The sequence below is a fragment of the Sphingobium sp. FG58 genome (genome assembly GCF_057809055.1).
Window position 1 is genome coordinate 333,644 of record NZ_JBMDJF010000001.1, and the last position, 53,754, is coordinate 387,397.

Genomic DNA, 53,754 nt, shown 5'->3' on the forward strand with positions numbered 1-53,754 from the left:
GCGGTCGAGCGAGAGCAGGACCGGCGCGCCAAGCGGCACGAATTTGGGGTCGGCGGCAACCGTCCCCTCCGCCGTCACCGGCACACCCAGCGCGCCGATCGGCCCTGCGCCGGTCAGTTCGCGGAAGAAGACGAAGCTCTTATTTTCGTTCATGATTCCCGCGCCCTCGACCGGGTTGGCGCGTAGATATTGCATAATATCCTGCATCGACCCGGCCTGGATCAGGCCGCGATCCTTCATCAGCTTACCGATGCCGCTATAGTCGCGGCCATTCTGCCCGTCATAGCCGATCCGCATGACGCTGCCGTCGGGCAGGTTGAGCCGCCCGCTGCCCTGAACCTGAAGGAAGAAAAATTCGACCGGATCCGCGGCATAAGCGAGTTCCAGCCCGCGCCCGGCAAGCGCGCCCGCCACGATCTGGGCGCGTTCGTCATAGGGGATGAATTTGGTGCCGGACACCTTGCCGCGGATCGTGCGGCCTTTGAGACTCTCGCTAAACTGGCCGAGATCGACGTCGATCAGATCGGTGGGGCGGCGATAGATCGGCACTTCATAGCCGGGCTGGCGGGTGCGCGACCCGGCGATTTCCGGTTCATAATAGCCGGTGACGAAGGCCGCGCCGGTGCCGACCTGCACTGCTTCAAAATAGCGGGAGAAAAATTCGCTTGCCGAGGCTTCGGGCCAGCTGGAGGCCGCCGCGCAGGCGTTGTTCCAGTCGGACCCCTTGGTCAGGCCGCTCTGGTCCGTGCGGCGCATCAGCGTGGGGCAGGATATGCGAAAGGCTTCCAGCGCCAGCCGCGACCGTTCGCCCGACGGGATCAGACTGGCGATATCGGGACCGCGCGTGACGCCAAGGCCCGCCGCCGTGCTGCTGTCCAACGCCGGATCGGCAGGGACTTCGACCGGCAGCGTCGGGCGCGGAGTTGCAGGAGTCGGGCGGGTCGCCTCGCCCGATGGCACCGGACGCGACGGGGCGGCGGGGCCACTGGCCGATGGTGGGATCATGCCACCCGCGCAAGCGGACAGCGCCAGCGCTGCGATCAGCGCGCCCGCCGAATGCCGAAAACTCATGCCGCGATCACGCTTCGTCGGTTTCGCTAAGCTTCCAGTTGGGATCGGCACTGCGAATGTCGCGGGTGAAGGTCCAGATATCGTTGGTGCCGACCGCGTCGGTCATCGAACCAGCGACGACATTGCCGTCCTTGTCGCGGGTGACGGCGGCCATGTCGGCCTCAAACCGCAGCGCGACCTGGGCGATACGGCCATCGACCGACGCCTCGACAATCTGGGCTTTTTCGATGCGGACCAGCCGGTTGTCGAGGACATGCCCCTCCGCCTCACGGGCGGTAATCGCTTCGTCGAACGACGCGCGCACATCTTCGTCACACAGCCAGGCCAGTTCATCGCGGTCGCCGCGCCAGAAGGCTTCCAGCACCATGCGATAGGCGCTTTTCGCGCCATCGACGAATTGCGGCACGTCGAAGCTGCGGTCGGCGGCGATCAGCGCGCGGACACCCATTTCAGCCCCCGGTGCGATCAGTCCATCAGCCAGACGCACCGAATCGCCCGCCATTTCGGTGGCGGGGCGCGGTTGCAGGACCGTCACCTTGGCGCGGTCCTCCGCCGGGCGCAGCGCAGGCTCCTGTTCGTGCCCGGTACGCTTGCCGAGAACGGAATAGAGCCGCAGCGCCAGAAAACCGGCGATCATGGCGAGGATGACAATCACATACACGGAAGGCTATACCCTTTGTGTGGGGACAATGTTCCGACCAACATAGGCATGTTTGCACGTAACTTCAAATAGGGGGTTGCACGGCGTGGCATTGCCCTGCCCTTCCGCCCCTGCTAAGCGCGCGGGTCATCGCAAAGGGGGGCTTGCCGCCCGCCGGACAACAGGGAAAGCCAGGACAGACGATGGCCGACGAAGTCGACACCAACTACACCGTGAACACCCAGGTCAACGGCGCCGACACCGCGCCGCAGATCGCGCTGATCAGCCAATATGTGAAGGACCTGTCGTTCGAGAATCCGAACGCACCGGCCTGCTACCAGTGGCCCGACCAGCCGCAGATCGACGTCCAGTTCAACATCGGCGCCGACAAGGTCGGCGAAGAAGTGTTGGAAGTCTCGCTGAAGATCGAGGTGAAGGCCGTTGCGCCGCAAGGCACCGCCTTTGCCGTCGAGCTGCTCTATGCCGCCCTGTTCGGGATGCGCAACGTGCCGGAGGATCAGGTCCAGCCCTTCATGCTGGCCGAAGCCCCGCGCCTCATCTTCCCCTTCGCCCGCCGGGTGCTGGCCGATGCGATCCGCGACGGCGGCTTCCCGCCGCTGCTGCTCGACCCGATCGACTTTGGCGCGCTGTATCTGCAACAGGCGCAGCAGATGGAAACGACCGCGGGCGAGCCTGCCGGTCACGCCTGACATCCATCTTCAACCGTTCGTGCTAAGTAGGGACTGAGCTTGTCGAAGGCCCGTATCGAAGCATCACACGCGGCGCTTGATCCTTCGATACGCCATTTCGACTTCGCTCAATGGCTACTCAGGACGAACGGGGGTCGGATTGCCGGAGAACCGCCATGGGCCTGCTGAGAGCCACCTCCACCATCGGCGGACTGACGCTGGTCAGCCGGATATTGGGGATGGTGCGCGACATGCTGGTGGCGCGCTTTCTGGGGGCGGGGCTGGCGTCCGACGCCTTTCTGATCGCCTGGCGCCTGCCCAACCTGTTCCGCGCACTCTTTGCCGAGGGTGCCTTTGCCGCCGTGTTCGTGCCGATGTTCAACCGGACGATGGCGGAAGGGGACAAGGACGCACCGGGCAATGGCAAGGCGGTCGCGGTCGCCTTTGCCGGGCAGATCTTGTCGGTGCTGTTTCCGGTGCTGGTTCTTTTCACCGGCCTCATGATGCTGCTGGCCGCGCCGGTGGTCTGGGCGATGACCGGGGGCTTCCCCGATGGCGGCCCGGCCAAGTTCGATCTGGCCGTCACACTGACCCGCATCACCTTTCCCTATCTGGCGCTGATCAGCCTTGTGTCGCTGCTCGGCGGCATCCTCAATTCGCTCGACCGCTTCTGGATCAATGCCGCCGCCCCGGTGTTGCTCAACCTCTGCATGATCGGCGCGGTGGTGTTTTTTCGCGGCGCGACCCCGATCGAGACCGCGCATACGCAGGCGATTGCGGTCACCGTCTCCGGGTTGTTGCAACTGCTGTGGCTGATCTGGGCCTGCCGCCGTGCAGGCGTGGTGCTGCGTCTCCAGCGGCCGCGCCTCTCGCCGCAGGTGCGCCGGTTGCTGGCGTTGATCGGCCCGGCTGCGCTGGGCGCGGGCGCGATCCAGTTCAACCTGTTGATCTCGACCAGCCTCGCCGCCCGCTTCCTGCCGCAGGGGGCGGTCAGCTATCTTTATTATGCCGACCGGCTGAACCAGTTGCCGCTGGGCCTGATCGGTATTGGCGTTGGCACCGCCATCCTGCCTGCCCTCTCGCGCCAGATCGGGTCGGGCAATGAACAGGCCGCCAGCCATACCCAGAACCGGGCGATGGAGTTGGCGCTGTTCCTGGCCCTGCCCGCTGCCGTCGCTTTGTGCTTGTCAGCGACGCCGCTCATCCGCGGGCTGCTCCAGCATGGCGCATTCACGCCGACGGACACGATCGGCGCGGCAGGCGCACTCGCCGCCTTTGCGCTGGGCGTTCCCGCCTATGTCCTTATCAAGGTGCTGACGCCCGGCTTCTACGCGCGGCAGGACACGAAAACGCCGGTGCGGGTCGCGGTATTCTCCATGCTGTTCAATCTGGTCGGCAACCTCACTCTCATCTGGCCGTTCGGCCATGTCGGCGTGGCCATCTCCACCGCGATCGCCGCCTGGGTCAATGTGCTGATCCTCTACTGGCTGCTCCACCGCCGCGATCAGTTGCGAATGGACGCGCGGTTCCGGGGCAAGGCGCTGCGCATCATTCTGGCCAGCGCGATCATGGGCGGGGCGCTGCTGCTGCTCAATCCGCTGGTCGATCCCTATATGGCGGGCAGCGTGACCCAGCGCGTCATCGCGCTTGGCCTGTTGTGCGGCATTGGCGGTCTGGTCTATGGGGCGGCGGCCCTGATCGTCCGGGCCTACAGTATCAGCGAATTGCGTGGCGCCCTGCGCCGTGCGCCCAAAGCGAGTTAATCGACCCATGCGCGTCCTTTCCGGCATCCAGCCCACCGGCAATCTGCACCTTGGCAATTATCTGGGCGCGATCCGCAACTGGGTGAAGATGCAGGACGAGATGGACTCGGATTCGCAATGCTTCTTCTTCCTCGCCGACATGCACTCCGTCACCGTGCATGAGGGGCGCGAACAGCGTATCCGCAACGTGCGCGACATGGCCGCCGCGCTGGTCGCCGCCGGGATCGACCCCGACCGGTCTGTCCTGTTCAACCAGGCCCGCGTCCCCGCCCATGCGGAGCTCTGCTGGTTATTGAACGGCACCGCGCGGATCGGCTGGCTCAATCGCATGACCCAGTTCAAGGACAAGGCGGGCAAGGATCGCGAAGGCGCGTCCGTCGGCCTGTTCGTCTATCCGGTGCTGCAAGCCGCCGACATATTGCTCTATCAGGCGACCCATGTGCCGGTGGGCGAGGACCAGAAGCAGCATCTGGAACTGTGCCGGGACATCGCGACCAAGTTCAACACGGATTTCGGCGCAGACGTTTTCACCCTGCCCGCACCGATCATCCCCAAGGAAAGCGCGCGCATCATGTCGCTGCGCGATGGCACGGCGAAAATGTCCAAGTCCGATCCGTCCGACCTCAGCCGCATCAACCTGACCGACGATGATGATGCGATCATGGCCAAGGTGAAGAAGGCCAAGAGCGATCAGGACATGCTGCCTGAGACAGCCGAAGGGCTGGCTGGCCGACCGGAAGCCGCCAATCTGGTCGGCATATTGGCGACGATGACCGGTCGCACCACCGACGCGGTCTGCGCCGAATTTGCAGGCAAAGGCTTTGGCGCGTTCAAGCCCGTGCTGGGCGAAGTGCTGGTCGAAACGCTGCGTCCGATTCGCGAGCGTTTCCTGGAGCTGCGCACAGAGGATGCGGCGCTCGACGCGATCCTGGACAAGGGCGCGGCCAGGGCGGCGGCAGCGGCAGAACCGACGCTGCGTGCGGCCTATGATGTGATGGGGTTGATGCGCTGAGAGCCTGTTGAGGAATGTGCCTGCGCATTTCTCAAACAGAATCTGAGGCGTTGACGGGTCTGGCCGGTCGGCGACGTCCCTGACCTGACAGAACATGCTTTGCGCCCGTTCGGTTACTTCGTGCGTTCAAATGATGTTCAGTTGCGTTTTGCTATCGCACGGCGCACATAGTTCATTAGGCTCCATGCCTGGTACAGGACGCAGAAAAATGACCCGTTTCAAGAAGTTCGGCATGTTCGCGGCGCCCGCTCTGGCGCTGGCGGCGCTTTCTGGCTGCGCCACCCCGTTCAAGGCTGATGTGGCGCGCTTTCAGCAGCTCCCGGCCCCGGCTGGCCAGAGCTTCACGATCGTCGCGGATAATCCGCAACTGGCTGGCGGCCTTGAATTTTCCCATTATGCCGCGCTGGTTGGCCAGCGGCTGAGCCAGACCGGCTATGTCGCAGCCAGCGATCCGGCCAGCGCTGACCTGATCGTCCGCGTAGCCTATGATGTCGATAATGGCCGGGAGAAGATACGCTCGACCGGCTTTGGCGGCGGCTGGGGCGCAGACCCCTTCATGTATGGCGGCGGCTGGGGGATGCGCGGCCGTTGGGGTCGGCCATGGGGCTATGGCTTTTATGATCCCTGGCTGTTCGGCGGCAGCGGCTTTAACGATGTGTCGAGCTACACCGTCTATACCAGCGACCTCAGCATGAAGATTGATCGCGCCGCCGACAATCGCCGCCTGTTCGAGGGTAAGGCCAGCGCGCGATCGCTGTCCAACAAGCTGACCTATCTGGTCCCCAACCTGATCGACGCGATGTTCACCAACTTCCCCGGCCAGAATGGCGAGGATGTGAAGATCACCCTGCCGCCCGAAAAAAAGGGCTGAGGCAGGCGCAAGTTACGGGGCGGCTCCCAGCCTGACCCGATTGGCCCGGCGATCTTATGTGGTCGCCGGGCCTTCTTTTTTGGGGCGTTCAACCCTCTCCCTCAAGGGAGAGGGTTGCGCAGACTTGGCAGCTTGCTGCCCTAGTCGTAGCTGGGAGAGGGTGTGCTGACCTCATAGAAGCTCGCCACACCAGCGTCGAACCCCCTCTTCCAACTGCGCCTAACCTCACTGCGTTCGGTAAGGCTTCATATCCTTCTCCCCATGGGGAGAAGGCGCGGGTGCGCATTTTTTCCTGTCCTCTTGGCCACAACAGCCTTTAGCCTGTCGCCGCGCATCATTGCGTGGGGGAAGCTAAGCCTATGTCCTTGACCGTCCGCATCCTGATCGCGTTGCTGCTGGGTTTGAGTTGCGGCATTGCGCTGACCGAATGGGGTGGGGCTTGGGAGAGCGACGTGGTCGCGCTGGCGCAGCCGCTGGGGTCGGCCTGGCTCAATGGCCTTCAGATGCCGCTCATCCCGCTGATCTTCGCATTGCTGGTGACCGGCATCGCGCAGGCCGCCACGACCGCGCGGACCAGCGGCATGGCCGGGCGGGCGATCCTGTTATTCGCCATATTGCTCACCGCGTCGGCCACGGTGGCCGCGCTGGTCGGACCGCTGATGCTGCATCTCTGGCCCGTGCCGCCCGGCGCGGTCGGGACGCTGACCGGGGCGGAAGGGATTGCGGAGGTGCCGGATGTGCGCCCGTCGGCGCAATGGCTGCTGGGCTTCATCCCGACCAATCCGATCCGCTCGGCGGCTGATGGCCAGGTGGTCGCGGTAGTGCTGTTCGCATTGATCTTCGGCTTTGCCGTCACCCGCATTGCCGACGCCCGCCGCGTGCAACTGACCGGCCTGTTCGAGGCGTTGGCCGATGCTCTGCTGGTGGTCGTCGGCTGGGTGCTATGGCTGGCCCCGATCGGCGTATTCGCGCTGGCGCTGGTGGCGGGCGCACGGTCGGGTCTCGCGACCGCAGGCGCGCTGCTCCATTATATCGGCTTCATCGTGCTGATCTGCGTCATCGTCACGCTGCTGGTCTATCCGCTGGCGGTGCTGCTGGGCCGGATCGCGCCGGGCCGATTCGCCCGCGCTGTCCTGCCCGCGCAAGCCATCGCCTTTTCGACCCAAAGCTCGATCGCATCGCTACCCGCGATGATCCAGGCGAGCGATGGGCCGCTGGCGGTGCGCGAGACCAGCCGCTCGATCGTCCTGCCGCTCGCCATATCGCTGTTCCGCATCACCAGCCCGCCCGCCAATCTGGGCGTCGCCCTCTATGTCGCCGCAATGAACGGGGTGGCGCTGGGGCCGACGCAGCTGGTCTTGGGCGTGTTGGTCGCCGCGATCGTCAGCCTGGCCGCGGTCGGTTTGCCCAGCCAGATCACCTTCTTCACCACCACCGGTCCCATCTGCCTGGCCATGGGTGTGCCGGTCGAGGCGCTGCCGCTGCTGCTGGCGGTGGAGACGGTGCCGGACATTTTCCGCACCGTCGGCAATGTGACGGCGGATATGGCGGTGGCGCGGATCGTGGATCATCAGGGTGAGGCCAGAGAATAACCACAGCGTGCTCCCGCGCAGGCGGGAGTCCAGCTCGGAGCGTAGGACTGGGTTCCCGCCTGCGCGGGAATACCGCATCCCTGCGTTAAGGCACCCGGCGCGCTGTTAGGATCTTCACCGGGGCTTCGAGCATCTGGCCCTTCATCACCCCTTCCCCTGCCGTCGCGGATTTGGGCGCGGCGAGGATGGCTTTCACCACGTCCAGCCCCTCGACCACATGGGCGAACACGGCAAAGCCCTGATTGTCGCCCGCCGCATCCGGGTGCTCGTCCATGGCGGGCATCTTGCCCAGCACGATGAAGAAGTCGGCTGTCGCGCTGCCGGGTGCATAGCGGGCCATCGACAGCGCACCGTCGTCATGGGTGAGGCCCGTAAGGGTCGTGGGTTCATGCTTGATCGGCGGCAACAGCCGCTTGGGATCATTTTGCGCCCCGCCCTGGACAAAGCCATAATCCGCCGCACCGACGCCGCGATAGAAGCTGGTGCCGTCCAGCCGCTTGCCGTCGACATAAGCGAGGAAATTGGCGGCGGTCACCGGTGCCTTGTCGGCATGGACCGCCACGATGATCCGCCCGACGCCGGTGTCGATCGCGACGCGCACGTCGCCCTGCGCCATGGCTGGCAAGGGCAGGAGGAGGGCGAGGAGAAGGAAGAGGGCGCGAATCATGCCCTCAGTTTAGAGTCTCGATACTCGATCCGAAAGTGTGTTCCCGCGCAGGCGGGAACCCGGATCAGACGTCTGGACTGGGTTCCCGCCTGCGCGGGAACACAACCAACCTACGCTCTCAGCGCGCCGGTCAGCCCTCCAGCTGGCGCAGCAGCGCGCGCACGTCGGCGTCTATGTCCGGGTTGCTCTCGCGCAATCCCTCGATCGTGCGGACGGCGTGGATGACGGTGCTGTGGTCGCGCCCGCCAAAGATGCGGCCGATTTCGGGCAGGGAGCGCGGTGTCATCTTCTTGGCCAGATACATGGCGACCTGACGCGGGCGGGCGACGGCGCGGGCGCGGCGCTTGGAGCGCATTTCCGATGCGTCGATCTTGTAATGGGCCGCGCACACCTTCTGGATTTCATCGACGGTAATGCGCCGGGCATTGGCGCGCACCGCGTCCGCCAGCATCCCCTGCGCAAAATCCAGGTCGATCGCGCGGCCGGTCAATTGGCCATAGGCGACCAGCTTGTTGAACGCCCCTTCCAGCTCACGGACGTTCGAACGGATCGAGCGCGCGAGGAAATCGATGACCGCGTCGGGCACCGGCGGATCGCCCGCCACGGCGCGCTTGGCTTCCAATATGGCGAGGCGCAGGTCGAGGTCGGCGGGCAATATGTCGGCGACCAGCCCGCCCGCAAGGCGCGACAGGATGCGCGCGTCGATTGATTCGAGCCGCTGGGGCGGACGATCGGCGGTCACGACGATGCGCGCGCCCGAATCTATGAGGTCGTTGATCGTGTGGAGAAATTCCTCCTGCGTCGATCCCTTGCCCGCGATGAACTGGATATCGTCGATCAGCAGCAGCCGGGCGGCACGCAGCCGCGCCTTGAACGCCATCGTCTCATTGGCGCGCATCGCGTTCACAAATTCCATCATGAAGCGTTCGGCCGACATGTAGAGAACCGGCGCTGCGGGCGAATGGTCGGAAAAGGCGCGGGCAATGGCGTGGAGCAGGTGGGTCTTGCCCTGCCCCGTGCCGCCATGGATGAACAGTGGGCTGAAACGGGGTTCGGCCTCCCCCGCCATCGCCAGCGCCGCCGAGCAGGCGAGGCGGTTGCTGTCACCGGTAACAAAATCGGCAAAGCCATGGCGCGGCAGGAAATTGGAGGCGACCGGCTGCGGCGCGGGCGCGGCGACCGGTTCGACAGGGACGACTTCGAGCAGGCGCGGTCCGGTCGCATCGGCCGCGCGATGCAGGCGGACGTCGCGCACGCCGACATTGGCCGCGCGCCATGCCATGCGCAGCCGATCGCCAAATTGGCCCGACACGAAATTGGCGCTGAAATCGGTGGCGACGAGCAGGTCAAGCGTCTGCGATTCGGGGCAATAGTCGCCCAGCCGCACGGGCTTCAACCATTGGTCGAACATGCGCGCGCCAATGTCGCGGCGCAGCCCGGCGCGGATAGCGGCCCAGGCGGCCTCAAGGCTGGAATCAGCCTGGCTCCCCTCTCCGTCCTGCCAAGCTGTCACTAACGCATGATCCTTCATAGACTTCGCCGACCCTACCCGCTGCCCCCCGGTTATGGGCAGGAAAAAATACGCACGACACCCGATCGGAAAAGCCCCCGCTTTACCGAGTATGATGCGTCAACCAGTCACATGACGACCGCCCAAAGGTGATTCGATGGCGGCCGGATTTCAAAAATAGACAGGGGTGCAGGGTTGGATCAAGGGCGGGGGCATTCAAAAAAATGAAATAAAGCCGTTGACTCGGCAAACCCACGGAAAATGAAGGACAATGAAATTATCATTGTTTTTCAGTAGCTTACACATTTGCAGCCATGCTGCATCGCATCGAATCGCGGGAAATGCGCGTGTCTGCAATATGACTGGCCTGTGACCGACGCTGACGGAACGACAAAAAGCCCGCCCCAACGATGGGGCGGGCCTTGTCTGTGCCGTTACTGACCCGGAAGGGTTCAGGCGAGTGCGCTGACAGCCTTGGTCAGGCGACCGAACTTGCGCGCAGCGGTATTCTTGTGCAGCACGCCACGGGCGACACCACGCGCCAGCTCAGGCTGCACGGTCTGCAGCGCGGTAGCGGCGGCTTCCTTGTCTCCGGTGGCAAGCGCGGCTTCCACCTTCTTCACCAGGGTGCGGATCCGGCTGATGCGGGCGCCATTGATGGCAGCGCGACGTTCGTTGCGGCGGATGCGCTTCTTGGCTTGCGGCGTATTGGCCATTTAGAGTCCTCGGTTCTCGTCAATATATGAAAAGAGACCAGTCGGACTCGCCAACCCGCCTCGTGAAGGTGCGCGCCTTACAGCGGTTCATTCCGGTCGTCAACCGGTCGGCAGCATCCTACTTCTGGCATTTCGGGCAGAAAAAGGTCGATCGACCGCCATCCACCCGGCGCTGCACCGTGCCGCCGCACGGGCATATCTCTCCTTCGCGGCCATAGACACGCCATTGTTTGGAAAAATAGCCCAATTCCCCATCGGGCCGCGCATAATCGCGCAGCGTCGATCCCCCCGCAACGATGGCGGCGGCCAGCACCTCCCGAATCGCATCGACCAGCAGGGTCAGGCGCGGGCGGCTGATCTTGCCCGCCGCGCGGGTCGGCGCGATGCCCGCGATGTTGAGCGCTTCACACACATAGATATTGCCCAGCCCCGCGACGATTCGCTGATCGAGCAGCGCCGCCTTGATCGACGTCGCCTTGCCCGCCAGCGCGCGCGCCAACACCGTCGCGTCGAAATCCGGTCCCAGCGGCTCCGGTCCCATCCGAGTGAAGGGGCTGTAGGCTTCCCACGCATCGCTGCGCACCAGATCGACCGAGCCAAAGCGGCGCGGATCGTTGAGCGCCAGCAACCGCCCTGCCCCGGTTTCCAGAATCAGATGATCGTGGGTGCCGATTTCGGTCGGGTCCACTCGCCAGCGACCCGACATGCCGAGGTGAAATATCATCATGTCGCCCCGGTCGGTGGCGATCAGCCCATATTTGGCCCGGCGCGTGAGCGCCGTCACGGTCGCCCCGGTCAGCCGCTGGCGCAGGTCCACAGGGATCGGAAAGCGCAGGTCCGCACGGCGCGGTTCGACACGGGCAAGCACCGCGCCCTCCAGCACGGATCGCAGCCCCGCCACGGTGGTTTCGACTTCGGGAAGTTCTGGCATAAGGACCATCTAGGCAAAGCCGTTGCCAATTCCCAGCTTCTTGGCTGGAACGACGCGCAATCTCTGTCTAGAGGATCATCCCATGAGCGAAACAGCATCCTTTGGCTATCGGGACGTCGATGCCGCCGAAAAACAGGGCATGGTCCGTGAGGTCTTTTCCAACGTCGCGGCCAAATATGACCTGATGAACGACGCCATGTCGATGGGCGCGCACCGGCTGTGGAAGGACCAGTTCGTTGCCCGCGTGAAACCGCGGCCCGGCGAGGCGATCCTGGACATGGCCGGTGGCACAGGCGACATCGCCTTTCGGATGCACAAACATGGCGCCCATGTGACCGTGTCGGACATCAACCCGCAAATGCTGGGCGTGGGCATGGAGCGGGCGAAGGAGAAGGGGCTGGAAGGCCTGCTCTGGTCGGAACAAAATGCCGAAGAGCTGACCTTTTCCGACCGCAGCTTCGACGCCTATACGATCGCCTTCGGCATCCGCAACGTCACCCATATCGACAAGGCATTGGCGGAAGCGCACCGGGTGCTGAAATTTGGTGGGCGCTTCTTCTGCCTAGAGTTTTCGACCACGACATGGCCGGGCTTTTCGGACGTTTATGACGTCTATTCGCACAAGCTGGTCCCGCAACTGGGCAAGCTGTTCGCCAATGATGCCGACAGCTACCGCTATCTGATCGAATCGATCCGCCGCTTTCCGCCCATGCCCAAATTCGAGAGTATGATCCGCGACGCCGGATTCGTGAACACGAAAGTCGAACCGATATTGGGCGGGCTGGTCGCGATCCATTCGGGCTGGAAGATTTGATTCCAGCATGACCGCCCACATCACCCATATCTGGCGGCTCCTCAAATGGGGTCGCACGCTGGCGCGCCATGGCGCGTTACGCGGGATCGAGCGTGATCCGATGACGCCTGCGCCGGTGCGACGGCTGGTGCGGCTGGCGCGGTTCGGCGCGCGGGTTCCCAAGCAGCCCCGCTATGCCGATGCGTTCCAGTCGATCGGCCCGGCCGCGATCAAGCTGGGGCAAACGCTGGCGACCCGGCCCGATCTGGTGGGCGACGTCGCTGCGCTCGATCTGCTGCGCTTGCAGGATGCCCTGCCTCCTGTCCCCTTCGCGACGATCCGGGCCGAGATAGAAGCGAGCTTCGGCAAGCCGCTGGAGCAGATTTACGCCCGGTTCGATGAAGTGCCGGTCGGCGCAGCGTCCATCGCGCAGGTCCATCGAGCGCTGACCACCGACGGGCGCGACGTCGCGGTCAAGGTGATCCGCCCCGGCGTCACCGAACAGTTCAACCGCGACATACAGACCTATGAATGGGCCGCCGCCCATGTCGAGCAACTGGGCGGCGAGATCGCCCGGCTGCGCCCGCGCATGGTCATCGCCAATATGAAGCGCTGGACCGCGCGCGAGCTGGATTTGCGGCGCGAGGCGGCGTCCGCGTCCGAACTCGCCGAAGCGATGGTCGCGGAACCGGGCTATCGCGTCCCCGCGATCGACTGGGACCGCACGACCGGCAAGGTCATGACGATGGCCTGGATCGACGGCATCAAGATTAGCGACCGGGACGCGCTGATCGCGGCGGGGCATGACCTGCCCGCCATCGCGGCGCGGCTGGTCAACGCCTTCCTGCGTCAGGCGATTGCGGAGGGTTTCTTCCACGCCGACATGCACCAGGGCAATTTGTTCGTCTGCCCCGATGGCGACATCGTCGCGATCGATTTCGGCATCATGGGGCGGATCGACCGGCGCGCGCGCATGTGGCTGGCCGAAATTCTCTACGGCCTGATCACCGGCAACTACAAGCGCGTCGCCGAGATTCACTTCGAGGCGCAATATGTGCCTGCCCACCATAATGTCGCCGAATTCGCGACCGCGCTCCGCGCCGTGGGCGAACCGATGCGCGGCAAGCCGGTGCGCGAATTGTCGGTCGGCGGGATGCTGGACGGCCTGTTCGCCATCACCCGCGATTTCGACATGCAGACCCAGCCGCACCTGCTGCTGCTACAAAAGACGATGGTGATGGTCGAGGGCGTGGCAACCTCGCTCGACCCGGACATCAACCTGTGGGAAACCAGCGGTCCCTATGTGAAGGGCTGGCTGCGCGACGAACTGGGGCCGGAGGCCAAGGCCGCCGACACGCTGATCGAAAATTGGCGGACGTTGCAGCGTCTGCCCGCGCTGGTCCGCCGGATCGAGGACGCCTTCCCCGAAAAAGGCGGCGCACCACCCCCGCCACCGCTGAGCGAGGTCAAGTTGATCCGCGTCGGCGGGGGATGGCGCTACACGCTGGTGGCAGTGTTGGCCGCGGCGGCTGGCGTTGGGGCGACATTGCTATTATCTTCATCGCTATGACCCGCGAAGAAGCCATTGCCCGGATCAAACCGCATGAGGCGGAACTGCGCGCTGCAGGGATTACCTCGCTGGCCCTGTTCGGGTCGGTGGCGCGGGGCGATGCGCGTGCGGATTCGGACGTTGATCTGATGTGCGATATTGACAGCAACAGTCGCATGGGTCTGCTCGAATTTATCGACGTGCAGCTACGGATCGCAGACTTCATGCAGAGTCCGGTCGATCTTGTCGAACGTGTGGCTATGAGACCCCGAATCCGCGCAGCGGCGGAATCGGACATGGTCGCCATTTTCTGAGCGTGGCCCTGAATCGCGACATTGATCGACTGGAGTTGATCGTCGAACTGATCGACCATATCCGCCGTCGGCTGACGACGGTGACGGAAGAGGCATTCTTGCGCGATCAGGACGAAATCGATCTGACATCCTTCCGTCTGCTGCACATCGGCGAGGCAGCCCATAAGCTGTCGGCTGACATCAAGGCGCGGCACCCGGCCCTTCCATGGGCTGCGATCTACCAGATGCGTAATGTCATCAGCCACGACTATCCCGCGATCATACCTTGGCGCATATGGGACACGGCAACGACCAAGCTGGATGCACTCCATGCGTTGTGCCGTGCAGAGCTGGATAATCTTGCCCAATGACCCCCCGCATCCTCCTCATCATCTCCGGCGGTATCGCGGCGTATAAGGCGCTCGAACTCGTCCGCCTGCTGCGCAAGCGCGGTATGACTGTGCGGGCGGTGCTGACCCAATCGGCGCAGGAATTCGTGACGCCGCTGTCGCTGGGTGTGCTGACCGAAAATCCCATCTTTACCGACCTGTTCAACCTGAAAGACGAGCAGGAAATCGGCCATATTCAATTGAGCCGTCAGGCCGACCTGGTCGTGGTTGCGCCCGCGACGGCCAATATCCTCGCCAAGATGGCGAACGGCATAGCCGATGATCTGGCCACCACCCTGCTGCTGGCAACCGACAAGCCAGTGCTGGCGGTGCCTGCGATGAACGTGCGGATGTGGCATCATCGCGCAACCCAGCGCAATCTGGAGCGGCTTCATGCCGATGGCGTCCATATCATGACGCCCGACGATGGCGAGATGGCGTGCGGCGAATTTGGCACCGGGCGGCTGCCGGAACCGGAGCGGATCGTCGCGGAGGTAGAGCGATTGCTGGCCTTGCCCAAGGGCGACGATCCACTGGCAGGGCAGCCGGATTTTGCGGAGGGTGCGCAGCGTTTCTCGACTTCGCTCGAACCGAACGGGGTTAGCTTGCGCGGCAAGCATATCCTCATCACCGCCGGCCCCACGCATGAGCCGATCGACCCGGTGCGCTACATCGCCAATCGATCGTCGGGCAAGCAGGGTTTCGCCATCGCCGCCGCCGCCGCGCGGGCGGGTGCGCGGGTGACTTTGGTGGCCGGGCCGGTGCATCTGCCAACCCCCGAAGGCGTCACCCGCATCGATGTGCAGACTGCGCGCGAGATGCTAGGCGCGGTCGAAAGCGCGCTGCCCGCCGACGCCGCGATCATGGTCGCCGCCGTCGCCGACTGGCGCACCGCGGACGCCGCCGATCAGAAGCTCAAGAAAGACGGCTCCGGCCAGCCTGCCCCGCTCACGCTGGTCGAAAACCCGGACATTCTTGCAACACTGGGCCATCACGCCCAGCGCCCCGCCCTACTCATCGGCTTTGCCGCCGAAACCCAGAATATCGCGGGTCATGCGCAGGCCAAGCTGGCGCGCAAGGGGGCTGACTGGATCGTCGCCAACGACGTGTCGGGCGATGTGATGGGCGGGGACGCCAACGCCGTGCAGATCGTCACCGCCTCCGGCATCGAAACCTGGCCTGCCCTGCCCAAGGGCCAGGTCGCAGACAAACTTATCGCAAAGGTCGCCGATGCCCTCTCCCCTCGCTCCGATTGATATTCAACTCAAGCGCCTGCCCCATGGCGCAGGCCTGCCCGTCCCCGCCTATGCCACCGCCCATGCGGCGGGCATGGATGTGGTATCGGCGGAGGAATTGCTGCTGCAACCGGGCGGGCGTCATGCCGTCGCCACCGGCTTTGCGATGGCGATTCCCGAAGGCTATGAGATACAGGTCCGCCCCCGCTCCGGACTTGCGCTCAAACATGGCATCAGCCTGCCCAACACGCCCGGCACGATCGACGCCGATTATCGCGGCGAATTGAAGATCATCCTCATCAACCTGGGCGACGCCCCCTTCCCGATCCAGCGCGGCGACCGTATTGCCCAGCTGGTCGTCGCGCCGGTGCAGCTTGCCAGCTTCACAGAGGTCGATATGCTGGACGATACCGCGCGGGGACAGGGCGGCTTTGGTTCGACAGGAGTGTGATACGCAATGACGATGCTGCTTTCGTTGATGCTGGCTGCGGCCCCGGTGGCCGACGCTCTGCCGCCCATGCCGCAGGATCTGTCCAATGCTCCGGTCATCGAAGGCTGGCTGGGGCGCAAGATTTCGCCGCGCTGGTCCGAAGATGTCGCCAAACTCTATCGCAGGGGCGAATGCAGGGGCGCCGTGCCTTATGAGGGGTCGCGCCTGCTGGAAATCGACATGCTGTTCCTGCTCGCAGGTGACGGCACAGTCCTGAAGGTCGCGCCGGTCAATATGGCCTGTCCCGGCGTCGAGAAGTTCGTCAGCAACCGCATATTGGGCACGCTGCGCAACAGCTTCCCCAAGACCGGCCAGGCCGAGCCGAGCTGGATGCGCTCGCAGGTCCGCTTCCTCTGGTCCGACGCGCCATGACGCTGAGCGATGATCAGCTGGAGCGCTATGCCCGCCATATCATCCTGAAGGAAATTGGCGGTGCGGGACAGGCGCGGCTCCTGTCCGCCGATGTCGCGGTGATCGGCGCGGGCGGCATTGGCAGCCCGGCGATCCTCTATCTCGCCGCCGCTGGCGTCGGCACCATCCGCGTGATCGACGATGACGCGGTGGCTTTGTCCAACCTGCAACGGCAGGTCATGTTCGGCACGGCGGATGTCGGCGCGCCCAAGGCTGAGGTCGCGATGGCGGCGGTCGCGCGGCTGAACCCGGACGTCAAGCTGATCCCGATCAACGCGCGGATCGACGCGGACAATGCCACACTGATGCTGCGCGACGCGGACGTCGTGCTGGACGGCAGCGACAGTTTCACGACCCGACTGGCGGTCGCCGACGCGGCGCAACGGCTGCGCATCCCGCTCGTGTCAGCGGCGGTCGGGCCGTTCGAGGGACAGATCGCCACCTATCGCGGCTGGGAAGCGGACAAGCCCTGCTATCGCTGCCTGGTCGGCGCGCCCGAAGATGCGCCGGAACGCAATTGCGCCGAAACCGGCGTTATCGGCGCGCTGACCGGCGCGATGGGTAGTCTGGCCGCGCTGGAGGTGATCCGCGCCCTCGTGCCGTTCGGCGCGGACATGGCCGGGCGGCTGCTGATCGCCGATCTTCTGTCCATGCGGTTCCGCACGCTGGATGTCCCCAAAGACCCCGCCTGCCCGGCCTGCGCCGTGCAACTATGCGTCCCTTAAGAATTATCGTCACCACCGCTGACGCCGAACGGCTGCGCGGCGCGCTGGTGCTGGCCAGTGCGCAGGCGGCGCTGGGCGGGGCGGCGGCGATTTTCCTGCAACTCGATGCGGTGGCGCTGCTGCGCACCCCTATCAGCGCGCCACAGGACGACGCACATCGCGCGGCGGGATTGCCCGCCCTCGCCACGCTGCTGGCCGAAGCGCAGGCGCTGGGCGTCACCATCAGCGCCTGCCAGAGCGGGCTGGCGCTGTGCGGAATGGCTGCCGATGCGTTGCCGCCCGGCGTCGATGTTGGCGGGCCTGTGGCGTTCATGCAGGCGACCAGCGATGATGCGCGGCTGCTGATCGCCTGACGGCATCCCACGCCTCCCCTTCCCTTGACAGGCCAGACCGCCCATTTATGGGGAAGGCGCGGCATTTGCGGCCGCGCTATGCTTCGCCTTTCAAGGAAATCCTGTGTCCGCCATGCTCAAAATCACTCTGCCCGACGGTAACGTGCGCGAAGTCGCGCCCGGCACTACCCCGGCGGATATTGCAGCGGCAATCGGGCCGGGGCTGGCCAAGGCGGCGATTGCCGCGCGGGTCGATGGCGAGTTGCGCGATATCAACCGCCCGCTGGAGCAGGACGCGACGCTGGCGCTGGTGACGGCGAAGGATGAAGCCGACGCGCTGGAACTGGCGCGGCACGATTTCGCGCATATCCTGGCCGAAGCGGTGCAGGCGTTGTTCCCCGGCACGCAGATCACCTTTGGCCCGTCGACTGACGACGGCTTCTATTATGATTTCGCGCCCAACCCCGAACGCGGCCCCTTCACCGACGAGGATCTGCCCGCGATCGAGGCGAAGATGCGCGAGATCATCGCCGCCAACAAGCCGCTGCGCCGCGAAGTCATCGACCGCGACACGCTGATTGCGCAATGGCAGGCGGCGGGCGAGACGTTCAAGGCGCAGTGGGCCGCCGAACTGCCGCAGGGCGAGGAGCTGACCGTCTATCATAGCGGCGACGGCTGGTATGATATGTGCCGTGGCCCGCACCTCGCCTCGACCGGGCGGCTCGATCCGTCGGCGTTCAAGCTGACGCGGGTGTCGGGCGCTTACTGGCGCGGCGACCAGAATAACGCGATGCTCAGCCGCATCTACGGCACCGGCTGGCTTAACAAGAAACAGCTGGCCGAACATCTGACGCGCCTCGAAGAAGCGGCCAAGCGCGACCATCGAAAGCTCGGCGCAGAGATGGACCTGTTCCACCTGCAACAGGAAGCGCATGGCAGCGTGTTCTGGCACCCCAAGGGCTATCTGATCTGGCGTCAGCTGGAGGCCTATATGCGCCGCGCCATCGACGATGCGGGCTATCGTGAGGTCAAGACGCCGCAGGTGATGGACGCGCGCCAGTGGGAAACGTCGGGCCATTGGGGCAAATATCGCGAAAATATGTTCGTCATCCCCGACGAAGTGCCGAACGTGGACGATGAAGGCCCGCTGGTGTCGGATGATGCCGACTGGATGGCATTGAAGCCCATGAACTGCCCGGCGCATGTGCTGATCTTCCGCCAGGGGATCAAAAGCTATCGCGACCTGCCGCTGCGCTTCTACGAAAATGGCTGCTGCCACCGCAACGAGCCGCATGGCGCGCTGCACGGGCTGATGCGGGTGCGGCAATTCACGCAGGACGACGCGCATATTTTCTGCCGCGAGGATCAGATTGTCGAGGAAGTCCGCGCCTTCTGCGCGCTGGCCGACCGCATCTACAAGGATTTCGGCTTCACCTACTCGATCAAGCTGGCCCTGCGCCCCGAAAAGCGTTTCGGCAGCGAGGAAATGTGGGACAAGGCGGAGAATGAACTGCGCGCCGCCGTCGCCGCTGCGGGTCTCAACACGCCGGAGTTTGGCTGGGAAGAATTGCCGGGCGAAGGCGCTTTCTACGCGCCCAAGCTGGAATGGCACCTCACTGACGCGATCGGCCGGACGTGGCAGGTCGGCACGATCCAGTCGGACCGCGTCCTGCCCGAACGACTCGACGCCAGCTATGTCGGCGAAGATGGCGAACGCCATCGCCCCGTCATGCTCCACCGCGCCATTTTCGGCAGCTATGAACGCTTCATCGGCATCCTGATCGAACATTATGCCGGGCGCTTCCCGGCCTGGCTCGCCCCGGTGCAGGCCGTGGTCGCGACCATCGTGTCGGACGCGGACGACTATGCGGGCGAGGTGCTGGCCAAGCTGCGCGCGGCAGGCATTCGCGCCGAAGCGGACCTGCGCAACGAGAAGATCAATTACAAGGTGCGCGAACATAGCCTGGCCAAAGTCCCCAACCTGCTGGTGGTGGGCCGGCGGGAGGCGGAGGAAGGCAAGGTCGCGCTGCGCGTGCTGGGCAGCGACGGCCAGAGCTTCCTTTCGCTCGACGAGGCGATTTCCCGCCTTGCAAATGAAGCCCGCGCGCCCGATATGCTGTAGCGGCAGCAATGCCACAGGGTTCGTGATTCCTTGACTGAGGATCACGGACCCCTTTGCGCTTTGCCAAAAAGCCGCTAAGAGCCACTCGTTTTTGCAACGACCATAGGAGATACTGCTATACGTCCCCCAATGATGCGCCGCCCGCTGGCGCCGCCGCCGAAATCCGGCCCTCGCTACAATGAATTCATCACGGTCCCCAAAGTCCGCGTGATTGACGGGGAAGGCGAGAATCTGGGTGTGATGTTTACGCAGGAAGCGATCGAACAGGCGGCCGATGTCGGCCTCGACCTGGTCGAAGTATCGCCCACCGCGGACCCGCCGGTCTGCAAGTTTCTGGACATCGGCAAGTATAAGTACGAAGCCCAGAAAAAGGCGAATATCGCCCGCAAGACGCAAAAGACGCAGGAACTCAAAGAAATCAAGATGCGTCCGAACATCGACGATCATGACTATGACACGAAGATGAAGAAGGTGCATGATTTCATCGGCGACGGCGACAAGGTGAAGATCACCCTGCGCTTCCGTGGCCGCGAACTGAGCCACCAGCAACTCGGCATGGCCCTGCTCCAGCGCGTCGCGGAAAATGTCGCCGAAGTCGCCAAGGTCGAAGCCTATCCCCGCATGGAAGGTCGCCAGATGCTGATGGTGCTGGCCCCGAAATAAGCGCGGCGTTGCCGGGTTGAAAGATAGAGGGCGGTGCCGCGAGGCGCCGCCCTTTTTCGTTGTCGCTGGCGCTGATCCGGGCGGCCGGAAATAGGAAATGCAGGGCTTAACTTCGCATATTTCCCGGTAAATCGGACATATGATTTCCTACATTTGTAATTTTATTATTTGCGACGCAGGGGCGTGAATGCACGGTTGAAAGAGCCAGGATGACCTTAGCAGAGGTGTGGGGTTGTAGGACAGAAGCTGGTTGAAGGGTGTTTCGATCGGCTGGGCATTGGTGGTATGCGCCAATTGCGGACGTCCATGGCGGTAATGTTGGCTTCCACAAGGTGCCATTCGTTCAGGAGCGCGTGGAACGCACCCTTCGCACGGGTGGGGTCGCAAGTTCAATCCTTGCCGCGGCCACCATTTTTCTAGCCTGATTTCAACTAGTTATAGTGGAAGCTGGACCTTCGAACGGGAAAGGCCGGGTTCCGAGAAAGGACTGGCAAAGGACACGTTCCAAGCGCGATTGAGTGCGCGTGACGATAAGCGGGCAATGGGATAACGTGAGCGCATTGGCTGCGCTGGACGATGGCCTATCCGCAATCGCGGAACATTCGCGAGGCTGCGTCAAGCCTATCCAATTGGTAGCCGTCATGTTAGCAACGGGCCAAACAGAGGGTTACTGCTTTCCCTCGCTTAAGGGGAGCCGACCAGATGGCCGTTTGCGTTTCGATGATTAACATGAAGGGCGGAGTTGGAAAAACAACTTTGGCCAGCCAGATCGCTTGGTATGCAGCGAGAGAACTAAATAAGAGAGTTCTTCTCATCGACCTTGATCCCCAAGCCAACGCCAGCCAGTCGATCATGTCCCCCCAAACCTACGTATCTTACCTAGATAAAGGCGGGCTTACAGTAGCAGATATATTCGAGCAGTTCACGCCAACCGGAACATCTTCGGGTAGCCCAAAGACTCTTGACCCAGTTAAAGCCATTTACAAAAGAGTCGAATACCCTGACGGAAGCCTTCTTCATATTGTACCATCGCGATTAGAGTTGTCATGGACATTACGTAATCCGACAGGAAAAGAGACACTTTTGCCTCGATTTGTCGCGAAGATAGAGAGCAATTACGATCTTATAATTATTGATTGCTCTCCTACAGACTCGATACTAACTGATGCCGCATATCACTGTAGTCGATTTATTCTTGTACCTATCAGAGCAGAATTTCTCGCTTCAATTGGATTTCCGCTTCTTAACAGAAGCATTGCTGCATTTCGTATGCGCCACGAAGATTCTATTATTGAGGTTTGCGGGCTTGTTTTCAACGATTACATACGCAACGTTACAAAACGCGAAAATAGCCTAGCTATCAAAGACGTTGAAGTCAAAGCGTCCGAATATGGATGGTATGTCTTTAATAACGATATTCCGCATTCTGACTCATACTTTCGTGCTGCGCGTGAAGGAATGCCGATAGATACAACAAGTGGGACGCACCAGATCGTAAAAGACGAGTTTTCAGCGTTTTGTGGCGAGTTTTTTGGCAGGATAGGGCTATGACGCGATTTTCAGGTCCGAAACTTCTAAACGAACTACTTGAAAGTCTCGTTTCAAACTTTGGGGAGGAACGGGTTCAATTAGCTTTGGCCAAGATATTATCAAAGAACAAGGCACCAAAAAAAGCCACCAATTCAAAAATCCCCGCCGGTAGGGGCGATGATGGAGAGTTGCCATACTCGTTTATTGGTGACGAACTTGATAGCCTACTCATAAGCAATCCCGAAAAATACGATCTAGTATTTCCTTTTTATGAAGCACTAAAATCTAGAGATACTCTTCCTGCTGCATTGGATATTAGGCATTTTGCTCAATTGATTGGCATTAAGCATATCGCTGGAAAATCTCGTAAAGACATGATCTCACCATTAGTGCGGTTTCTCATAGACCAGCCTGCGGCAGATATAAGGGCGCATATTGAGCGGGCGACTTCGGTTTCGGAGGGACAACGCCAGCAAGGATTTTCAGTTTTAACTGACAAGTTGCTCGGCAGTTAAGCGGTAGCCGGTAGGCCATGTACCCTCGCGATTGCTCGTTGGTCTTTTGCCGGTCCTTACCGAATTTGACTGACCGAAGATTCGTTGCAACAACACATTGAAACTACGTCGATAATTTCGCCGTATAGCGGTTATCCCGTCACCTATGTGATGATAGGGGCTGGCGTTGACACACATATCATCCGCAGTCCTGAAGATGGCATTTGTCGCCCATGAGGCCCGAAACCCGACATTCTGCAATCGGCCAAAAGCAGACCTGCCAGCGTTCACCGGCGAATGTGGGGCATAAGCAGCAATGGTCACCAGCCAACCTCGCACAACGCGCGAATCTCGCGAGATGCTTTGTTTGCAGCCTGCCGTGTAGCGATTCTGCCTTTGGACGCGAGGGATGATGACGGGGTGATTTAATCGCCCAACCAGTCGCTCGCGATCTCGCCCCTATGCCCCTCCGGCGCTAGCGCGGCGCGCAGGGCTTCCAGCAGAGGCGGCAGCGTCTGCGTGAAGGCGTAGGGCGGGTTGACGATATAAAGGCCCGCGCCGTTATAGATGCCGGGTTGCTCATGATCGTACAACCAATGCTCCACCACCAGAAATTTCGGGATGCCGAGCCTGCGTAACTGCTGCTTCCAGCGCCAATGCGTGGCGCGGTCTTTGAGCGGATACCAGATCATCGTCACGCCATGCGCCCATTTGCGGTGAGCGGCGGCGAGGGTGGCGGTGATGCGCGCGCGTTCGTCCAGCTGCTCATAGGGCGGATCGACCACCACCACGCCGCGAGGCGTTCGGGGCGGCAGCAGCGCCAGCCACAGCTCATAGGCATCGCGCTCATGCACGGCGGCGGAAGTGCCGCGCATCACGCCGCGCAGGGCATAGGCGTCTGCGGGATGTTTTTCGTTCAGGATCAGAACATCCTGCGGGCGCAGAAGCTGCGCCAATATCCGCGGCGAGCCGGGGTAGAGGTGCTGCTGCTCGGCCCCGGCATTCACCGCCTGTACGGCGGCGCGGTAGTCGTTCAGCAAGGGGTTCGCGTCGGCAAAGACCCGCTGCACACCCTGTGTGGACTCGCCGGTGCGTTGGGCCTCATCCCCGTCAAGGTCATACAGACCGCAGCCGGCATGTGTGTCGATCAGCGTCAGCGCGCCCGGTTTTTGCTGCAATGCCCGCACGAGGGCGATCAGCAGGCTATGCTTTACGACGTCGGCGCTGTTACCGGCATGGAAGGAATGACGATAATTCATGACGACTCAAAAATCCTGACGATCTACTTTTATATATGCTGCTGGGCGCAGTTGCCGGGCGCGAAGCGATTGGCCGATCCGGCGCTAGTGACCCGAATCTGAAGTTCGTCACCTTGTCTGGCAGGCGTTGAACGAACTTCAGATTCATAAGGGTCACTAGCAAATATTTGATTCTAGTGTGGTTTAGGGATTTGAAATTCGCTCCCCACCTTGCCGAAAAATGTGGCGAATTTCAAATCCACCACACTAGTATAAAGTCAGGGAGAAAGCTTCAACGCACTTCTGCGCGAGGCCTCAAGCCCCCTTAGCGATCGTCACCGGAGGCGGAGACGCAAGGTTCCCGGCGCATGGGCATGATCGGTGATCGAGGAGCCGGACGCGACTGGCATTACCGCGAGACGTATCAAGCCGACGGCTTGTCCCGATACAGCGCCGGAAACATCGCCTTGAACGCCGCCAGCTTGGGGGCGTCCCAGCGCAGGATGTAGGGATGGCGCGGGTTCTTCATCATGAAGTCCTGATGGTCGGTCCCGGCGTCCTGGAAGCCGGTGAAGCGCTCCACCCTGGTCACCACCGGGTCGCGCCACAGGCCTGCCTTGCCGAGCTGCGCCAGATAGGCGGTCGCGGCCTTGCCCTGTTCCGCGTTCAGCGGGAACAGCGCGCTGCGATATTGGGTGCCATGGTCTGGTCCCTGATAGTTGAGCGTCGTGGGATCGGCGATGACCGAGAAGAAGATGCGCAGCAGCGTGGCGTAGCTGACCTGCCTGGGATCGTAGGTGACGCGGACGGCTTCGGCAAAGCCGGTGTCGCCGCCGCTGACCATATCATAGTCGACGCGGCGGTTGGCCGGGCCACCGGCAAAGCCGGACTTGACCAGATGGACGCCCTTCACATGGGAAAAGACGCCCTCCACGCCCCAATAGCAGCCACCGGCAAAGACGGCGGTTTCCAGCTTGCGGGTGGGTGCGGCGTCGATGGTGGCGACGGGGGCCAGGACCGGGCGCTCGGCGCGCACCGGGGATGCGACGGCGAGCGCCGCGAGAATGGCGAGGCTGATGCCGTCAGAGCGCCGCATGATTGGTGCTGGTCGCGGCAATCGCGGGGGAGCTGAGGATCGGCTGTTCATCGGGCTGGAGCATTAGCATCCCGACGGCACCGATCGCAAACCCGCCCAGAAAGCGCAGGAACAATTCGGATTTCAAAAACGCCATCATGGCCTGTGCCTTTCTTATTCTTTGGTTCCGGCTGTTCAGGCCGACCGGTTACACGCCGCTGTCTTGCCCCTTGCTGAATATCGCGCCGCACGGGTGCGGCTTTCGACAAAGCTAAGGATCAGAACGACGAACGGGGTGTCGCCTTAAATCAGTTTCACTATGCAACGTGCATATAGAGCCTCCCGCGCCCTCTGCAAGACGGCGCGGGTGGAAAAGGACCGTTTCTGTTTGTGTGGGAATGGGGGGGTGGCGTCTGGACGCCCTGCCCCTCCACCACTGGCTTCGCCAGCGCCCCCCCTCCCCAAGCAAGCTTGGGGAGGATTATTTCAGTGCAGCGCAGGCTTCCTGGATGCGGGTGCAGGCCTTCTTCAGCACCTCGTCCGACGTCGCATAGCTGATGCGGAAGGCAGGCGAGAGGCCGAAGGCGGCACCGTGGACGGCGGCGACCTTGGCTTCGTCCAGGAAATAGCCGATCAGCGTTTCGTCGCTGTCGATCGTCACCCCCTTGGGCGTCACCTTGCCGATCACGCCGCTGGCGTCGGGATAGACGTAGAAAGCGCCTTCGGGCGTGGGGCAATCGAGGCCCGGCGCATCGTTGAGCATCGCGACGACCATGTCGCGGCGCTTCTTGAAGGCGGCGTTGCGATCCTCCAGAAAATCCTGCGGCCCGGTGAGCGCGGCGACGGCAGCCGCCTGGCTGATCGAGCAGGGGTTGCTGGTCGACTGCGATTGCAGCTTGCCCATCGCCTTGATGATCCATTCGGGACCACCGGCAAAACCGATGCGCCAGCCGGTCATGGAGAAAGCCTTGGAGCAGCCATTGACCGTCAGGGTGCGGTCATAGAGTTCCGGGCAGACCTGCGCGATGGTGGCGAAGGGGGTCGTCGCGTACCAGACATGCTCATACATATCGTCGGTCATGATGAGGACATGGGGATGGCGCAGCAGCACATCTGCCAGTTCCTTAAGCTCCGCCGCCGAATAGGCCGCGCCACTGGGGTTGGACGGCGAGTTCAGCATCACCCATTTGGTGCGCGGGGTGATCGCGGCGTCCAGCTGGGCGGCGGTGATCTTGTAGCCCTGGCTCGCCGGCCCCTCGATGAACACCGGGGTGCCGCCGGCAAAGTTCACGATGTCGGGATAGCTGACCCAGTAAGGCGCGGGGATGATGACTTCATCGCCCACATCCACGGTCGCGACCAGCGCGTTGAACAAAGTATGCTTGCCACCGGAGTTCACCGTGATCTGGCTGCGCTTATAGGCCAGGCCATTGTCGCGCTGGAACTTGAACATCACCGCTTCCTTGACGTCGGCGGTGCCGTCCACGTCGGTATAGCGGGTCAGATTGTTGCGAATGGCGGCAATGCCCGCTTCCTTGACGAAATCGGGCGTGTCAAAGTCCGGCTCCCCCGCCGACAGGCCAATCACGTCCACGCCCTGCGCCTTGAGCGCATTCACCCGCGCGCTCATGGCGAGCGTGGCGGAAGGCTGGATACGACCAAGGGCGGCGGAAGTCTGGCTCATGGCAATAATCTTTCGAAAGAATCCCCAACGTCCGCAACATAAGCGGACGCGGCGGTCCTTAGTGCGCAACAGACGCAGGGGCAACCGGCCAGTTCAGGCTTAATGGATTTACGGCAGAATGATGTGGCTAATGCGCCCGCGTCGCCGCGACCATGCCGCGCGCGGCGTTGCCGATGAAGAAGCCATTGTCGAGATCATGCGGGCGCAGGTCAGCCTCGACCGCCTCCCCCATGTCGATCAGGCTCTGGCGCAATATGCCCGGCAGCAGGCCGCGCGAGCGCGGCGGGGTGAGCAATTTGTCGCCGCGCTCGACGAAGATCGAGGAATAGCAGCCCTCGGTCAGGTAACCCTGCGCGTCGATCAGCGCGACTTCATAGGTGCCGCCGCGCGCCAGCGCATCGCGGTAGAGCGACCGGTCGGTGGTCTTGTGCAGCAGCCGCAGGTCATCGGCCGGCGCATGGCGCGGCACCACCTTGACCGGGACGATCGCGGCGGGCCAGGCGATCCGGTCGCGCACCTCGATCGCCACCGCGCCGCCGCGCGACACCATCAACCGCACCCGGCTATGGTCGCGCAGGCGGAAGGTCGCGGCCTGCAATTCGTTGCGCACGCCATGGCGATCGAAGGCAAAGCCGAGCGCGTCGGCGCTCGCCTTCAACCTTGCAAGGTGCAGCTCCAGCAACCTGATGCCTTCGAGCGGATCGAAGGCCATGGTTTCGAGCAGATCATAGCGTCCATCGGCCAGTGACATTGCCATTATTCCAAGCCGTTGGGGGCAAATATGTCAAGCGCCAGCAAGAAACCGCCCCTTGGCCAGACATTCCGCCCATTCCGAACCGGCCTCTGAATCCACCACCAGACCAGACCCCAGGCCAAGCCGTCCGACGCCAGCGCCTTCATCGATGGTCAGCGTGCGGATCGCGACGTTGAACGCCGCGTCGCCATCCGGGTCGATCCAGCCCATTGAGCCGGTATAGACGCCGCGCGCATGGGGTTCGAGCGCGTCGAGTATCTCCATCGCCCGCACCTTGGGCGCGCCGGTGATCGATCCGCAGGGGAACAGCACCCGCAGCACATCGACCGGCGACAGGCCGGGCAGGATGCGCGCGCGCACGGTCGACACCAGCTGGTGGACGGTGGGATAAGTCTCCACCTTGAACAGGTCCGGCACGGTCACGCTGCCCGCGCGCGACACGCGCGACAGGTCGTTGCGCAACAGGTCGACGATCATCAGATTTTCCGCGCGCTGCTTAGCGTCGCTTTGCAGCCATTGGGCCAGCGCTGCGTCCTGTTCAGCATCGGCATGGCGGGTCGCCGTACCCTTCATCGGCCGTGCGGTCAGCTGGCCGCGCACCAGCGTGAAGAAGAGTTCGGGCGAAAAGGACAACAAAGCCTGCCCGCCTGTGCGGATGACCCCGCCATAGCCCGCCGCCGCGCGGGGGCGGATCGCGGCATAGAGCGCCAGCGGATCGCCGATGACGCTCGTTTCGCAGGGGAAGGTCAGGTTCGCCTGATAAATGTCCCCCGCGCGGATATAGTCCTGCACCGCGTCGAACGCCGCGCGATACTCGGCCTCGTCGATCAGCGGGCGGGGTGGCGTCACGCTGGCCCCGGCTGGATCGGGCAGCAGGTCAGGCAGCGTCCCCGGCGCGATCAGCCGCACCCCTTCGAACAGGCCGAACCACAGCAGCGGCCCGGCGCTGCTGTCCGCCTGACGACGGCGGGCGATCGGCGCGAGCCGCTCCTCCAGCGCCAGGCCGGCCTCATAGGCCATATAGCCAGCGACATGCAGCCCGCTCTCGCGCGCGTCGGCCAGCCGGTCGAGCGCGGGCTGGACCTCGTCCATGCTGTGCGCCGCGATGATGCCCACCGGATCGCGATAGAGCCGCGCCGGGGCAGCGCCACGCACGCGCGCATCGTCGAACAGGGCAAAGACTTCGGACGGACCGGGGAGACGCATGGCGGCTTATTAACAGGCTTTTGCGCGGGCGAAAGGGTAACTAGTGGCCCGATTCTGACATTCGACACCTTTTGAGGCCAAGTCGCGCTCGAATGTCAGAATCTTCCAGGGCCACTAGAAATTATTGATTCTGGTGGATTTTACGATTTTGCCATTTGCAGACCCATCCCAGCGTCCGGGGGATGCAAATGGCAAAATCAATCCACCAGTGGGAATATGCTGCGTTGCACGCCGCTATCATCGTGCCTACCTGTACTTTCATGCCCGACCAGACCCCCAAAGCCGCCCCCGATCGTCCGCTTGGCGCCGCCATCGGCCTGGCGCTGCGCGGGCGCTGCCCGGCCTGTGGCGAAGGGCGGATGTTCGCCCGCTTCCTCAAGCCGACAACCGCCTGCGCCCATTGCGGCCAACGCTGGGACGCGCATCAGGCCGACGATTTCCCCTCCTACATCGTCATCCTGCTGCTCGGCCACATACTCGTGCCGCTGATGATCGAGGTGAACAGCGCACTCGACATTCCGCTGGGCTGGCAGGCGGCGATCTGGCCGAGCCTGGCGCTGCTGCTGGCGGTCGCGATGATCCAGCCGGTCAAGGGCGCGGTCATCGCCTTCCAATGGTCCCGGCGGATGCACGGATTTGGGTGAATGCTGAAGTCGTCATGGTCGGGACCTGACACGCCCGCCCCTCTGAACAGACCGTTGTGAAGATCGTTTTTCACAGATTTTTTCACGTCATCCCCGCGAAGGCGGGGATCCATCTCCTGACTTAAAATCAAGATGATAGGGTGGGAGATGGATTCCCGCCTTCGCGGGAATGACGATGGCGTAAAAGAACGAATTTAGTTCGCATCACCCCGGCTGGCGGATGAAATTCAGTTCCATCGCCTCGCGCAGCGTCTCGTCAATCTCGCGGCGGCCTTCGGCGCCATGGGTGACGACGGTGGTGTCGCAGGTGGCGACGCAGACGCCTTTCTGGAACCCGGCCGAGCTGATCGTCCAGCTGGTCCGGCCGATATGGCCGATCGCGCAATGGACGTCGAACGGGTAGGGAAAGTGCGATTCCTCGATGAAGTTGAGGTTCACATTGGCCACCAGCCAGCGCACGCCCTGTTCCTGCGGATGGCGGCCCATATGATGGTGGAAACGGATACGCGCGGTCTCGAAGATACCGGAAATCGCCACATTATTGATGTGGCCCATCGTATCGAGATCCTGAAAGCGGGTGTCGATGCTGGTAACGAAGCGATAGGCTTCGGGACTGAAACGCCAGGATTCGGGTTTGGCCATGTCCTGCTTTCCAATAAGATAGGGATGGCAATGCCATAGCCATGCTGGCGAGTGATGCAATCGCGCCCGCGAAAATGGCGCGACTGCGACCTTTATGACACAATCTAGCGCAAGATGCGCGCGCATCACAAGACTGTCACGCAGACGACGCCAATTCGTCAAGCTCCTCTCATTGCAGTGCAACATCACGCGCCTACGGCCCCGGACCAAGCCGATCACGGTCATCCAAGGGGAAATTTCATGCGTCCTGCCACTGCCCTGCTGCTCGCCTCCACCATGCTGGCCGCCACGCCCGCCTTCGCCCAGACGGCAACGCCCGCCGCAGAGGCAGCGCCGGACGATGCGACGATCATCGTCTTTGGTCGCGGCGAAACCCGCCAGGTGCAGGAAATCAAGGCGCGCGACATCGTCGTGCTGACGCCCGGCACCAATGCGCTCAAAGCCATCGAGAAGCTGCCCAGCGTCAATTTCCAGTCCGCCGACCCATTCGGCAATTATGAATGGTCGCAGCGCGTCACCATCCGCAGCTTCAACCAGAACCAGCTGGGCTTCACCTTCGACGGCATCCCGCTGGGCGACATGAGCTATGGCAACCATAATGGCCTGCACATCACCCGCGCCATCAGCAGCGAAAATATCGGCAGCGTGCGCGTGTCGCAGGGCGCCGGTTCGCTCGGCACGCAGGCGACCGGCAATCTGGGCGGCACGGTCGAGACCTTCTCGGCCGACCCGACCGGCGAACTGGGCGCGCAGGGCAACCTCACCTATGGCAGCAACGAAACGATCCGCGCCTTCGCCCGCCTCAATCTGGGGACCAAGGATGGCGTGCGCGGCTATGTCTCCTACGGCTACGGATCGACCGACAAATATAAGGGTCAGGGCACGCAGGACCAGCATATGGGCAATGCCAAGGTGATCGTGCCCGTAGGCGAGGCCCAGATTGACGGCTGGCTGAGCTATTCGGACCGCCGCGAACAGGATTATCAGGACATGTCGATGGGCATGATCAATCGGCTCGGCTGGGATTGGGACAACACCTATCCCGACTATGCCCGCGCGATCGACTATGCCGCCCGCCTGAACGACGTGGACCGCGTCAGCAACAGCGGCGGATCGCCCTTCCCCGATGGCCGTTTCGACTATAGCGGCGCATCGGTGGCCACCGGCCAGACCTATCCCGGCAATGTCACCAGCGCCGACGACGCCTATTATGACGCGGCCGGCCTGCGCAAGGACTGGCTCGGCGCGATCGGCTTCACCACGCCGCTGGGCGAACAGGCCAGGCTGAACCTTAAGGGTTATTACCACAATAACAGCGGTATGGGCCTGTGGGCGACCCCCTATGTGCAAAGCCCCAATGGCGTTCCCATGTCGGTGCGCACCACCGAATATGAAATGGACCGGATCGGCGGCTTCGGCAGCGTCGATTTCACGATCGGTCGCCAGACCCTGAACCTCGGCGCATGGTATGAAAATAACAAGTTCAACCAGGCCCGCCGCTTCTACGCCTTTGCCAGCCGCACGGAACCCGGCCTGTCGTTCCGCGACTATCCGAAGAACCCCTTCGCGACCCAGTGGGAATTCGACTTCACCACCGACACCTTCCAATATCATGTGCAGGACAAGATCGATTTGGGGCTAGTGACGATCAACCTGGGGTGGAAGGGCTTTTCAGTCACCAACAAGGCCGAGGCCGTCGTGCAGGCCAGCTTCCCGCAGGGCAAGATCAAGGCGCAGGACTGGTTCCAGCCCACCGCCGGTTTCGTCGTAAAGGTCAGCCCCGAAGCGGAAGTTTTCGGCGGTTTCAGCCAGTCGACCCGCGCCTTTGCCAGCGCGACCACGACCGGTCCCTTCTCGACCAATCAGGCCGGTTTCGACGCGATCAAGGATGATCTGAAGCCCGAACAGTCCGACACCTATGAACTGGGCCTGCGCTACAATACGCCGGTCTTCAACGGTACGCTGGGCGCTTATCTCGTCAACTTCCGCAACCGCCTGCTCGCGGTGCAGGTCGGATCGGCAATCCAGGGCAACCCGTCGGCACTCCAGAATGTCGGCGGCGTCCGCGCCATCGGCGTCGAGGCGGCGGGCGACCTGAAGCTGGGCGGCGGCTTTGGCCTCTATGCCAGCTACAGCTACACCGACGCGACCTATCGCGACGATGTGGTGAACGGCAACGGCGTGCTGGTCGCGGCGATCAAGGACAAGACCGTGGTGGACAGCCCCAAGCATATGGCGCGCGGCGAGTTCAACTATGACGATGGCCAGCGCTTCTTCCGCGTCGGCCTCAATTATATGTCGCGTCGCTTCTACAGCTACACCAACGACGCCTCGGTCCCCGGCCGCCTGATCGTCGACGCCTCGCTCGGCTATCGCTTCACCGACACGCTGGAGGTGCAGTTCAACGCCACCAACCTGTTCGACAAACGCTATGTCGGCACGATCGGGTCGGGCGGCTTTGGCAATAGCGGCGACGCCCAAACCCTGCTGGTCGGCGCGCCGCAGCAATTCTTCGCCACGCTGAAGGCCGGGTTCTAAACAACTAGCTCCGTTCGTTTCGAGCGAAGTCGAGAAACGTCGCGCACAGCGTTATCCGCTTCTCGACACGCTCGAAGCGAACGGCAGTTGGGACTATCATCATGAAAAAGACCGCGCTCCTCGCCACCGCTCTCGCCGCCTGCATCCCGCACGCGGCGCTGGCGGACCCCGTCCTCCTCATCTCGATCGACGGGCTGCGCCCCGGCGACGTGCTGGATGCGGACAAGCGCGGCCTTTCCCTCCCCAATCTGCGCCGCTTCGTGACGCAGGGCGCGCATGCGTCTGGCGTCACCGGCGTGTTGCCGACATTGACCTATCCCAGCCACACCACGCTGATGACCGGCGTAACCCCGGCAAAGCATGGCATCGTCGCCAATAACAGTTTCGATCCCACCGGCATCAACCAGGGCGGCTGGTACTGGTATGCGCAGGACATCAAGGTGCCGACCCTGTGGGAGGCCGCGACCAGGGCGGGCCTGTCCACCGGCAATATCCACTGGCCGGTCAGCGTCGCGGCCAAGGGCGTGACGTGGAACCTGCCGCAAATCTGGCGCACCGGTCACGCCGACGACGCCAAATTGCTCGACGCGCTGGCAACGCCCGGCCTGAAAACCGAACTGGAGGCGAAAGTCGGCGCACTCTATGCCATGGGCATCGACGAAAGCCTGCCCGGCGACCAGTTGCGCGGCCGTTTCGCCACTGCGCTGATCGCCGCGCACAAGCCGCAATTCCTGACCGTTTATCTGACAGCGCTGGACCATGAGCAACATGCCATGGGACCGGACACGCCCGCCGCAAGGGCCGTGCTGGAAAAGATCGATGCGATCGTCGGCGATCTGGTGGCCGCGGAAATGCAGGCCCATCCCGACGCCGTCGTCGCGCTGGTCAGCGACCATGGCTTTGAAGCGACCCAAACAGCGATCAACCTCTACCGCCCCTTCATCGACGCGGGCCTGATCACGTTGGACAAGGATGGCAAGGTCGCGTCCTGGCTGGCCATGCCCTGGATTTCAGGCGGATCGGCCGCGATCATGCTGGCCCGGCCTGACGACGCGGCGCTGACCGTGCGCGTGAAGGCGCTGCTCGACACGCTCGCCGCCAATCCGGCCAACGGCATCATACAGGTCGCTGACAAGGCGCAGATCGCGGCGATGGGCGGCAATCCGCAGGCGGCTTATTACATCAACCTCGCCCCCGGCTATGTCACCGATATATTCCGCGGGGCCACCGCGCCGGTGGTGGCCCGCAGCCCGGTCAAGGGGATGCACGGCTATTTCCCCGGCCCCGCCAATCTGCGCGCGACCTTCATGATCATGGGCAAGGGCATCGCACGGGACAAGGATCTGGGCCTGATCGACATGCGCGCCATCGCGCCGACGCTGGCCAAGGTCATGGGCGCATCCCTGCCCGACGCGGATGCCGAGGCGATCACCCTCAAGCCATAGGCAACGCAGCGTTTCCCGGCAGGGCGATGGACTTCGCCCCGCGCGCGGCATAGCTTCCGCGCCAAGTCCATCCTGCCGGGGTTTTCATGCAACGCTACAGCTTTGTCGCCATCATCCTGCACTGGGCGATCGCCGCCCTGCTCGCCTTCCAGATCAGCGTCGGCTGGGCGCTGGAGGATCTGGGCGCGCGGGGCTTTGCGCTTTACCAGTGGCACAAGTCGGTCGGCATCACGATATTGCTGCTGACCCTGCTGCGCATCGTCGTGCGCTACTGGAAGCCACGCCCGGCCAAATTGGAGGGCGGCTGGCAGGGCGCGCTGGCGTCGGGCGTGCATGTCGGCCTCTACGCCTTCATGCTGGGCGCGCCGCTGACCGGATGGGCGCTGGTATCCACCGCCAAGGTCAAGGTGCCGACCCTGCTGTTCGGCGTCCTGCCCCTGCCCGATCTGCCGCTGCCCGCGAGTATGCATGAGCTGGCGGAGGGCGGCCATGGCCTGATCGCCTGGCTCGGCATCGCGCTGTTCCTGCTCCATGTCGCGGGCGCGCTGCGCCACCATTTTCTGATACGCGACGGGCTGATCTGGCGGATGATACCGGGCCGCTCGACCGCGCTGCTGATCGCCCTGCCCGCGCTGATCCTGCTGGGTCTGGTCGTCGGCAAGGCAATCCTGCCAGCCCCCGCGCCAAAGGCCGCCGCCGCGGTCGAAGCCCCCGAAGCACCGGAAAATATCGCCGAACCCGTAAATGTCGTGGAGGCCGCACCGGACAACGCCGCCGCCAACGCCACCGAAGCCGCCCCGGAAGAACCCGTCGGCCCACCCCCCGCCTGGACCGTACAACCCGGCGGCAAAATCGGCTTTTCCGTCGGCAATGATGGCCAGACGATCAGCGGCAGCTTTGCCAAATGGACCGCCGCGATCGTCATGGACCCGGACCATCCCGAAACCGCCGACATCAAGGTGACGATCGACATGGCCAGCGCCAGCGTCGGCGATGCCTATCAGGACGGGATGCTGCCGGGCGACGAATTTTTCGCGGTCGCTGCCCACCCGACCGCAACCTTCACCGCGAAGGGCGCGGAGAAAACGGGCGCGAACGCCTATCGCGCCACCGGCACGCTCAGCCTCAAAGGCGTCGCCAAACCGCAGACGATCCGCTTCACCCTGTCGGGCGACGGCACGACCCGCAAGGTCAGCGGCACCGCGACCATCGCCCGCGCCGCCTTTGGCGTCGGCAATGGCGAGAGCAGCGGCGGCCTGACCCCGCAGGTGGCGCTGACCTTCGCCTTCACGGCGAAGCGAAAGGATTGACGCAAAGTCCATGTGCTCCCGCGCAGGCGGGAGCCCAGTTCCGGCACCGCGACTGGGCACCCGCCTGCGCGGGAGCACTATGCTATAGTGTCGCTGATCAACTCTGATCCGTTGCTTGGAAACCCAATATGCGTGCGCTTCTCGTCTCCCTCATCCTTTCTGGCGCTTCACTCGCCGCTTCCCCCAACCCCGCCAGCGCGCAGACCTTCATGTTCGAAAGCGGCACATCGCTGCTCGCCAAATGCCGCAACAAGGCGCCCGAATATGCGCTGGCCTGTACCGCCTATATCGTCGGCGTGGTCGATGGCATCCGCAAGGACAGCTTCATCGGCCGGGGTCGCCCGATCTGCTGGCCGGACAAGATGAGCGCCGACGACGCCCGCCGCACCGTCGTCGCCTATCTCGAACGCTGGCCCGACCAGCGGCGCGGCCCCGCCTCCGTACTGGTCAGCGTGGCGCTCAACGACCGCTATCCATGCCAGAAATAGCCGCTCGATCAGTCTGATCGAAAGGATCATTGCGCATGGGCGCTGCAAGACTGCTATAAACTTGCCTTGAACGGCGCGGCGGCGTAGGTGCGGCCCCTGTTTTTTTGGTTCATTTTAGGAGACTCGTCGTGGCGGCGAAATGGACGCCGGATAGCTGGCGCGCGCATAAGGGCATTCAGATGCCCGCTTACCGGGACACGCAGGCGCTGGCCGCCGTGGAAGCCCAGCTCGGCCAGTTTCCGCCGCTCGTCTTTGCAGGCGAGGCCCGCAACCTGAAAACGGACCTGGCCAGGGTCGCGGCCGGCGAAGCCTTCCTGCTTCAGGGCGGCGATTGCGCCGAAAGCTTTGCCGAGTTCCACCCGAACAATATCCGCGACACGTTCCGCGTGCTGCTCCAGATGGCGGTGGTGCTGACCTTCGCCTCGAAGCTGCCGGTGGTGAAGGTCGGCCGCATGGCGGGCCAGTTCGCCAAGCCCCGCTCGGCCGATACCGAAACGATCGGCGGGGTCGAGCTGCCCAGCTATCGCGGCGACAATGTCAACGACATCGCCTTCACCGCGGAAGGGCGCGAGCCGGACCCGCAGCGCATGGTGCAGGCCTATAACCAGTCGGCCGCGACGCTCAACCTGCTGCGCGCCTTCTCGACCGGCGGTTATGCCAGTCTGGACCGCGTCCATGGCTGGATGCTCGACTTCATGGGCCGCAGTCCCTGGGCCGCGAAGTTTGAACAGATGGCCGACCAGATCGGCCAGGCGCTCGACTTCATGCGCGCCTGTGGCCTGTCGGCGGAAACCGTGCCGCAATTGGGCGGGACCAGCTTCTACACCAGCCATGAAGCGCTGCTGCTGCCGTTCGAGCAGGCGCTGACCCGACAGGACAGCCTGACCGGCGACTGGTATGACACGTCCGCCCACATGCTGTGGATCGGCGACCGCACCCGTTTCGAAGGGTCGGCCCATGTCGAATATCTGCGCGGCATCGGCAATCCCATCGGCATGAAATGCGGCCCCAGCCTGGAGCCGGACGCGCTCATCCGCCTGCTCGATGTGGTGAACCCTGGGCGGGAAGCCGGGCGGATCACGCTCATCACCCGCTATGGCCATGACAAGATCGAGGCGGGCCTGCCCAAGCTGGTCCGCGCGGTGATGCGCGAAGGCCATCCGGTGGTCTGGTCCTGCGACCCGATGCACGGCAATGTCGTCAAGGCGGCCAATGGCTACAAGACACGGCCTTTCGAGCGCATCCTGGCCGAAGTGCGCGGCTTCTTCGCCGTCCACCGCGCCGAGGGCAGCTTTGGCGGCGGCATCCACGCCGAAATGACCGGTCAGAACGTCACCGAATGCACCGGCGGCGCCATCGCCATCACCGACGAAGGCCTCGCGGATCGCTACCACACCCACTGCGACCCGCGCCTGAACGCGGCGCAGAGCCTGGAACTGGCGTTTTTGCTGGCCGAAATGCTGAATGAAGAACTGAAAGAACGCCGCGCGGCGGCGTGATTTACGCCCCTCCCGCAAGCGAGCGTCGGGTCGGTCATGCCCCCGGCATGACCTGAACAGTCCGGGGGACTGTTCACCCGCCGCTGGGCAGCGAGACTTGGGCGCGCAGCGCCTTAGTCGCAGCGGGGTGGGCCAACGCAACCTCGCGCAAGCCCACCCCCTAACCCCCTCCCGCCTGCGGGAGAGGGGACATGCGCTACAAAAATCCCCTACCTTTCACGGACGATAGTTTCTGGCTAAGTTGGGTGGAAAGGGGACGGTCGGCTTTCGGCTTCCCGGGACTGGAAAGCCGACATAGGCATTGATAACGTGATTGTATGCAACGCCATTTCAAATACACCGCCCTAATCCTGCTGACTCTTCCAGGTTGCGCCAAGGCTTCACCGCCTCCAGAGCGGCCCGCGTTGACCACGCTTCTCAAACAATCAAAATTTAAGCCTTACGGCCATTACACTGGCGCGGACACACCGGAGGATCGCAGGCCTTTACAAGATGCTGTTGACGCGGCGATTTTAGATATTCGCGCCATGCCTGATCCGCTTGATCAAGAAGCCGTGCGTAAACGCTTATTGCGCCTGTTAGGTGACGTGGACATGTTCGCGACCGAGGATCGCGATGAAGTGGGCCGCTACGCCATCCGCATATGGCGCGCGCTGGGCTTCAAAGAAGAAACACGGCTCTTCCATATGTCCGATGAAGGGGTCTTGCAGCAGTAGTAATGCTGTCCGAAAATGGTCGACGGCTGACTGATCAGCTGTCCGCCTCAATACGCTTTCGATAAAGGGCATCTGGTGATTTTGCGGCCTCCAGCCTGATACGGCGATGAAGCACACCGCCAACGAACGGAACGCCAACCAATATGGTGCCTGCGACGGCTTCCAAGATGTCCGGCCTCCAACCTGCCAGCAAGGCACATCCATACACCAGCGCAAAGAAGGCGAACCAAGTGAAGGCGGCCATATCAGTGAAAAGCGAAGGCTTTCGCGCTTGGTAACGCATATGTGCGAAACGCCAGAATGCCGCTTTCATATTTCCTCACGTTGAATATGCCAGCTATATGTGTCTGCTTCTGGGGAGCACCGCAAGCGGCATAGACGGCAAAAATTGGTCGTTTGCGGCCCCCTCACCCAACTTCGCGCCATTCCCCCGGCTGCACCCCCTCCAGCGTCCATTCGCCAATCGCCCAGCGCACCAGCCTGAGCGTGGGATGTCCCACCGCTGCCGTCATGCGGCGCACCTGCCGGTTCTTGCCCTCCCTGATCTTCAGGCTGATCCAGCAATCGGCGACGGTCTTGCGAAAGCGCACCGGCGGGTCGCGGGGCCATAGCGCCGGATCGTCGATCCGTTCGACCTCGGCGGGCAAGGTTCGCCCGTCCTTCAACGTCACCCCGCGCCGCAGCACGTCGAGCGCCGCCTCGTCCGGTTCGCCCTCCACCTGCGCCAGATAGGTTTTGGGCATTTTGAAGCGGGGGTCGGCGATCCGCGCCTGCAAGCGGCCATCGTCGGTCAGCAGCAACAGCCCCTCGCTGTCCGTGTCCAGCCGCCCGGCGGGATAGACGCCCGGCACATCGACAAAATCCTTGAGCGTCTGCCGCTCCGGCCCATTGGCTTCGGGGGTGAACTGGCACAGAACGTTGAAGGGCTTGTTGAATAATATCAGCGTCATGGCCTAAAACTCTTCCTCAAATGCCAGGCTGCCCTGGTTGACCAGCGCGGTGAGCAACGTCAGCCCGGCATCGGACGGATCGACCGTCACATGATCCTGCGCGCAGACCATCTCGGCCAGCGCCGCCGTGTCACCAGCACAATCGAAACATTCGCCATCGACGAACAGCAGCAGCCCGTCGCCCTGCCGCACGAAGGAAAAGCGGCTCGCGGGATTGCGGCACAGCGCCGCCCCCTGCGCCAGCATCGCGGCGACATCGCCCGCTTCCATCGGCTCTTCGGGTCGCCAGTCAGTGTCGGGATATTTGGGGCTGCTGCTATACTGGCCGAACCAGCGGGCAAAGGCGTCGCGGTCGGCCAGCGCCTCTGTCACCAGCCCGTGCAACCGGTCGATCGCGGCGGGCGCGATTTCGCCCGGATTTGCCGGCCGCGCCAGATCGGGGTCGGCATAGCGATCCTCGTCCGGCATGGCGTCCACCAGCGTCTCGGACCAATGTTCGACCAGCTCGGCGCGCGACGGCGCGCGAAAGCCGACCGAATAGGTCATGCAATCATCCCCCACAGCGACGCCATGATGGGCGACGCGCGGCGGCACATAAAGGATGTCGCCCGGCTCCAATATCCATTCCTGTTCCGGCACAAAATCCGCGATCAGGCGCAGATCGTCATGCGGCAAAAGCGGCGTCGCGGAATCGCACAGGCCACCGACCTGCCAGCGGCGGCGGCCCAGCCCCTGCACCAGAAACACATCATATTGGTCGAAATGCGCGCCCACCCCGCCGCCATCGGTGGCGTAGCTGACCATGACATCGTCGATCCGCCAGTTGGGGACGAAGCGGAACGGGTCGATCAGCGCCGCAACCTGCGGCACATGATGGTCCACCGCCTGCACCAGCAATGTCCAGGGTCGCCCGCCCAGCTGGCCGAACCGGGTTTCGGGCAGCGGCCCGCTCTCCATCGCCAGCCGATCATCGCCCAGCGTGATCAGCCGCGATTCCACGCCTTCCTCGCACGCCAGCCCCGCCAGCTCGTCCGGCTCCAGCGGATTGCGCCACTCCCCCCACGGATTGCGGATGAGCAGCGGCTTCTTCTGCCAATAGTCGCGCAGGAACAGGGCGGGATCGAAATGGGAAAGCTGCATCACCAGCCCTTGCCCCTATCCGCCCCCGCTGTCAAAACCCCTACATCTCCAGCCCGATCAGCGTCCCGCTGCCGATACGGTCGACATAGCGTTTGCCGTCAATCTCCAGCCAGTCCGGCGTCACCTCCAGCCGCCGCCCCCGGATGGTCGTGCGCAGATGTTCCACCGCGATCCGGTTGCGCGCGACGATGCGCAGCACGGCCAGGCCATCGCCGCGCGACGCCATCATCGAATAGCGGTCGCCGCGCAGCAGGAAGTGCCAGCTGCCATTGATGGGCAACCATTCATTGCCGTCGATCACCTGCACCGGCTCGCCATCAGGAGCGCCCAGCCGCACGCTGATCCGCGTCGCGCCATTGGTCCGGCGCGGCGGGGCGAAGATCAGGATCGGTTCGCCGTCCAGCGTGATCGGGATCGGTGTGTCGCGCAGCAACCGCGATCCGCCGACGATCAGCTGCGGCAGTTCGGCGGAAAAGGGCAGCCGGTCGCGCGCAAAATGGCGCTGGCGCACGACGGGATTGGCGTGGAAACTCTGCACCTGCGTCGCGGTCAGCCGCCCTTCCTCGACCAGCCCGTGGCAGGTCGGGCACAGCAAGGTCGCGCCATTACTGTCGGGCAGGCCCAGATAGCGATAGATGGTCACCCCGCACCGCACACAGGCGAAACCGCAGGCCAGCCGTATCTCTGCGCGCTGCTCGACCGTCAGTTCCGTCAATGACGGCATCACTCGCAAGCCCATGCAGACGACCCCTTGTCCGCGCCGCACCACATGATGCGGCCCGGCGTTGCTGTTTCTGGCGTCCTCTGCGGCTGGGAACTCTGCCGGTCCCTCAATCTGCTATCGTTGAAATATATGCGTCAAAGTCAAGGGGTAGCGTGAAGCAACCTATCTCTGCGGCAACAGATCCAGGTTGCGCGCGGCGGCAATGGCGCGGATTCGGCCGGGCCGCGGCATATTCTTGATCGCGATTTCGGCGACGTCGCCCGCACTGAACAGCTCGACATGGCCGACGTCGAAGATGCGCTGGCCCAGGCTTTGCGTGATCCGCACGCTGCGGATGCTCGACAGCGCGACTTCGGTGCGCTGCTTGGCCAGCAAGCCACGCTCCATCAGGACTTCGCGCTCGCTCAGCGCCAGCCGCTCACCCTTATGTATCACCCACCACACCGCAATGGCCAGGATGCCGACCACCGACACCAGCAGCAGCGTGAACAGCACGGGGTGCGCCCGGAACATCGCGGGATGCTCATCATATAACCAGCCCTCGCTCATGCCGCCTCCTGCGTCGGGAACACGCCGGTTTGACCATGCCCCCGCGCCATCGTCAAGCCGCCGGTCCCCGACCTGCGCTGGGTTGGTTAACGAAATATTTGCGAGAGATCAGCTAATACTACACAGAATAGTGGAAAACCGATCATGGCACGTAATCTCTACGACCTGGGCGATCGCACACCCGACCCGTCGGGTGCCTGGCTGCATGACAAGCAGGAAAGCCGCACCCGCATCGTGCCGGTGGGCATCATCCTGGTCGCGCTGCTGATCGCGGGCGGTGCCATATTGCTGTTCAAGGATATGTTGCCCGCCCCCGAACATGCCGAGGTCGTTGGCCCGACGACCATTTCCGAACGGTTCGAGAGTTGCGACGACCTGACCGGCGACGCCTGCATCCTCTCGGCGGACAGCTATGCCTATAAAGGCCAACGTTATCGCGTGGCCGACATCAGCGTCCCCAGCCAGGCCGATGCCCAATGTCCGGCCGAAGCCGAACTGGCGCAGCAGGGCCGCACCGCGCTGGCCGCGATGATCAACGGCGGCGCGTTCGACGCCCAGCCCGATCCGATAGATCCCGATCCGTCGGCCAGACTGCTGGTGCGCGACGGCGTGTCGCTGGGCCAGTTGATGATCCTCAAGGGCCATGCCCGGCCCTGGTCGCCCAAGCCGATCAACTGGTGCTTGGGCGGGGCGCGCTGACGGCTGCATTTCCGCCTTTGTCAGACCGCCAAAATTAAAGCACCGAATTGATGCACCTAAAAGGCTGCGCCGTGCTAAACTTCCGGCTCAAAGCCACGGATGCGGGCTTTATGCCTACAGCTTGGCATTATATCCAGGGTACGGCTTTCGCCCCGCGAGCCTCTGGTTTCCGAAGGCTTCGGCCATGGAATTTTTTACGGCTTCTCCGCCAGACTCAACGCACAGCCTGGGATTGGCTATCGTCCGATCCTCCAGCACGCCGCTCCTGCTTCTCGATGACCAACTGGTCGTCCTGGCGGCGAGCGATACATTCTGCATGGCGTTCGGGCTGCGGACCGACGCAGTCGTGGGCATGGAGATTGCGACGCTTGGCGGGGGCGAGTGGGACATATTGCAGTTGCGATCGCTCCTGATCGCGACCCTGTCCGGCAACGCAGCGATCGACGCCTATGAACTGCTGCTGCATCGTCGCTCCGGCGACCTCAATCTCATCCTCAATGCAACGCTGCTCAACTATTCGGGCAGTGAGACGCGCCTGCTGCTGTCGGTCACGGACGTCACCGCCATCCGCCTCGCGGAGCGGCAAAAGGATGATCTTGTCCGCGAAAAAATGGTGCTGCTTCAGGAATTGCAGCATCGCGTCGCCAACAGCCTTCAGATCATCGCCAGCGTGCTGATGCAAAGCGCGCGCCGGGTGCAGTCGGACGAGGCGCGCACCCACCTCAACAACGCCCATCATCGCGTCATGTCGATCGCCACCCTGCAACGGCAGTTGGCGACAACATCGGTCGGCGACGTGGCGCTGCGCCCCTATTTCACCGATCTGTGCAACAGCATCGGCGCGTCGATGATCGCCGATCCCCGCCGCCTGGCGATCACCCCGACCATCGACGAATCGACCACCACGGCGGACGTGTCGGTCAGCCTGGGCCTGATCGTGACCGAACTGGTGATCAACGCGCTCAAACACGCCTTTCCGCGCAAGGTGCATAAGGGACTGATCACCGTAGGCTATGCGTCTGACGGAGAGGGATGGCAGCTGACCGTGGGCGATAATGGCGTTGGTATGCCCGCCAAGGACGCGGAGCCGGGCCTGGGTACGGGGATTGTCGAAGCCCTGTCCAAGCAATTGCGGGCGACGGTGACCATCAGCGATGCCCGTCCCGGCACTTTGGTGTCGATCGTGCATCGCGCACAGCGCAGCACCGGGGACGCTTGACCATGACGACTGCGCCGACCGCGCCGCTATTACTCTATGTGGAGGATGAGATCCTCATTCAGGAAATGCTCGTGTCCGCCCTTGAAGAAGCGGGTTTTCAGCTGCTGGTGGCGGATAATGGCACGCAGGCACTGGACGTGCTGGCCGCGCAAGCCGACCGACTGGACGGCATCATTACCGACATCAATCTGGGCGATGGGCCGGAAGGCTGGCACGTTGCCCGAAAAGCGCGTGAATTGCTCAACATGCTGCCTATCGTCTATGTCAGCGCCGCCAGCGATCATGAATGGTTTTCAAAGGGCGTTCCCAACAGCATCATGATCGCCAAACCCTTCGTCCCCGCGCAGGTCGTTGTGGCGATTTCGTCGCTGCTGACGGTTTCAGGTCAGGGCTGATAGGGGCGACTCAGCCCCCTGCTCCGCACCGCCGCCAGTACATCCCCCGCCAGCCGCGCATAGTCGGCGCAGGCGGCCTGCATCGCCGCGCCGCCGTCACCGTCGCGTAACCCGCCATAGCAATGCCGGTTCTGCGCCGCGCGCATCATGCGCAGCCGCCCGCGCTCGACGCCCGCCAGCCCCAGTTGCTTGCCTGCCCGGCGCCAGGCTTCGGCCGCGCTGAATATCCGTCGTCCCGGATGCACGCCGGGATCAGCGCCAGCCCGCGCGCCCAGCCGGTCGACCCGCTGCGCCTCGACAATCATATCGGTCAGGAACAGGTCCAGTTCGCGCAGGCCATTGCCGATCAGTTTGGCGGGCATCGCGCCACGCCGCTGTATCGCCGCGTCGGGGCACAGGCCCAGCGACATGCCATTGGCCAGAAACGCCGCCGCCCGCTCGATCCGGTCCAGTTGGCCGGTCAGGGCGGCGTGGGGGTCGGTCAGTTCTCGTCGCCCATCCGCAGCGCGGCAATAAACGCCTCCTGCGGAATCTGGACGCTCCCATATTCGCGCATCCGTTTCTTGCCTTCCTTCTGCTTGTCGAGCAGCTTCTTCTTGCGGCTGATGTCGCCGCCATAGCATTTGGCGGTCACGTCCTTGCGCATCGCCGCGATGGTTTCGCGGGCGATCACCTTGCCGCCGATCGCGGCCTGGATCGGGATTTTGAACAAATGGCGGGGGATCAGGTCTTTGAGCCGCTCGCACATGCCGCGTCCGCGCGATTCGGCGGTGCCGCGATGGACGATCATGCTGAGCGCATCGACCGGCTCCGAATTGACCATGATGCTCATCTTGACCAGATCACCCTCGCGATAACCGATCTGGTGATAATCGAAGCTGGCATAGCCGCGGCTGATGCTCTTCAACCGGTCATAGAAATCGAACACCACTTCGTTGAGCGGCAGTTCATAGGTCACCTGCGCGCGGCCGCCGACATAGGTGAGGTTCTTCTGGATGCCGCGCCGGTCCTGGCAGAGTTTCAGGATGGAGCCGAGATATTCGTCGGGGCAATAGATGATCGCCTCGATCCACGGCTCCTCAATCTCGTCAATCTTGGTCGGGTCGGGCATGTCGGCGGGATTGTGCAGTTCGATCTCGCCCGCGCCATAGGTGAGCTGGATCTTGTACACCACCGACGGCGCGGTGGTGATGAGGTCCAGATCATATTCGCGCGTCAGCCGCTCCTGGATGATCTCCAGATGGAGGAGGCCGAGGAACCCGCAGCGGAAGCCGAAGCCCAGCGCCGCGCTGCTCTCCATCTCGAAACTGAAGCTGGCGTCGTTCAGGCGTAGCTTGCTGATGGAGTCGCGCAGCTTGTCGAAATCATTGGCGTCGACCGGGAACAGGCCGCAAAACACCACCGGCTGCACTTCCTTGAAGCCCGGCAGCGGTTTCAGCGCGCCGTTCTTCACCGTGGTGATGGTGTCGCCAACGCGGGTTTCGGTGATGTCCTTGATCTGCGCGGTGATGAAGCCGATTTCGCCCGCCGCCAGTTCGGGCAGCGCCTCGATCTTGGGGCGCATACAGCCGACACGGTCGATCAGATGTTCGGTGCCGCCGATCATGAACTTGATCGCCTGGCCTTTTTTGATCACGCCATTGACGACGCGGACCAGGATGACGACGCCGAGATAAGGGTCGTACCAGCTGTCGACCAGCATCGCTTCCAGCGGGGCGTTGCGGTCGCCCTTGGGCGGCGGGATTTTCTTGACGATGGCTTCGAGTATCTCGTCGATGCCGATGCCCGATTTGGCGCTGGCCAGCACCGCTTCGGATGCGTCGAGGCCGATGACATCCTCGATTTCCTTGCGCACCTTTTCCGGTTCCGCGGCGGGCAGGTCGATCTTGTTGAGGACCGGTACGATCTCATGATCATGCTCGATCGACTGGTAAACATTGGCCAGCGTCTGCGCTTCCACGCCCTGCGCCGCGTCCACGACCAGCAACGCGCCTTCGCACGCGGCAAGGCTGCGGCTGACCTCATAGGCGAAGTCGACATGCCCCGGCGTGTCCATCAGGTTCAGCTCATAGGTCTGACCGTCCTTGGCGACATAGTCCAGGCGCACCGTCTGCGCCTTGATCGTGATCCCACGCTCCTTCTCAATGTCCATATTATCAAGGACTTGGGCGCTCATCTCGCGGTCGGTCAGGCCGCCGGTCCGCTGGATCAGCCGGTCCGCCAGCGTGGACTTGCCATGGTCGATATGGGCGATGATCGAAAAGTTACGGATGTGGCTAAGCTCAGTCATTGCGCGCCGATAGCAGGTGTCATCGGCCCTGTCAGCAGGATCGCGAAAGGCCCGTCCGATAAGATGACAATGGTCGTCACTTGGCCCCACTCCGCTTGGAAGCCGGACGGCGCTATGATATGCTCAGGCAAAATATCGGGCGCGTACAAATTCAGATCAAGCAACAAACGGGGTTCTTGAAAATGCGTGTATTTAAGAGGGTGACCGCAGCGGCGCTCTGCCTGGCGCTGGCCGCGCCGCAAGCCATGGCCGCCGACAAGGGATCGTCCGGTCGCCAGGCCCAGACGAAAAAGCAGATGGAAATCCCCCGCTGCACCAAGCGCCTGGGCACCGTCGCGATCGTCGAGCCGGACAATCAGTGGTGGCGTGAACTGAATCTGGGCAGCCCCGAAGCGATCATCAAGCTGTTCGTCCAGCAATCGGGCTGTTTCGGCATCGTCAATCGCGGCCGTTCAATGGCGAGCCGCAATCTGGAACGCGCGATGGCGGATTCGGGCGAATTGCAGTCGGGCAGCAATCTGGGCAAGGGTCAGGTCAAAGCGGCGGACTATTTCATCCAGCCTGACATTGTGACCACCAACAAGAATAGCGGCGGCAATGCCTTTGGCGGGATGCTGGGCGGGATGCTCGGCGGCCGGATCGGCGGCGCGCTGCTCGGCGGCATCTCGATCAAGAAGAGCGAGGCCAATGTCATGCTGTCGGTCGTCAATGCCCGCACGACCGAAGAAGAAGTGATGGCGGAAGGCTATTTCCGCAAATCGGACCTGAGCTTTGGCGGCGGTGGCGGCCTTGGCTGGATGGGTGGTCTGGCTGCGGTCGGTGGGGGCGGTTACCAGAATACCGACATCGGTCAGGTGATCGTGCTGGCCTATCTGGACGCCTATACCAAGATGGTGACGCAGATGGGCGGCCTGCCTGAAAATGCGGCAGCGGCAGCGCCCGTCGCCAAGTAAGATCAGGAGGGGCGCGGCCGGACTATCTGGCTGCGCCCTTTTTCAAGCCGGGACGATGGCGACCGCTGCCCGTTCGCGGCGGCGTTTCCACCAGCCCAAGATCGCCTCCCCCACTGGCCGTTCGACCACGCGGTTGATCGCTGTCCCCAGCAGCAGCGCCACGGCGAAGGCGGCGAAGAAGCCGATCCAGGGGCTATAGCCTGCCTTGGCAACCTCCAGCATGACAATGAAGCCGACATGCTGGTGGATGAGGTAGAAGGAATAGCTGATCCCGCCCAGCCAGACGAGCGGGCGCAGGCTGAGGAAATGCAGCCGCCCCGCAATCAGCGCCGCGAAGGCCGCGATCAGGACGCAAGCGACGATGGTCACGTCCCACGTCTCGATCGTCGCCACCGATGCCAGGGCCAATAACATATAAGGCGCCTGTTGCCACCAGCTGCGCCGTCCGGCCCAGACGCGGTAGGACAGCATCCCGATGACGAAAAAGGGCAGATAGCGCAGCACCAGCAGCATGATGATGCGTTCAGGCATATCGGGCCACGCGAAATAGAGCCAGCGCACCGCCAGCCATGCCGCCAGCACCGGTTCAAGCCGCTTGAGGCCCGCAAAGCGCCACAGCGCGATCATGCAGACATAGAAGCCGATCTCCACCGTCAGCGTCCAATAGGCGCCGTCTACTTCGGGCATGAAGGCGAAGCCCTGTAACATGGTGAAGTTGGCAAGGATCGCCACTGGGCCAACCAGCAACTGGGTTGCATGCGCCAGATATTCGATACCCAGCGTCAGCAGCATCGCGACGATATAGGCGGGATAGAGACGCGCGAAGCGGTTGACGATGAAGTCCGCGACCGATCCGATCCGGTCGAGCGTGAAGAAGATCGCAAAGCCCGAAATGGTGAAGAACAGCAGCACCCGATAGTTTCCGCCGGGGAAGCTGAAAGGGACATGGCTGGCCTGCGGAAACAGCTCGTGGAAGCGGGTGGAATAATGGAAGATCAGCACGCACAACGCCCCGATGCCGCGCAAGGCGTCCAGCTCGGTCAGGCGAGTGCGGGAGGGAGGCGATCCGGTCATGCTGCGGTATAGCAACAAGTCAGCAATAAATCAGTTAACATCGTGGTTAACTATCGTGCCTTAACCCTCTTTTGTTGCCGATAGTTTGCCAGATCGCATCAGTCAGGCCGTCAGTGCGCCTCGGCAGCCCGTTTCAGGCCCTGCAACTGTTCGTTCAGCACCTGATCGACGATCGGCGCCATCACGGCTGGACCACCGCGCAAATAGCCCCCCACCACATAGGTCATGATGACCTGAACCCCCTTGCCCTTTGGCTGGATCGTAAAGTCGAGCGTGCCAACGACGCCTTCGCTCTGGAGCGGCCCCAGCGCGGCTGAGAGGCGCAACTGTTTGCCCGGCACGGCATAGATGACCCGGCCATGTTCGACACTGCCGGGTTTGCCGGAGGGATCAGGCATGGTTTCGCAAAAGCAGCCGCCAGCGCGCGGGTCGAGCGTCATATTGGCGGAATCGCCGCTATAGGTGTGACTGTCATTCCACCAGCGGCCGGGAGCGCTAAGCAACGCATAGACCGCGCCAGCCTCCGCCGCGATCTCGACGCTGCTTTGCGTCGCAAAACCGATATCGGTGGTCGCCGTTACAGCAGAATGGGCTGGAGCAGCCATCGCCGCACCAGCCCATGCCAATAATCCGATCATGCGCATCATGCCCTCCCCCTTTGTGTGCGGAGGGCAGTCTAGCTCAGGCGACGCCGCCGTCCAAGATGGCGGCGATCGCGACGCTGACATCGTCCATGTCCGCCATGCCATCGACGCGCGACACGATGCCGCGGGCTTCGTAGATCGGCAGGATCGGTGCGGTCTTGGCGCGATATTCGGCCATGCGGGTGCGCACCGTTTCCTCATTGTCGTCGGGACGACGCTTGAATTCGGTGCCACCGCACTTGTCGCAGACGCCTTCAGCCTTGGGCGTCTTGAACGTGTCGTGATAGCCTTCGCCGCAGCTGGCGCAGGTGAAGCGGCCAGTGATGCGTTCGACCAGTGCGTCTTCATTGACTTCCAGTTCGACGACATGGTCGAGCGAACGGCTGCGCTGCTCCAATATGGCGTCGAGCGAATGGGCCTGCGCCTGCGTCCGCGGATAGCCGTCGAAGATGACCCCGGTGTCGGGGGCGAGCGCATCCAGCGCCTCGCCGATGATGCCGGATACGACTTCGTCAGGCACCAGCGCGCCCGATTCCATCAGCGCCTTGGCCTGCAACCCTACGGGCGTGCCCGCCTTTACCGCGGCGCGCAGCATGTCGCCGGTCGACAGCTGGACCATGCCCCGGCTTTCGACCAGACGGCTGGCCTGCGTCCCCTTGCCAGCGCCCGGAGGGCCAAGCAGAATGATATTCATTGCGCGCATTCTCCCCTGTTGTGCGCCCAGAGCCGTTCTGCGCCGATCAGCGCATACGGCCTTTCAGCTTCGCCTTCTTGATCAGGTCCCCATATTGATGGGCGAGCAGATGGCTTTGAATCTGGGTCACCGTGTCGACCGTAACATTGACGACGATCAACAAGCTAGTCCCACCAAGGTAGAATGGAATTCCCGCCCGTGCGATGGCGAACTCCGGCACCAGACAGATGAACGCGAGATAGGCCGCGCCAATCACCGTGATGCGCGTCAGCACATAATCCAGGTAATTTTCGGTATTTTTGCCCGGACGGATGCCAGGAATGAAGCCGCCATTGCGCTTGAGATTGTCGGCCGTTTCTTCCGGGTTGAACACCACAGCGGTGTAGAAGAAGCAGAAGAACACGATGCCAAGGCCGTACAGCGCCATATAGACCGGGCTGCCGTGCGACAGATACTGGTTCAGCGTCAGCACGAAATCGCCCAGCTTGCTCTCACCCGCGACGGTCTGGCCCGCGAACTGCGAGATGGTGAGCGGCATCAGCAGCAGCGAGCTGGCGAAGATCGGCGGGATCACGCCAGCGGTGTTGACCTTGAGCGGCAAGTGGCTGCGATCCGCCTGCATCAAGCCCTGGCGCGTCTGGCGCTTGGGATATTGAATCAGGACGCGGCGCTGGGCGCGCTCCATGAAGCAGATCAGAAGGACCAGGCCAACGGCCATCACCATGACCAGGAAGATCAGCAGGCCGGAGATCGTGCCTTCGCTGCCCGACTTGAACAGGTTGCTGAGCGTCACCGGCAGTTGGGCGACGATGCCCGCCATGATGATGAGCGACACGCCATTGCCGATGCCGCGCGAGGTGATCTGTTCGCCCAGCCACATCAGGAACATGGTGCCGCCGATCAGCGAGACCACGGCGGTCAGGCGGAACAACATGCCCGGTTCGATGACAGCGGCCACGCCCGATTGCGCGCCAAAGCCTTCAAGCCCGACGGCAATGAAATAGCCCTGCACCGCGGTCAGGCCGACCGTGCCATAGCGGGTATATTGATTGAGCTTCTTGCGCCCGCTCTCGCCTTCCTTCTTGATCGCCGCCAGTTTGGGCGAGAGCGACGCGCCCAGCTGCACCACGATCGAGGCGGTGATATAGGGCATGACGCCGAGCGCGATCAGGCTCATGCGCGACAGGCTGCCACCGGAGAAGGTGTTGAAGATGTCGAGGATGCCGCCCTGCGTCTGGCTGTAGAGCTGCGACAGGGCCGTCGGATCGACGCCGGGCAGCGGCACGAAGCTGAGGAAACGGAACACGATCAGCGCGCCCAGCGTAAACCACAGGCGCTTCTTGAGGTCGGTCGCCTGGCTGAATTTCGCGAGGCTGAGATTGGATGCGAGCTGGTCGGCTCTCGATGCCATGGTGGCTGCCCTTCAAATCATGCGTGCCGGAGCGCCAAGGCCCCGGAGCGGAATCGCTCATCCCTTAGCGGGACGGGTTAGCCGTGTCGAACGGGGAGTTGCCGCGCAAGCGACAAATAGACCCCCAGATGCGCACAGCCCCGCCAACCCATATCGGGCAGCGGGGCCATACATGCAAGTCTGGGACGGCGGATTAGGCCTTCCGGGCAGCCTTGGCAGCGGCGAGCGCCGTACCCTTCTTGGCCTTCGCCTTGTCAGCAGCGGCGACCACTTCGATCACCTCAACCTTGCCACCGGCCTTTTCGACCGCTTCCAGAGCGCCCTTCGACGCACCGGAGACCAGGAAGCTGACCTTGGCAGTCAGTTCACCCTTGGCGAGCAAACGGACGCCGTCCTTGCCGCCACGGGCAAGCGAAGCGGCCTTGAGTGCGGCATGATCGATGGTCGCGTTGGCGTCCAGCTTGCCGGCGTCGATCGCCTTCTGCACCGCGCCCAGGTTCACGATCGCAAAATCGCTGGCGAAGATGTTGTTGAAGCCGCGCTTCGGGATGCGCATGTGGAGCGGCATCTGGCCACCCTCGAACCCGTTAATGGCGACGCCCGAACGCGCCTTGGCGCCCTTCTGGCCGCGACCGGCGGTCTTGCCCTTGCCCGAACCGATGCCGCGTCCAACGCGCATACGGCCCTTGCGGGCGCCATCATTGTCACGGATGTCATTGAGTTTCATGTCTTGCACTCGCTTTCGCTATGTTCGCGCTATCCCCAGGTGGGGAACCAAAGAGGCAGGGCCGATAGCCCAGCCTTAGAAAAAACGAAAGAGGGGTTTCCCCCTCTCCCGCTTGATTTCGTCGGATCGAAGGGCTTTAGCCTTCGACCACCTGCACCATGTGGGGCAGCTTACGGATGGCACCGCGGACTTCCGCCGTGTCTTCCAGTTCCACCACGCGGTTCATCTTGCCCAGGCCCAGACCGATCAGAATCTTCTTCTGGTCGGCGGGACGGCGGATCGGTGAACCGATCTGCTTGATCTTGATCTTGGCCATATCGCTTACTCCGCAATCGCTTCGGCGTCGGCAGCGGCCAACTCGACCGAGGCACCACCGCGACGAAGCAGGTCAGCGACCTTCTTGCCGCGACGCTGCGCCACCGACTTGGGGCTGGTCTGCTCGCCCAGCGCCGCAAAGGTCGCCCGGATCATGTTATAGGGGTTCGACGTGCCGTTGGACTTGGTCACGACGTCCGCAACGCCCAGGCTTTCGAACACGGCGCGCATCGGACCACCGGCGATGATACCCGTACCGGCAGGCGCCGAACGGACCGTCACCTTGCCCGCACCGAAATGGCCAAGGCCATCATGATGCAGCGTGCGGCCTTCCTTAAGCGGAACGCGAACCATTGCCTTCTTGGCAGCGGCGGTCGCCTTGCTGATCGCTTCAGGCACTTCGCGTGCCTTGCCATGACCGAAGCCCGCACGACCCTTGCCGTCGCCAACGACGACCAGAGCGGCGAAACCGAAGCGCTTGCCGCCCTTGACGGTCTTGCTGACGCGGTTGATGTGAACCAGCTTCTCGATCAGTTCTTCGCCCTGATCTTCGTCGCGGTTGCCGCCACGACGATCGTCACGACGGCCACGGCCGCCACGATCGCCGCCGCCACGGTTGCGATCGCCGCCGCCACGGTTGCCACGGGCACCGCGGCCAGGACCGCGACCTTCGGTCGGTGCAGCGTCTGCACCGTCGACGGGCGCAGCGACTTCAATGGTGTTTTCGTCAGCCATGCTCAGAACTCCAGCCCGGCTTCACGGGCCGCATCGGCCAGCGCCTTGACGCGGCCATGGAAAAGGAAACCGCCGCGGTCGAACACGACGCGGGTGACGCCGGCCTTGGTCGCGGCTTCCGCCACGCGCTTGCCAACGTCGGCAGCCGCATCAGCGGTTGCGCCGGTCTTGCCGCGCACGTCCTTGTCCAGGGTCGAGGCGGCGGCGACGGTGGTGCCGGCGGCGTCATCAATGACCTGGGCGTAGATGTGACGGCCCGAACGGTGAACGCTCAGACGCGGGCGATTGCCCGACACGGCCTTGAGGGCGGTGCGAACGCGGCGACGACGCCGCGCGAAGAGGGAAAGCTTTGCCATCTTACTTCTTCTTCCCTTCCTTGCGGAAGATGAATTCGCCGTCGTACTTGATGCCCTTGCCCTTATAGGGTTCGGGCTTACGCCAGCGACGGATCTCGGCCGCAACCTGTCCGACCTTCTGCTTGTCGATACCGATGATCTCGACCGTGGTGTTATCCGGGGTCTTGATCTCGATCCCTTCGGGGATCGCGTAATCGACGTCGTGGCTGTAGCCCAGCTGCAACTTCAGGTTCTTGCCCTGCGAGTTGGCGCGGTAGCCGACGCCGGTGATCAGCAGCTTCTTGGTGAAGCCTTCGGTCACACCGGTGATCAGGTTCTGGACGAGCGTGCGCTGCATACCCCAAAAGGCGCGAGCCGCTTTGGTCTTGTTGGCTGGCTGCACCGAAATGCCGTCATTTTCCAACGTGTAGCTGATCTCGTCGCGCAGCGGCATGGCGAGGGTGCCCTTGGGGCCCTTCACCGAGAGCTGCCCGCCCTCGATGGTCGCGGTCACCCCATTGGGGATCGCGACCGGTTTTTTACCGATGCGGCTCATTAGAACACCTCCGCCAGCACTTCGCCGCCGACATTCTGTTCGCGCGCTTCCGCGTCGGACAGAACACCCTTGGGCGTCGAGACAATGGTGATGCCCAGGCCATTGCGGACTACCGGCAGTTCCTTGGAACCCGAATAGACGCGGCGGCCAGGCTTGGACACGCGAGCGACATGCTTGATGGCCGGCTGGCCTTCAAAATATTTCAGCTCGATGCGCAGGCCGGGGTGGGCGCCAAGCGCTTCCTCGGAATAACCACGGATATAGCCTTCGCGCTGAAGCACGTCGAGAACGCGGGCGCGCAGCTTGGACGCGGGGGACATAACGCTGTCCTTCTTCGCCTGCTGCCCGTTGCGGATGCGGGTGAGCATATCACCCAGGGGATCGGTCAATGCCATGAGATGATATCCTTACCAGCTCGACTTGGTGACGCCGGGGATCAGGCCCTTGTTGGCCAGATCACGCAGCTGAATACGGCAGAGCCGGAATTTGCGGTAATAAGCGCGCGGGCGACCGGTCAGCTCGCAGCGATTACGCACGCGAGTGGGGTTACCGTTGCGGGGAATTTCCGCCATCTTCAGACGGGCGATCAAACGATCACCGTCGTCAGCATTGGTATC

At 63.1% G+C, this 53,754-nt stretch carries 60 protein-coding genes (2 of these 60 only partly in view); 29 read left to right on the forward strand and 31 right to left on the reverse strand.

Annotated elements, in window-relative coordinates; genetic code table 11:
* Window positions 1–1,071, reverse strand: partial view of a murein transglycosylase A gene (gene mltA / locus ACODR8_RS01760; RefSeq protein WP_489005700.1) — the 5' portion only. It extends 183 nt beyond the left edge of the window; the window shows 1,071 of its 1,254 coding nt (coding positions 1–1,071); its start codon is at window positions 1,069–1,071; its stop codon lies beyond the left edge, outside the window.
* 7 nt (window positions 1,072–1,078) lie between these two features.
* A complete protein-coding gene (locus tag ACODR8_RS01765) occupies window positions 1,079–1,732 on the reverse strand; it encodes a Tim44/TimA family putative adaptor protein (RefSeq protein ID WP_489005701.1) in 654 nt (217 codons plus the stop codon).
* A 182-nt stretch (window positions 1,733–1,914) separates the two neighbouring features.
* On the opposite strand from ACODR8_RS01765, the gene secB reads away from it, so the two are divergent.
* The 5 genes from secB (at window position 1,915) to ACODR8_RS01790 (ending at window position 7,638) form a co-directional block, all read left to right on the forward strand.
* A complete protein-coding gene (secB, locus tag ACODR8_RS01770; RefSeq protein ID WP_217673567.1) occupies window positions 1,915–2,421 on the forward strand; it encodes a protein-export chaperone SecB in 507 nt (168 codons plus the stop codon).
* Window positions 2,422–2,576: 155 nt separating this feature from the next.
* Complete coding sequence (gene murJ, locus ACODR8_RS01775) at window positions 2,577–4,163, forward strand: murein biosynthesis integral membrane protein MurJ (protein WP_489005702.1); 1,587 nt, start codon at window positions 2,577–2,579, stop codon at window positions 4,161–4,163.
* 7 nt (window positions 4,164–4,170) lie between these two features.
* Complete coding sequence (gene trpS / locus ACODR8_RS01780) at window positions 4,171–5,175, forward strand: tryptophan--tRNA ligase (RefSeq protein ID WP_489005703.1); 1,005 nt, start codon at window positions 4,171–4,173, stop codon at window positions 5,173–5,175.
* A gap of 208 nt (window positions 5,176–5,383) precedes the next feature.
* A complete protein-coding gene (locus ACODR8_RS01785) occupies window positions 5,384–6,046 on the forward strand; it encodes a DUF4136 domain-containing protein (RefSeq protein WP_294136087.1) in 663 nt (220 codons plus the stop codon).
* Window positions 6,047–6,405: 359 nt separating this feature from the next.
* Window positions 6,406–7,638 (forward strand): dicarboxylate/amino acid:cation symporter, encoded by a 1,233-nt coding sequence (locus ACODR8_RS01790; protein WP_489005704.1) that lies wholly within the window; start codon window positions 6,406–6,408, stop codon window positions 7,636–7,638.
* An 85-nt stretch (window positions 7,639–7,723) separates the two neighbouring features.
* Here ACODR8_RS01790 and ACODR8_RS01795 read toward each other — a convergent pair whose 3' ends face one another.
* From ACODR8_RS01795 to mutM, 4 genes are all read right to left on the reverse strand, one after another.
* Window positions 7,724–8,305, reverse strand: coding sequence for a peptidylprolyl isomerase (locus ACODR8_RS01795; protein ID WP_489005705.1), 582 nt, complete (start codon window positions 8,303–8,305; stop codon window positions 7,724–7,726).
* Between the two features lie 130 nt (window positions 8,306–8,435).
* Entirely contained in the window at window positions 8,436–9,836 is a 1,401-nt protein-coding gene (gene dnaA / locus ACODR8_RS01800; RefSeq protein WP_489005706.1) for a chromosomal replication initiator protein DnaA, read from the reverse strand.
* Between the two features lie 431 nt (window positions 9,837–10,267).
* Complete coding sequence (gene rpsT, locus ACODR8_RS01805; protein WP_006955720.1) at window positions 10,268–10,531, reverse strand: 30S ribosomal protein S20; 264 nt, start codon at window positions 10,529–10,531, stop codon at window positions 10,268–10,270.
* Window positions 10,532–10,649: 118 nt separating this feature from the next.
* Window positions 10,650–11,462, reverse strand: coding sequence for a bifunctional DNA-formamidopyrimidine glycosylase/DNA-(apurinic or apyrimidinic site) lyase (mutM, locus tag ACODR8_RS01810; protein ID WP_489005707.1), 813 nt, complete (start codon window positions 11,460–11,462; stop codon window positions 10,650–10,652).
* Window positions 11,463–11,544: 82 nt separating this feature from the next.
* Between mutM and ACODR8_RS01815 the strand changes: the two genes are divergently transcribed.
* The 13 genes from ACODR8_RS01815 to ACODR8_RS01875 all read left to right on the forward strand — a co-directional run bounded on the left by ACODR8_RS01815 (window position 11,545) and on the right by ACODR8_RS01875 (window position 22,509).
* Window positions 11,545–12,276, forward strand: a complete 732-nt coding sequence (locus ACODR8_RS01815; protein ID WP_489005708.1) for a class I SAM-dependent methyltransferase — start codon at window positions 11,545–11,547, stop codon at window positions 12,274–12,276.
* A gap of 7 nt (window positions 12,277–12,283) precedes the next feature.
* Window positions 12,284–13,825 carry a 2-polyprenylphenol 6-hydroxylase gene (ubiB, locus tag ACODR8_RS01820; RefSeq protein ID WP_489005709.1) on the forward strand — a complete coding sequence of 514 codons (1,542 nt, stop codon included), beginning with the start codon at window positions 12,284–12,286 and terminating at the stop codon, window positions 13,823–13,825.
* Window positions 13,822–14,118: a nucleotidyltransferase family protein gene (locus tag ACODR8_RS01825; protein ID WP_489005710.1), complete on the forward strand. Its 297-nt coding sequence runs from the start codon at window positions 13,822–13,824 to the stop codon at window positions 14,116–14,118. Before ubiB ends, ACODR8_RS01825 begins: the two co-directional genes overlap by 4 nt.
* Window positions 14,119–14,153: 35 nt before the next feature.
* Window positions 14,154–14,468 carry a HepT-like ribonuclease domain-containing protein gene (locus ACODR8_RS01830; RefSeq protein ID WP_489005711.1) on the forward strand — a complete coding sequence of 105 codons (315 nt, stop codon included), beginning with the start codon at window positions 14,154–14,156 and terminating at the stop codon, window positions 14,466–14,468.
* Window positions 14,465–15,742: a bifunctional phosphopantothenoylcysteine decarboxylase/phosphopantothenate synthase gene (locus tag ACODR8_RS01835; protein ID WP_489005712.1), complete on the forward strand. Its 1,278-nt coding sequence runs from the start codon at window positions 14,465–14,467 to the stop codon at window positions 15,740–15,742. Before ACODR8_RS01830 ends, ACODR8_RS01835 begins: the two co-directional genes overlap by 4 nt.
* Window positions 15,717–16,172 (forward strand): dUTP diphosphatase, encoded by a 456-nt coding sequence (gene dut / locus ACODR8_RS01840; RefSeq protein ID WP_489005713.1) that lies wholly within the window; start codon window positions 15,717–15,719, stop codon window positions 16,170–16,172. Before ACODR8_RS01835 ends, dut begins: the two co-directional genes overlap by 26 nt.
* 6 nt (window positions 16,173–16,178) lie before the next feature.
* Window positions 16,179–16,583, forward strand: coding sequence for a hypothetical protein (locus tag ACODR8_RS01845; RefSeq protein ID WP_489005714.1), 405 nt, complete (start codon window positions 16,179–16,181; stop codon window positions 16,581–16,583).
* Window positions 16,580–17,347 (forward strand): HesA/MoeB/ThiF family protein, encoded by a 768-nt coding sequence (locus ACODR8_RS01850; protein ID WP_489005715.1) that lies wholly within the window; start codon window positions 16,580–16,582, stop codon window positions 17,345–17,347. Before ACODR8_RS01845 ends, ACODR8_RS01850 begins: the two co-directional genes overlap by 4 nt.
* Window positions 17,335–17,700 (forward strand): DsrE family protein, encoded by a 366-nt coding sequence (locus ACODR8_RS01855; RefSeq protein WP_489005716.1) that lies wholly within the window; start codon window positions 17,335–17,337, stop codon window positions 17,698–17,700. Before ACODR8_RS01850 ends, ACODR8_RS01855 begins: the two co-directional genes overlap by 13 nt.
* Window positions 17,701–17,812: 112 nt before the next feature.
* A complete protein-coding gene (gene thrS, locus ACODR8_RS01860) occupies window positions 17,813–19,801 on the forward strand; it encodes a threonine--tRNA ligase (protein WP_489005717.1) in 1,989 nt (662 codons plus the stop codon).
* Window positions 19,802–19,930: 129 nt separating this feature from the next.
* Window positions 19,931–20,464 (forward strand): translation initiation factor IF-3, encoded by a 534-nt coding sequence (gene infC / locus ACODR8_RS01865; RefSeq protein WP_006955743.1) that lies wholly within the window; start codon window positions 19,931–19,933, stop codon window positions 20,462–20,464.
* A 702-nt stretch (window positions 20,465–21,166) separates the two neighbouring features.
* Complete coding sequence (locus ACODR8_RS01870; RefSeq protein ID WP_489005718.1) at window positions 21,167–22,015, forward strand: ParA family protein; 849 nt, start codon at window positions 21,167–21,169, stop codon at window positions 22,013–22,015.
* Window positions 22,012–22,509, forward strand: coding sequence for a hypothetical protein (locus ACODR8_RS01875; protein WP_489005719.1), 498 nt, complete (start codon window positions 22,012–22,014; stop codon window positions 22,507–22,509). The genes ACODR8_RS01870 and ACODR8_RS01875 overlap by 4 nt, the downstream gene beginning before the upstream one ends.
* Window positions 22,510–22,913: 404 nt before the next feature.
* On the opposite strand, the gene ACODR8_RS01880 is transcribed toward ACODR8_RS01875, so the two are convergent.
* The 6 genes from ACODR8_RS01880 to pabB all read right to left on the reverse strand — a co-directional run bounded on the left by ACODR8_RS01880 (window position 22,914) and on the right by pabB (window position 28,445).
* On the reverse strand, window positions 22,914–23,747 hold the full coding sequence (locus ACODR8_RS01880) for a 23S rRNA (adenine(2030)-N(6))-methyltransferase RlmJ (protein ID WP_489005720.1): 834 nt from the start codon (window positions 23,745–23,747) through the stop codon (window positions 22,914–22,916).
* 403 nt (window positions 23,748–24,150) lie between these two features.
* Complete coding sequence (gene msrA / locus ACODR8_RS01885; protein ID WP_489005721.1) at window positions 24,151–24,822, reverse strand: peptide-methionine (S)-S-oxide reductase MsrA; 672 nt, start codon at window positions 24,820–24,822, stop codon at window positions 24,151–24,153.
* On the reverse strand, window positions 24,809–24,961 hold the full coding sequence (locus tag ACODR8_RS01890) for a hypothetical protein (RefSeq protein ID WP_489005722.1): 153 nt from the start codon (window positions 24,959–24,961) through the stop codon (window positions 24,809–24,811). The genes msrA and ACODR8_RS01890 overlap by 14 nt, the downstream gene beginning before the upstream one ends.
* Before the next feature lie 321 nt (window positions 24,962–25,282).
* Window positions 25,283–26,485 carry a pyridoxal phosphate-dependent aminotransferase gene (locus ACODR8_RS01895; protein WP_489005723.1) on the reverse strand — a complete coding sequence of 401 codons (1,203 nt, stop codon included), beginning with the start codon at window positions 26,483–26,485 and terminating at the stop codon, window positions 25,283–25,285.
* 127 nt (window positions 26,486–26,612) lie between these two features.
* Complete coding sequence (locus tag ACODR8_RS01900; RefSeq protein ID WP_489005830.1) at window positions 26,613–27,236, reverse strand: aminotransferase class IV; 624 nt, start codon at window positions 27,234–27,236, stop codon at window positions 26,613–26,615.
* Window positions 27,237–27,269: 33 nt separating this feature from the next.
* Window positions 27,270–28,445: an aminodeoxychorismate synthase component I gene (gene pabB, locus ACODR8_RS01905; RefSeq protein ID WP_489005724.1), complete on the reverse strand. Its 1,176-nt coding sequence runs from the start codon at window positions 28,443–28,445 to the stop codon at window positions 27,270–27,272.
* A 260-nt stretch (window positions 28,446–28,705) separates the two neighbouring features.
* Here pabB and ACODR8_RS01910 point away from each other — a divergent pair, with 260 nt between their 5' ends.
* Window positions 28,706–29,089, forward strand: a complete 384-nt coding sequence (locus tag ACODR8_RS01910) for a DUF983 domain-containing protein (RefSeq protein WP_217673592.1) — start codon at window positions 28,706–28,708, stop codon at window positions 29,087–29,089.
* 204 nt (window positions 29,090–29,293) lie between these two features.
* Here the strand turns inward: ACODR8_RS01910 and ACODR8_RS01915 are convergent, their stop codons facing one another.
* A complete protein-coding gene (locus ACODR8_RS01915; protein WP_119749153.1) occupies window positions 29,294–29,731 on the reverse strand; it encodes an acyl-CoA thioesterase in 438 nt (145 codons plus the stop codon).
* Window positions 29,732–29,971: 240 nt separating this feature from the next.
* Here ACODR8_RS01915 and ACODR8_RS01920 point away from each other — a divergent pair, with 240 nt between their 5' ends.
* The 6 genes from ACODR8_RS01920 to ACODR8_RS01945 all read left to right on the forward strand — a co-directional run bounded on the left by ACODR8_RS01920 (window position 29,972) and on the right by ACODR8_RS01945 (window position 37,727).
* Window positions 29,972–32,269: a TonB-dependent receptor gene (locus ACODR8_RS01920; protein WP_489005725.1), complete on the forward strand. Its 2,298-nt coding sequence runs from the start codon at window positions 29,972–29,974 to the stop codon at window positions 32,267–32,269.
* Between the two features lie 101 nt (window positions 32,270–32,370).
* Entirely contained in the window at window positions 32,371–33,714 is a 1,344-nt protein-coding gene (locus ACODR8_RS01925) for an alkaline phosphatase family protein (RefSeq protein ID WP_489005726.1), read from the forward strand.
* 86 nt (window positions 33,715–33,800) lie between these two features.
* Window positions 33,801–35,024, forward strand: a complete 1,224-nt coding sequence (locus ACODR8_RS01930) for a YceI family protein (RefSeq protein ID WP_489005727.1) — start codon at window positions 33,801–33,803, stop codon at window positions 35,022–35,024.
* A gap of 128 nt (window positions 35,025–35,152) precedes the next feature.
* Window positions 35,153–35,512 (forward strand): Rap1a/Tai family immunity protein, encoded by a 360-nt coding sequence (locus tag ACODR8_RS01935; RefSeq protein WP_489005728.1) that lies wholly within the window; start codon window positions 35,153–35,155, stop codon window positions 35,510–35,512.
* A 128-nt stretch (window positions 35,513–35,640) separates the two neighbouring features.
* Window positions 35,641–37,011, forward strand: coding sequence for a class II 3-deoxy-7-phosphoheptulonate synthase (locus ACODR8_RS01940; RefSeq protein ID WP_489005729.1), 1,371 nt, complete (start codon window positions 35,641–35,643; stop codon window positions 37,009–37,011).
* A 317-nt stretch (window positions 37,012–37,328) separates the two neighbouring features.
* A complete protein-coding gene (locus ACODR8_RS01945) occupies window positions 37,329–37,727 on the forward strand; it encodes a DUF4844 domain-containing protein (RefSeq protein WP_489005730.1) in 399 nt (132 codons plus the stop codon).
* 34 nt (window positions 37,728–37,761) lie between these two features.
* Here the strand turns inward: ACODR8_RS01945 and ACODR8_RS01950 are convergent, their stop codons facing one another.
* The 5 genes from ACODR8_RS01950 to ACODR8_RS01970 all read right to left on the reverse strand — a co-directional run bounded on the left by ACODR8_RS01950 (window position 37,762) and on the right by ACODR8_RS01970 (window position 41,090).
* Window positions 37,762–38,040, reverse strand: a complete 279-nt coding sequence (locus ACODR8_RS01950) for a hypothetical protein (RefSeq protein ID WP_489005731.1) — start codon at window positions 38,038–38,040, stop codon at window positions 37,762–37,764.
* Between the two features lie 94 nt (window positions 38,041–38,134).
* Complete coding sequence (locus ACODR8_RS01955) at window positions 38,135–38,677, reverse strand: pseudouridine synthase (RefSeq protein ID WP_489005732.1); 543 nt, start codon at window positions 38,675–38,677, stop codon at window positions 38,135–38,137.
* 3 nt (window positions 38,678–38,680) lie between these two features.
* Entirely contained in the window at window positions 38,681–39,817 is a 1,137-nt protein-coding gene (locus ACODR8_RS01960; protein WP_489005733.1) for a JmjC domain-containing protein, read from the reverse strand.
* A gap of 40 nt (window positions 39,818–39,857) precedes the next feature.
* Window positions 39,858–40,541 carry a hypothetical protein gene (locus ACODR8_RS01965; RefSeq protein WP_489005831.1) on the reverse strand — a complete coding sequence of 228 codons (684 nt, stop codon included), beginning with the start codon at window positions 40,539–40,541 and terminating at the stop codon, window positions 39,858–39,860.
* 162 nt (window positions 40,542–40,703) lie between these two features.
* Complete coding sequence (locus ACODR8_RS01970) at window positions 40,704–41,090, reverse strand: PH domain-containing protein (protein ID WP_489005734.1); 387 nt, start codon at window positions 41,088–41,090, stop codon at window positions 40,704–40,706.
* Between the two features lie 144 nt (window positions 41,091–41,234).
* Between ACODR8_RS01970 and ACODR8_RS01975 the strand changes: the two genes are divergently transcribed.
* The 3 genes from ACODR8_RS01975 (at window position 41,235) to ACODR8_RS01985 (ending at window position 43,403) form a co-directional block, all read left to right on the forward strand.
* Window positions 41,235–41,789, forward strand: a complete 555-nt coding sequence (locus tag ACODR8_RS01975; protein WP_489005735.1) for a nuclease — start codon at window positions 41,235–41,237, stop codon at window positions 41,787–41,789.
* 184 nt (window positions 41,790–41,973) lie between these two features.
* Entirely contained in the window at window positions 41,974–43,008 is a 1,035-nt protein-coding gene (locus tag ACODR8_RS01980) for a sensor histidine kinase (RefSeq protein WP_489005736.1), read from the forward strand.
* Between the two features lie 2 nt (window positions 43,009–43,010).
* Complete coding sequence (locus ACODR8_RS01985; protein WP_489005737.1) at window positions 43,011–43,403, forward strand: response regulator; 393 nt, start codon at window positions 43,011–43,013, stop codon at window positions 43,401–43,403.
* Here the strand turns inward: ACODR8_RS01985 and ACODR8_RS01990 are convergent.
* The gene (locus ACODR8_RS01990) at window positions 43,394–43,813 is read right to left on the reverse strand and encodes a hypothetical protein (RefSeq protein ID WP_489005738.1); all 420 of its coding nucleotides are present in this window, start codon (window positions 43,811–43,813) and stop codon (window positions 43,394–43,396) included. The genes ACODR8_RS01985 and ACODR8_RS01990 overlap by 10 nt on opposite strands.
* Before the next feature lie 71 nt (window positions 43,814–43,884).
* Window positions 43,885–45,693 (reverse strand): translation elongation factor 4, encoded by a 1,809-nt coding sequence (gene lepA / locus ACODR8_RS01995; RefSeq protein ID WP_294133920.1) that lies wholly within the window; start codon window positions 45,691–45,693, stop codon window positions 43,885–43,887.
* Between the two features lie 182 nt (window positions 45,694–45,875).
* Between lepA and ACODR8_RS02000 the strand changes: the two genes are divergently transcribed.
* Window positions 45,876–46,646, forward strand: a complete 771-nt coding sequence (locus ACODR8_RS02000) for a CsgG/HfaB family protein (protein WP_294133916.1) — start codon at window positions 45,876–45,878, stop codon at window positions 46,644–46,646.
* 42 nt (window positions 46,647–46,688) lie between these two features.
* Here the strand turns inward: ACODR8_RS02000 and ACODR8_RS02005 are convergent, their stop codons facing one another.
* From ACODR8_RS02005 to rpsN, 11 genes are all read right to left on the reverse strand, one after another.
* On the reverse strand, window positions 46,689–47,720 hold the full coding sequence (locus tag ACODR8_RS02005; protein WP_489005739.1) for an acyltransferase family protein: 1,032 nt from the start codon (window positions 47,718–47,720) through the stop codon (window positions 46,689–46,691).
* 110 nt (window positions 47,721–47,830) lie between these two features.
* Window positions 47,831–48,364, reverse strand: coding sequence for an SRPBCC family protein (locus ACODR8_RS02010; RefSeq protein ID WP_489005832.1), 534 nt, complete (start codon window positions 48,362–48,364; stop codon window positions 47,831–47,833).
* A gap of 37 nt (window positions 48,365–48,401) precedes the next feature.
* On the reverse strand, window positions 48,402–49,058 hold the full coding sequence (locus ACODR8_RS02015) for an adenylate kinase (protein ID WP_294133911.1): 657 nt from the start codon (window positions 49,056–49,058) through the stop codon (window positions 48,402–48,404).
* Between the two features lie 46 nt (window positions 49,059–49,104).
* Window positions 49,105–50,469 (reverse strand): preprotein translocase subunit SecY, encoded by a 1,365-nt coding sequence (secY, locus tag ACODR8_RS02020; RefSeq protein WP_489005740.1) that lies wholly within the window; start codon window positions 50,467–50,469, stop codon window positions 49,105–49,107.
* Window positions 50,470–50,662: 193 nt separating this feature from the next.
* Entirely contained in the window at window positions 50,663–51,196 is a 534-nt protein-coding gene (rplO, locus tag ACODR8_RS02025) for a 50S ribosomal protein L15 (protein WP_119745085.1), read from the reverse strand.
* Between the two features lie 136 nt (window positions 51,197–51,332).
* Window positions 51,333–51,512 carry a 50S ribosomal protein L30 gene (rpmD, locus tag ACODR8_RS02030; protein WP_119745086.1) on the reverse strand — a complete coding sequence of 60 codons (180 nt, stop codon included), beginning with the start codon at window positions 51,510–51,512 and terminating at the stop codon, window positions 51,333–51,335.
* Window positions 51,513–51,517: 5 nt separating this feature from the next.
* On the reverse strand, window positions 51,518–52,246 hold the full coding sequence (rpsE, locus tag ACODR8_RS02035) for a 30S ribosomal protein S5 (protein WP_217673614.1): 729 nt from the start codon (window positions 52,244–52,246) through the stop codon (window positions 51,518–51,520).
* Window positions 52,247–52,248: 2 nt separating this feature from the next.
* A complete protein-coding gene (gene rplR, locus ACODR8_RS02040; RefSeq protein ID WP_017184040.1) occupies window positions 52,249–52,602 on the reverse strand; it encodes a 50S ribosomal protein L18 in 354 nt (117 codons plus the stop codon).
* Between the two features lies 1 nt (window position 52,603).
* Window positions 52,604–53,137, reverse strand: a complete 534-nt coding sequence (gene rplF, locus ACODR8_RS02045; RefSeq protein WP_119745089.1) for a 50S ribosomal protein L6 — start codon at window positions 53,135–53,137, stop codon at window positions 52,604–52,606.
* Window positions 53,137–53,532 carry a 30S ribosomal protein S8 gene (gene rpsH, locus ACODR8_RS02050; protein WP_006960330.1) on the reverse strand — a complete coding sequence of 132 codons (396 nt, stop codon included), beginning with the start codon at window positions 53,530–53,532 and terminating at the stop codon, window positions 53,137–53,139. The genes rplF and rpsH overlap by 1 nt, the downstream gene beginning before the upstream one ends.
* A gap of 12 nt (window positions 53,533–53,544) precedes the next feature.
* Window positions 53,545–53,754: the 3' portion of a 30S ribosomal protein S14 gene (gene rpsN / locus ACODR8_RS02055; RefSeq protein ID WP_119745090.1), read on the reverse strand. It continues 96 nt past the right edge of the window; the window shows 210 of its 306 coding nt (coding positions 97–306); its start codon lies beyond the right edge, outside the window; the stop codon is at window positions 53,545–53,547.

Excerpts from the sequence above, each read along its gene's own strand:
- secB (WP_217673567.1), top strand. The coding sequence starts at position 1,915 with ATGGCCGACGAAGTCGACACCAACTACACCGTGAACACCCAGGTCAAC.
- murJ (WP_489005702.1), top strand. The coding sequence starts at position 2,577 with ATGGGCCTGCTGAGAGCCACCTCCACCATCGGCGGACTGACGCTGGTC.
- trpS (WP_489005703.1), top strand. The coding sequence starts at position 4,171 with ATGCGCGTCCTTTCCGGCATCCAGCCCACCGGCAATCTGCACCTTGGC.
- ACODR8_RS01785 (WP_294136087.1), top strand. The coding sequence starts at position 5,384 with ATGACCCGTTTCAAGAAGTTCGGCATGTTCGCGGCGCCCGCTCTGGCG.
- ACODR8_RS01790 (WP_489005704.1), top strand. The coding sequence starts at position 6,406 with ATGTCCTTGACCGTCCGCATCCTGATCGCGTTGCTGCTGGGTTTGAGT.
- ACODR8_RS01795 (WP_489005705.1), bottom strand. The coding sequence starts at position 8,305 with ATGATTCGCGCCCTCTTCCTTCTCCTCGCCCTCCTCCTGCCCTTGCCA.
- dnaA (WP_489005706.1), bottom strand. The coding sequence starts at position 9,836 with ATGAAGGATCATGCGTTAGTGACAGCTTGGCAGGACGGAGAGGGGAGC.
- rpsT (WP_006955720.1), bottom strand. The coding sequence starts at position 10,531 with ATGGCCAATACGCCGCAAGCCAAGAAGCGCATCCGCCGCAACGAACGT.
- mutM (WP_489005707.1), bottom strand. The coding sequence starts at position 11,462 with ATGCCAGAACTTCCCGAAGTCGAAACCACCGTGGCGGGGCTGCGATCC.
- ACODR8_RS01815 (WP_489005708.1), top strand. The coding sequence starts at position 11,545 with ATGAGCGAAACAGCATCCTTTGGCTATCGGGACGTCGATGCCGCCGAA.
- ubiB (WP_489005709.1), top strand. The coding sequence starts at position 12,284 with ATGACCGCCCACATCACCCATATCTGGCGGCTCCTCAAATGGGGTCGC.
- ACODR8_RS01825 (WP_489005710.1), top strand. The coding sequence starts at position 13,822 with ATGACCCGCGAAGAAGCCATTGCCCGGATCAAACCGCATGAGGCGGAA.
- ACODR8_RS01835 (WP_489005712.1), top strand. The coding sequence starts at position 14,465 with ATGACCCCCCGCATCCTCCTCATCATCTCCGGCGGTATCGCGGCGTAT.
- dut (WP_489005713.1), top strand. The coding sequence starts at position 15,717 with ATGCCCTCTCCCCTCGCTCCGATTGATATTCAACTCAAGCGCCTGCCC.
- ACODR8_RS01845 (WP_489005714.1), top strand. The coding sequence starts at position 16,179 with ATGACGATGCTGCTTTCGTTGATGCTGGCTGCGGCCCCGGTGGCCGAC.
- ACODR8_RS01850 (WP_489005715.1), top strand. The coding sequence starts at position 16,580 with ATGACGCTGAGCGATGATCAGCTGGAGCGCTATGCCCGCCATATCATC.
- ACODR8_RS01855 (WP_489005716.1), top strand. The coding sequence starts at position 17,335 with ATGCGTCCCTTAAGAATTATCGTCACCACCGCTGACGCCGAACGGCTG.
- thrS (WP_489005717.1), top strand. The coding sequence starts at position 17,813 with ATGCTCAAAATCACTCTGCCCGACGGTAACGTGCGCGAAGTCGCGCCC.
- infC (WP_006955743.1), top strand. The coding sequence starts at position 19,931 with ATGATGCGCCGCCCGCTGGCGCCGCCGCCGAAATCCGGCCCTCGCTAC.
- ACODR8_RS01870 (WP_489005718.1), top strand. The coding sequence starts at position 21,167 with ATGGCCGTTTGCGTTTCGATGATTAACATGAAGGGCGGAGTTGGAAAA.
- ACODR8_RS01875 (WP_489005719.1), top strand. The coding sequence starts at position 22,012 with ATGACGCGATTTTCAGGTCCGAAACTTCTAAACGAACTACTTGAAAGT.
- ACODR8_RS01880 (WP_489005720.1), bottom strand. The coding sequence starts at position 23,747 with ATGAATTATCGTCATTCCTTCCATGCCGGTAACAGCGCCGACGTCGTA.
- msrA (WP_489005721.1), bottom strand. The coding sequence starts at position 24,822 with ATGCGGCGCTCTGACGGCATCAGCCTCGCCATTCTCGCGGCGCTCGCC.
- ACODR8_RS01890 (WP_489005722.1), bottom strand. The coding sequence starts at position 24,961 with ATGATGGCGTTTTTGAAATCCGAATTGTTCCTGCGCTTTCTGGGCGGG.
- ACODR8_RS01895 (WP_489005723.1), bottom strand. The coding sequence starts at position 26,485 with ATGAGCCAGACTTCCGCCGCCCTTGGTCGTATCCAGCCTTCCGCCACG.
- ACODR8_RS01900 (WP_489005830.1), bottom strand. The coding sequence starts at position 27,236 with ATGTCACTGGCCGATGGACGCTATGATCTGCTCGAAACCATGGCCTTC.
- pabB (WP_489005724.1), bottom strand. The coding sequence starts at position 28,445 with ATGCGTCTCCCCGGTCCGTCCGAAGTCTTTGCCCTGTTCGACGATGCG.
- ACODR8_RS01910 (WP_217673592.1), top strand. The coding sequence starts at position 28,706 with ATGCCCGACCAGACCCCCAAAGCCGCCCCCGATCGTCCGCTTGGCGCC.
- ACODR8_RS01915 (WP_119749153.1), bottom strand. The coding sequence starts at position 29,731 with ATGGCCAAACCCGAATCCTGGCGTTTCAGTCCCGAAGCCTATCGCTTC.
- ACODR8_RS01920 (WP_489005725.1), top strand. The coding sequence starts at position 29,972 with ATGCGTCCTGCCACTGCCCTGCTGCTCGCCTCCACCATGCTGGCCGCC.
- ACODR8_RS01925 (WP_489005726.1), top strand. The coding sequence starts at position 32,371 with ATGAAAAAGACCGCGCTCCTCGCCACCGCTCTCGCCGCCTGCATCCCG.
- ACODR8_RS01930 (WP_489005727.1), top strand. The coding sequence starts at position 33,801 with ATGCAACGCTACAGCTTTGTCGCCATCATCCTGCACTGGGCGATCGCC.
- ACODR8_RS01935 (WP_489005728.1), top strand. The coding sequence starts at position 35,153 with ATGCGTGCGCTTCTCGTCTCCCTCATCCTTTCTGGCGCTTCACTCGCC.
- ACODR8_RS01945 (WP_489005730.1), top strand. The coding sequence starts at position 37,329 with ATGCAACGCCATTTCAAATACACCGCCCTAATCCTGCTGACTCTTCCA.
- ACODR8_RS01950 (WP_489005731.1), bottom strand. The coding sequence starts at position 38,040 with ATGAAAGCGGCATTCTGGCGTTTCGCACATATGCGTTACCAAGCGCGA.
- ACODR8_RS01955 (WP_489005732.1), bottom strand. The coding sequence starts at position 38,677 with ATGACGCTGATATTATTCAACAAGCCCTTCAACGTTCTGTGCCAGTTC.
- ACODR8_RS01960 (WP_489005733.1), bottom strand. The coding sequence starts at position 39,817 with ATGCAGCTTTCCCATTTCGATCCCGCCCTGTTCCTGCGCGACTATTGG.
- ACODR8_RS01965 (WP_489005831.1), bottom strand. The coding sequence starts at position 40,541 with ATGCCGTCATTGACGGAACTGACGGTCGAGCAGCGCGCAGAGATACGG.
- ACODR8_RS01970 (WP_489005734.1), bottom strand. The coding sequence starts at position 41,090 with ATGAGCGAGGGCTGGTTATATGATGAGCATCCCGCGATGTTCCGGGCG.
- ACODR8_RS01975 (WP_489005735.1), top strand. The coding sequence starts at position 41,235 with ATGGCACGTAATCTCTACGACCTGGGCGATCGCACACCCGACCCGTCG.
- ACODR8_RS01980 (WP_489005736.1), top strand. The coding sequence starts at position 41,974 with ATGGAATTTTTTACGGCTTCTCCGCCAGACTCAACGCACAGCCTGGGA.
- ACODR8_RS01985 (WP_489005737.1), top strand. The coding sequence starts at position 43,011 with ATGACGACTGCGCCGACCGCGCCGCTATTACTCTATGTGGAGGATGAG.
- ACODR8_RS01990 (WP_489005738.1), bottom strand. The coding sequence starts at position 43,813 with ATGTCGCTGGGCCTGTGCCCCGACGCGGCGATACAGCGGCGTGGCGCG.
- lepA (WP_294133920.1), bottom strand. The coding sequence starts at position 45,693 with ATGACTGAGCTTAGCCACATCCGTAACTTTTCGATCATCGCCCATATC.
- ACODR8_RS02000 (WP_294133916.1), top strand. The coding sequence starts at position 45,876 with ATGCGTGTATTTAAGAGGGTGACCGCAGCGGCGCTCTGCCTGGCGCTG.
- ACODR8_RS02005 (WP_489005739.1), bottom strand. The coding sequence starts at position 47,720 with ATGACCGGATCGCCTCCCTCCCGCACTCGCCTGACCGAGCTGGACGCC.
- ACODR8_RS02010 (WP_489005832.1), bottom strand. The coding sequence starts at position 48,364 with ATGCGCATGATCGGATTATTGGCATGGGCTGGTGCGGCGATGGCTGCT.
- ACODR8_RS02015 (WP_294133911.1), bottom strand. The coding sequence starts at position 49,058 with ATGAATATCATTCTGCTTGGCCCTCCGGGCGCTGGCAAGGGGACGCAG.
- secY (WP_489005740.1), bottom strand. The coding sequence starts at position 50,469 with ATGGCATCGAGAGCCGACCAGCTCGCATCCAATCTCAGCCTCGCGAAA.
- rplO (WP_119745085.1), bottom strand. The coding sequence starts at position 51,196 with ATGAAACTCAATGACATCCGTGACAATGATGGCGCCCGCAAGGGCCGT.
- rpmD (WP_119745086.1), bottom strand. The coding sequence starts at position 51,512 with ATGGCCAAGATCAAGATCAAGCAGATCGGTTCACCGATCCGCCGTCCC.
- rpsE (WP_217673614.1), bottom strand. The coding sequence starts at position 52,246 with ATGGCTGACGAAAACACCATTGAAGTCGCTGCGCCCGTCGACGGTGCA.
- rplR (WP_017184040.1), bottom strand. The coding sequence starts at position 52,602 with ATGGCAAAGCTTTCCCTCTTCGCGCGGCGTCGTCGCCGCGTTCGCACC.
- rplF (WP_119745089.1), bottom strand. The coding sequence starts at position 53,137 with ATGAGCCGCATCGGTAAAAAACCGGTCGCGATCCCCAATGGGGTGACC.
- rpsH (WP_006960330.1), bottom strand. The coding sequence starts at position 53,532 with ATGGCATTGACCGATCCCCTGGGTGATATGCTCACCCGCATCCGCAAC.